A 57016-nucleotide genomic window follows, 5' to 3' on the forward strand; every position below is an offset into this window, starting at 1 on the left:
ATGGTGATGCGCATGTATGGTATGAGAGAGCGAAGCTTGACCAGGCAGAAGGAAAAATCCGCAAAGCAGAAAGAGGCTACATAATTTCAGCCAGCCTGGATGCTGAAATTTCTTATCCATATCTGGCTCTTGCCGACTGCTATGAATATTTGTTTGAAGATAAAATGCGTGCTGAAGAGATTTTACTGAAAGGAGCGGGGGTATCAGGAAGTCCGCAGATTCTAATTCGCTTGGGTGATCTTTACAAAGATCATGAGGAATATGAAAAAGCAGAGAGTATTTACTTCTCCTGTATAGAAGAAAATCCTAATGAGGTTTTTGCCTATCTGGGTTATGCATTTGCTATCTCTGAAATGAAGAGGCCAGATGAAGCAGCAGAATTTATAAGACAACATGAAGAACGTTTCAGTGAGGATAGCGAATTTTTAATAAATGGGGGCAAACTGGTTGCAGACTTTGCACAAGACCTGAAGGATTCCCACCTGCTGGAGGCAGGAATGTCTCTAATTGAAAGGGGATTTAACTACGTTGATCAAAATCTGAATGAAGCCCTGGAGCTATATGTAAATATAGCAGAAGAGTCGCCTTATGTGAATCGTGCAATCGCTTTTCTGGAAGCAAAGGCTGATGAAGACTCTCAAACTGACTATCTATGCTATACGGGCACTTTATATGAAAGTGCTGAGCGATATGCTGAAGCAATTAGCCTTTATAAAAGAGCCATCGGGGAAAATGAAACAGCTTTTCCATACTACAGGCTGGGGGAAACGTATTTTAGACTTGAAAAGTTTGAACCGGCGATTAAAGCATTTAGAAAATGTCTTGATCTTAATCCTGAAACAGAGGGGGCATATAGCCGCATTGCACAAATCTATGGGATTTTAGGAAATGAACTGAAGGAAGCAGAGTATATGCTGAAGCTGATTGATAAGGCTCCTCTAAGAGTTAATATTGAATATTTATCAAGCTTACTATCCATGGAAGAGCTTCGGGGGGTTATTGAAAAATTAATTCGTATGCAGGGTGAAGTTCTGGAAACATGGAGATTGGATAGCCTTGCTTATGCTTATGGAGCTGCAGGAGACAGAATCAAGGAAGAGGAATGTCTTTTGCAGGCCCTGAATCTGGATTCTCAATTAGCTGAAATAAAACATCACTATTCAAAATTGCTTATAGAGAATAAGAAATATAAAGAGGCTAGGAAGCTTCTGGAGGAACTTATTAAAGAATATTGGGATGATGAAGACATATATGAAACTTTAATTGTGCTATTTGTCGAAACCAATAAAATTTTACACCTTCCGGCATTCCTCGGGAAAATTAGAACTGAAAAAACGGAAAAAAGCCAGGTATTCTTAAAGGCAGCTGATGCATTGGCCCAGCATGCAAGCGGTGTGGATTGGGAAGCTGATCAAAATTCCTCCTTCATTGGAAGGTTTGTTCAAAAGATGAGAGAGAAGACAAAGCAGATCACTTTGTTTGGAGTGATTATCGACTTATATGAATCCTCAATCAGACATAATCCGTTTAATAAAAATGCACCAATCGGTCTTGCGGGATTCTATGAATCTGTAAATCTTGAGGAGGATGCCAAAAAGGTTCTGAAATCTTCTCTTGAAAAAGGTTGGGATTTTATTACAGCCTATCAGCTTGTACAGATCCATATGGCGGGCGGGAATGATCCCATTGAGGAAGCGGCAGAGATGAACACAGCAATAAAACTGCTGGATGCCTGCCTAAAAGAAAAGCCGAACGATACACATCTCATGCTCTTAAAGGCAGTTGCATTTACACACAGGATGCGATTCACCCAGGCAGAAACAATCTTAAGAAAGGTGTTAACAGAAAATCCGTATGAAAAAGAAGCCCATTTTAGATACGGACAATTATTAAATAAAAGAAAACGGTATGAAGAAGCAATAGAGATTATGGAAGAAGGATTAAAGTTTCATACCGATGATACTTCCTTATATATTGAACTGGCTATTTCTTTTCATAAAATAAAGGATGTTGAAAAATCACTAAAACTAATGGAGGAAGCGCTTGAAATTGATCCTGATCTTTTGATAGCGAGATATAATAAAGCTTGCTATCTATCAATCTTAAATAAATTGAAAGAAGCTGAAGAAGAACTTGAGTATGTCTTTCATCATGATGAAGAAGGATATTTTCAAGAACTTGCAGAGGAAGACATTGATCTGATGAACCTGAAAAAAAGCATTATTTAACCAAAAAAACAGCCGATTACACCGGCTGTTTTTTTAATTCCTGCAAATGGTTCATTTTAAAGATATGAATATTCTTTAAGAAAGATTTTGGAAGTCATTTCATATATTTTAATATATTGGCCCAGAAGATAGCGTCACACTTTACAATTCTGCTTCAACTTTAGAGCCCAAGACGCTTTTTTTCCACGAATAACAATGGAGGGGTTTCTGAAATGGATCAATCAAACCTAATTAAGCCAATGCTTCATGCACATTATCCAGTTATTGATTATGGCATAGGCGTCTATTTATATGATACTGACGGAAAGGAATATTTGGATGCATCGTCTGGCGCGATAACGGCAAATATTGGCCATGGTGTTGAGGAAATCATTGAGGCAATGCATGAACAGGCTAAGAAAGTCTCTTTTGTGTATCGTTCGCAATTTACCAGCGGGGCAGCTGAAAAGCTGGCTCTTAAAATCGCGGAAGCGGCAATTGGCGACTTAAATTGGAGCTTTTTTGTGAACAGCGGCTCTGAGGCCACTGAAACAGCTATGAAAATTGCGATTCAATATTGGCAGGAAAAAGGCATTCAGACAAAAACAAAGGTGCTTTCAAGGTGGATGAGCTATCATGGCATAACTCTGGGTGCTTTATCAATGTCAGGTCATACGGGCAGAAGGGCGCGTTTCATACCGCTGCTTGAAGATTTTCCTGTCATTCATCCGCCATATTGCTATAGGTGTCCATACAATCTGGAAGCGCCTGAATGCGGATATCTGTGTGCCCATGAACTTGAAACCGTCATTAAACGGATAGGGCAAGAGAATATTGCTGCATTTATCGCAGAGCCAGTCATTGGGGCTGCAGGGGGTGCTATAACCCCTCCAAAAGATTACTACAGGATAATAAAAGAAATTTGTGACCGGCATGACATTTTATTTATTGCTGATGAGGTTATGACCGGTTTTGGCAGAACGGGCACAATGCTTGCCTGCGAGCAATGGAATGTAAAACCTGATATTGTCGCACTGGGTAAAGGAATGGGGGCCGGGTATGCTCCGATTGCGGCTGCCCTTGTAAGCGATGAAATTATGAAGCCTATTTTGGCAGGGTCAAAGAGCATTATGAGCGGCCATACCTTAAGTGCCAATCCTCAGTCCTGCGCAGTTTCTCTCGCAGTGCTTGAGTATATTGAAAAAAACAACATCATCCCTGAAGTGGATAGCAAAGGTGTGTATTTGAAAAATAAGCTGACAAAACTGCAATCCAAATTTTCCTTTATTGGTGATGTAAGAGGAAAAGGACTAATGATCGGACTTGAATTTGTAAAAGATCATCTGTCCAGAGAGCCGTTTTCGAGAAAGTTTAATCTGACACAGAGATTAATACAGGAAGCGCAGGAACAGGGACTGCTTATTTACCCGGCGGGGGCAGGCAAAACCGGCATCGATGGAGATGCTGTATTGATTGCACCGCCGCTTACCATTACCAAAAGGGAAATTGATGATCTGGTGAAAAGGTTTGAAGGGACTTTGCAGATTTTCACAGAAAAACACTTGATCTTTGCTGAGGAAGAGGCTGAATAAATATGGAGAACACTTATAACAAAATCATTGAAATTGATGAGGCAATGAAGCATTTTCGGGATGGCATGATCATTATGTTTGGCGGATTTGGAGGAATTGGCACCCCTCCTGCCCTTATTGACGGAATTTTGGATAATGGATTCAAAGATTTAACGCTTATTGGCAATGATTCAGGGTTTCCCCATATTGGCATCGGGAAAGTGGTAAGCCAGGGAAGGGCGAAAAAAATGATTGCCTCCCATATCGGATCAAATCCCGTTGCTGGCCAATTAATGACAGATGGGAAAATGGAAGTGGAGTTTTCGCCACAGGGAATATTGGCAGAAAGAATCCGTGCAGGGGGAGTCGGCATCCCTGCCATTCTTTCCGATATTGGACTTGATAATGACATTGTAACAAGCAATAAACAAACATGTAATTTGAGTGGAAAAAAATATCTTGTTGAAACGGCTCTAACAGCTGAAATATCCATTGTCTTTGCAAAAAAAGCGGATCCTTACGGAAACTTAATTTATGACAAAAGTGCGAGAAACACAAACCCGCTTGTTGCTATGGCGGGAGATATGACCATTGCAGAAGTGGAGGAAATTGTCCCCCTTGGCAGCCTGGATCCTGATGAAATTATAACACCAGGGGTTTTTGTGGATTATATTGTCCCTTCTAAAGGAGTGAATTGGAAATGGGCATGGGAGTAGAAATCAGAGATCGCATTGCAAAACGTGCTGCTGAAGAAATAAAGAACGGGATGATTGTAAACCTTGGCATTGGAATTCCTTCGCTTGTTCCCAATCATTTGCCAGCTGGGACAAATGTGATGTTTCATGCTGAAAATGGCATTACAGGTATGGGGCCAAGTCCGGAGAAAGGGAAGGAAGATGAAAATCTCTGTAATGCTGGCGGATTTCCGGTTTCCGTTGTAAAAGGTGCTTCGTATTGTGACAGTACTATTGCCTTTGGGATGATACGCAGAGGAAGAGTTGATATGACGATCCTTGGCTCCCTGCAGGTGAGTGAAAGGGGAGATCTGGCCAATTGGATTGTCCCTGGTAAAAAAGTTCCTGGCATGGGCGGGGCAATGGAACTTGCCCAAAAAGCCAGAAAAGTAATTGTCCTTATGAACCAGACAGATAAGTATGGAAATTCAAAAATTGTGAACGAGTGCAGTCTGCCTCTTACATCTGCCCGCTGTGTAGACATGATTATTACGGAGATGGCTGTCTTTCAAATAACAAATCATGGTCTGACACTGACAGAATTGTTTGCACCGCACTCGATTCATGCAGTAAGGGCGAAAACCGGCTGCGGCTTTACCATTGCTGGGAATGTGAGAGTGATTAATTGATAGATAGTATCCTATGTTTGGCTGTGGTCTCAGAAAAGGAGTGGGAATATGAATGCTCATGCAAAGATTAAACAGTGGCTGGAAGAAAATAGGCAAAGGGGAACAAGACTTCTTCAGCAGCTTGTCCAGGAAGGAAGCATCCGTGGGAAAGAAAGCAGTGCACAGGCTGTCATCATTGAAAAATGCCGCAAACTTGGACTAACCCTGGATATTTGGGAGATTGGCAAGGAGCAATTGACCAAACATCCTGCTTTTTGTTCGGATAGAAAGGATTTTTCCGGAAATCCCAATGTAGTGGCTGTTTTGAAAGGAACAGGCGGAGGAAGGTCCCTTATCCTCAATGGCCATATTGATGTTGTTCCAGAGGGAGACCGAAATGATTGGGATCATGACCCATTTAGCGGCAGAATCGAAGATGGAAAACTATATGGCCGGGGTTCGACGGATATGAAAGGGGGAACAGTCTCACTCCTGCTTGCAATGGAAGCCATCATAACGCTTGGAATTAAGCTTAAAGGTGATGTGATATTCCAAAGTGTCATAGAAGAAGAAAGCGGAGGGGCGGGTACTCTGGCTGCTGTCCTCCGGGGATATACAGCCGACGGGGCAATCATTCCCGAACCGACAAATATGAAGCTCTTCCCAAAACAGCAGGGTTCGATGTGGTTTCGGATAACGGTAAAAGGGCGTTCTGCTCATGGAGGAACCAGATATGAAGGCATCAATGCAATCGAAAAAGCCATGACAGTTATGACAAAGCTTCAGGAACTTGAAAAATTAAGAAACCTTAGAATTGAGGATCCGCTATATTCCAAGATTCCTATACCAATCCCTATAAATATCGGAAAAATAAATAGCGGAGAATGGCCTTCTTCAGTGCCGGATATTGCCATCATAGAGGGAAGGATGGGGGTGGCGCCAGATGAGGAAATGAAATCTGCGGAAAAAGAGCTGGAACAGTGCCTGAAGGAAGCAGCACAAAATGATGCGTGGCTTAAAAAAAATCCTCCTCAAGTTGAATGGTTCGGCGGACGCTGGCTGCCTGGTGATTTGGAACAGGATCACCCTCTAATGACCGTAATATCGGAGTCTTTTGAAGAAGTAAAAGGCATGCAGCCGGCAGTTGAAGCATCACCCTGGGGCACGGATGGAGGCATATTATCCAAAGTGGGGAATACACCTGTTGTTGTCTTTGGCCCCGGTGTAACTGAAGCGGCCCATGATGTTAACGAGTATATCTCCTTGCCGGAAGTTTTTGAAGCTGCTGAAATCATTGCTCTGGCCATGATGGAATGGTGCGGCACTAATCAGTGAGAGGGGAAATGATGATGGGATCAATAAAAATAAGAACGGAGATACCGGGGCCGAGAGCGAAGGAATTATTGGCTAAAAAAGAGCAGAATGTGCCAAAGGGGCCGTTTAACACGATTCAGACATTTGCTGATAAGGGAAATGGAGTACTTCTGACAGATATAGACGGAAATACTTTTCTTGATTTTGCCGGGGCAATCGGCACATTAAATGTTGGCCATTGCCCGCCAAGGGTAGTGGAAGCCCTGCATGCCCAAATTGACCAATATCTTCATCCGTGCTTCCATGTCATGATGTATGAGCCTTATATTAAACTGGCAGAAAAGCTCAACAGCATTACACCTGGAAACCACAGAAAAAAAACATTCTTTTTAAGCACCGGCGCAGAGGCAGTGGAAAATGCCGTAAAGATAGCAAGGAAATATACCGGCCGAAAAGGGATCATATCATTTGAGCGGGGGTTTCATGGCCGGACCTATATGTCCATGAGTTTAACAAGTAAGGTTAAACCATATAAATATGAATTCGGGCCATTTGCGCCTGAAACATATAAATGGCCTTACCCTTATTATTACCGCAGCGAAGGTCTGAAGGAAAAAGAACATGATCTTGCCTTACTTAAAAGATTCGAAACTTTTTTTCTCAGCGAGGTGCCTCCTGAAGAAATTGCTGCTGTCATTATGGAGCCTGTACAGGGTGAGGGCGGTTTTGTTATGCCGTCTTCCCGTTTTGTAAAAGGTGTAAAACAGCTTTGTGAAAAGTATGGAATCCTCTTTATCGCTGATGAGGTTCAGACGGGATTTGGCAGGACTGGCAAAATGTTTGCTATGGAGCATTATGATGTTGTGCCGGATTTAATTACGATGTCAAAATCAATCGGTGCCGGATTGCCTATCAGTGCTGTAACTGGAAGGGCTGACATAATGGATTCACCGAATATCGGTGAAATTGGCGGAACTTATGGAGGCAGTCCGCTCGGGTGTACAGCCGCATTAGAAGTGATTCGAACAATTGAGGAAGAAGGATTATTAGGAAGGGCAAATGAAATCGGAAGCCTTTTTACTGAAAAATTTTCAGATCTTCCTTTAAAATATAAGCAAGTGGGTGAAGTTCGTTCTTTAGGGGCAATGTGTGCCATTGAATTTGTTAAAGATCAGGATACAAAGGAACCGAATAAGGAAATCGTTCAGGAGATCCTGTCAAAAGCGCACAAGCGCGGTCTCATTATTATGAGTGCTGGCCTCTATGGCAATATTATTCGCCTGCTTTCTCCGCTTATTACAACCGATGAACAGCTCAATGAAGGTTTAACCGTACTGGAAGAAGTAATAGGTGAATGCTGCACATAAGGAGGAATACAATGAAACAACATTTATGGATTGGCGGAAAGTTCAAGGAAACAGAGAACTACAAAGCATTGAAAAGCCCCTATAGCGGGGAAGGTATTGCAGAAGTTGCCATGGCTTCTCCTTCCGATGTGAAGTCAGCGATTGATGCGGCAGATCATGCCAGAAAAATAATGGCTGAAATGCCTGCTCATAAAAGGGCAGAAATACTGGAAAATGCAGTTGCCATTATGAAGGAAGAAAAAGAAGAGTGCGCAATGATCATTGCGCGTGAAGCATCTAAACCTCTAAAGGCTGCAAGAGGAGAAGTGGACCGCACCATCATGACATATACCTTCGCTGCCCAGGAAGCGCGCAAGCTTTATGGAGAGACAATCCCAATGGATGCTGCTCCTGGAGGCGAAGGCAGGGTTGCCTATACAGTAAAGGAGCCGCTTGGAATTATCGGCGCCATCACTCCATTCAATTTTCCTATGAACCTTGTTGCCCATAAAGTGGGTCCTGCAATTGCTGCCGGAAACACGGTTGTATTAAAGCCTGCATCCCAAACGCCAATGTCGGCATATAAAATAGCTGATATTTTTCACAGAGCCGGACTTCCTGATGGAGCTCTGAATGTAATTACAGGGAGCGGCGGAACGGTAGGGGATGTGCTTGTTGCAGACGACCGCATATCGATGATTACTTTTACAGGGAGCCCTGCAGTAGGAAAGCAGATTCGGGAAAATGCAGGCTTAAAGAGAGTAACACTTGAATTGGGTTCCAATTCGGCAGTTGTAGTGGATGAGAATGCAGACGTGGAGAGAATTGTTCCGCGAATTGCAGCTGGGGCATTTGCCTTCCAGGGGCAGGTATGTATTTCCGTTCAGCGCATTTATGTCCATGAATCCCTGTACCAGACATTTGCCGAACGCTTTGTTGAGGAAGCCAAAAAGCTAAAAATCGGCGATCCGCTTAATGAAGAAACAGATATTTCTGCAATGATCTCCAAAAGCGACACCGACCGCGCGCAAAGCTGGATCGAGAGTGCCGTTAAGAGCGGAGCAGAACTTGCTCTTGGCGGAAAGGCAGCAGATAATACCCTGTATCCAACCGTCCTGCTGAACGTTGATAAATCAGAAAAAATTTCTTGTGAGGAAGCATTTGCACCTGTTGTCCATATTAATTCATTCAGCAGCTTTGAAGAGGCGCTTGCGCTTGTGAATGATTCAGATTATGGCCTGCAGGCTGGTGTTTTCACCAATGATGTGAATAAAGCCTTCAAAGCAGCAAGGGAGCTTCATGTCGGCGGTGTGATGGTTAACGATTTCCCAACCTTCCGCGTAGACCATATGCCATATGGTGGTGTAAAAATGAGCGGAATGGGACGTGAAGGCATAAAATATGCTGTTGAAGAAATGACAGAGATGAAGCTGATCAGCTTTAAAATTGACTAAGATGAAGGACAGGAACAGTAAGACCTCCACTTCGAGGATCTGGAAAAATCGTTGAGGGATAAGTGGGGGTCAAACTGCCCGTGAAGGCCCGAAAAGAAGAACAAAGACTAAGAAACGCCACCTCCTGTGGCAACGTCTTTGTGACCCACTTCCTGTGGGCCTCAACTAGCAATCAGTGGCGAAAATTGAAGTTCACTATATTTGGCCGGTATTTTAATCGGCTTGGCCGGTAAAAGCGCTGATTCGGCCGAAAAAAAGGCGGAATTGGCCCGTATATCCTTCATCATCTATAATGCCTGGCCGTTTGGCCGGGCAGTTTTTTAATAGAAGGGGGTCTGAGCAATGAATAAAAAAGCTTCTGTAAAAACAATAAAAAAAGAAAACGTTCTTGCCGAATTATACCTTGATCCATTCAATAAACGCTTAAGAGTAGACGATTATGCAGGGAAATTGGAAGATGCTGTCCATGAAGCAGAGAAAACGGCAAAAGAACACCAGTGTGAGAAATTAATTTTTAGAGGAAGAGTGGAAAATTATACGGAACTGCTTGCTATGGGTTTTCAGTGCGAAGCTGTTATTGACGGATATTTCCGGGGATCTGATCAATACTTTTTCTGCAAATATTTCTCGGACGAAAGAAGAATCAATCCACATTGGATTTCAGAAGACAGCATTATTACAAATGTAGCTGCCCTTTCAAGAAACCCGGATGTCATCATGCCTCCATCCGAATATCAGCTTATGAAAATATCAGAGCAAAATGCTGAAAAACTTGCTGCACTTTATCGGGAAGTATTTCAAATTTATCCAACACCACTCCATGATCCCTCATATATTAAAAAGACAATCCAGGAAGGTACCATCTATTACGCATTTCAGTATAATGATGACCTTGTCAGTGCAGCTTCAGCGGAGGTCAATCTTTTTTATAAAAACGCAGAACTGACAGATTGTGCAACACTTCCGTCCCACCGTAAACATGGTTTAATGAAAATACTCCTTGAAAAATTGGAAAAAGGTTTAAAATCGCAGGGTGTATTCTGTGCCTACTCCATTGCCAGAGCGCTGTCGTTCGGAATGAATGCCGTTCTGCATCAGCTGGGGTATTCCTATCGGGGCCGGCTTCTTAACAACTGTTATATTTTCGATAAACTTGAAAATATGAATGTCTGGGTAAAGAATTTGGCTGCTGAAGATTCCTGGAGCCATAAAAAATAGTGCCAGTTTTTCGGCACCATCCTGACAAATTTTCGGCACCCTTTCATATACATAAATATGGGAGGGGATTTTGATGACTGAAACTCAAAGCATTTCAAAAGAAGTTCTGGCAGCCATACTAAAGGGCATTGATGAAGGAATTCATGTTGTGGATTTGGATGGAAATACCATTTTTTATAATGAAATTGCTGCAAGGCACGATGGCCTGGAGGTTTCTGAGGTTATCGGAAGACCTGTTCTGAAAGTTTTTCCTTCATTGGATAAAGAGACAAGCACCTTACTAAAAGTAATGAAAACAAAAAAACCGATCTATAATCAGACGCAATCCTATGTTAACCTTCATGGCGCGCAAATAGAAACCATTAATACAACTCTCCCTATTACTGTAGATGGCAAAGTAGCAGGAGCTGTTGAGATTGCTAAGGACTATTCCAGATTAAAGCTTCTATCAGAAAGCCTTCTGGATTTGCGAAAAAAAATAAAACAGCCTGTCAAAAAAAAGACTCCTGTTCAGAATGTACAGTACACACTGGATAGTCTTCTTACTGTAAATCAGGAAATGCAAAAAATTAAGAAGGAAGCAGCCAAACTGGCAAAGTCTGATTCCTCCATTCTGGTGTTTGGCGAAAGCGGGTGCGGAAAGGAGCTTTTTGTTCAGGGACTCCACCATGCTTCCTCAAGAGCAGCCGGGCCATTTATTGCCCAGAACTGTGCAGCTATACCTGAATCCTTGCTTGAAAGCATTCTATTCGGAACGGCTAAAGGAAGCTATACAGGAGCTGTAGACAGACCAGGGCTATTTGAATTAGCCGATGGGGGAACACTCTTCCTTGATGAAATACATGCCATGCCAATTGAGCTCCAGGCAAAACTTCTTAGAGTGCTGGAGGATGGGATTGTCAGAAGAGTGGGAAGCCCGAAGAGCACCCATGTAGATGTAAGAGTGATTGCAGCCATGAATATCCATCCAGTGGAAGCACTGGAGAGAAATCAAATCAGAACAGACTTATTTTACCGCTTAAATGTTCTCACTTTCGGGCTCCTTCCTCTAAGGGATAGGAAAGAAGATATTGAATTTCTTGCACATCATTTTATGAGGGGATTTAATCAGGTTTTAGACAAAAACCTTTCAGGAGTCGGGGAGGATGTGCTTGCCTTTTTCAGACAATATCATTGGCCCGGGAATGTCAGGGAATTAAAGCATACAATCGAATACATGATGAATGTCTGTGAAGATCATTTTCTTAAAGCAGAGGATTTGCCTGTGATAATGAAACAGCAGCTGCAAAAGGATGAACAGGCTGTTTCACTAAAGGTTCAGCCATTAAAGGCGAGCATGGAAGAACAGGAAAAAGCATTAATTAAAAAAGCCCTTCTAGAGACCAATGGAAATATAAAAAGAGCCGCAAAGCTATTGGAGGTTCCGCGGCAAACGCTGCAATATAAACTGGCAAAGTATAATATTGATATAAATAACGGGAGTCTTGTCTGCAGCAATTATGAAAGTGCCGAATAATCGGCATTTTTTTTTGTTTCAAAGTCACCAGTTTAATAAAAATATCCCCTCAGCTGCTAACAATCGCCACTCAGTCAGGGTTTTCATATGATAATACGAAAGCTTCAGAATTGGCATGATTCTTGCAGTATATATTTTTAAAGAAATCCATATAGGGGGAATTTAAATGAAGAACTTTTTATATAAACCGGATCGGTACTGGAAAGATATTGAGCTGTGGAAGGATGTCACAGAAGAACAATGGAATGATTGGCTTTGGCAGCTGACAAATACGATTCGCACTGTTGATGATCTGAAGAAAGTCATCAATCTCACTCCGGATGAGGAAGAAGGAGTAAGGATCTCGACCAAGACGATTCCGCTGAACATTACACCTTATTATGCTTCACTAATGAATCCGGATGATCCGCGATGCCCGATCAGAATGCAATCGGTACCAATTTCAAAAGAAATATATAAAACAAAATATGATCTTGAAGATCCTTTGCATGAAGATGAAGATTCACCTGTCCCTGGCCTGACGCACCGTTATCCTGATCGTGTCTTATTTCTGGTGACAAATCAATGCTCCATGTATTGCCGCTATTGTACACGCAGGAGATTTTCCGGTCAAATTGGCATGGGAGTGCCGAAAAAACAGCTTGATGCAGCGATCAGCTATATCAGGAGTGCGCCTCAGGTTAGGGATGTTCTCATATCTGGCGGGGATGGACTTTTGATCAATGATAATATCCTTGAGTACATTTTGAAGAATTTGAGGGAAATCGATCATGTTGAAATCATCAGAATCGGCACGCGGGCACCAGTTGTTTTTCCGCAGCGGATTACCGAAAATTTATGCAATATCCTGAAAAAGTATCATCCGGTATGGCTGAATACACATTTTAATACTTCCATTGAGATTACCGAAGATTCTAAGAGAGCGTGTGAGATGCTGGCAAATGCCGGTGTTCCAGTAGGCAACCAATCCGTGATTTTGGCTGGTATAAACGATAGCGTTCCAATAATGAAAAAATTAATGCATGATCTTGTTAAAATCCGGGTCCGGCCTTATTACATTTATCAATGTGATTTATCTGAAGGCATTGGCCATTTCCGTGCACCAGTTTCAAAGGGGCTTGAGATCATTGAAGGATTAAGAGGACATACTTCCGGATATGCGGTTCCAACATTTGTTGTTGACGCGCCTGGCGGAGGCGGAAAAATCTCCTTGCAGCCAAATTACCTGATCTCACAAAGTGCCGATAAAGTGGTCCTTCGTAATTTTGAAGGAGTTATAACCACTTATCCGGAGCCGGAAAACTATGTTCCGGGCCGTGCTGAAGGGTATTTTAAAGAAGTTTACCCGGAAATGGATGAAAAACGGTCCAATGTCGGAATAGCAGCGCTGATGAATGATCAGCAGTTTAATCTTGTACCTGAAGGGCTCGCAAGACTTGACCGCCGCGAAAAATATGAAAGCGATCCGTCCCACAGTTCATTGAAGGATAAGCGTGACAAACGCGATGAACTAAAGGAAAAGAAATTCAATGCCCAGCAGACGAAACAGAAACCAGCAGCTGAAACGAATGCAGAGACCGCATCGGCAAAGGAATAGGAGGCTCATAATGCAAAGTAAATGTGCATGGTGTGAAAGCCAGAATATAAATGAAAGCAGGGAAACCGTTTATTGGGAGCTGCCTGATGGAACAAGGGCCATCCAAATTAATGAGACCCCTTCCATTTCCTGCAGGGATTGTGAAATGGTTTACCAGTCAGATGATCTCGTTAAGGAGATTGAGGACCAACTATTTTTGATTGATGTGAAAAAGATTGGAAAAGAGATTAGTTTCGAAAAGCTGATGGAGCAGCCAAGGCTGCTGAAGCGAAATTATTTCGATTTCTCTTCCTATGATAAGTAAGTGATAAGGGCAGCCCGCAAAGCTATGCGGGCTGCTTTTCTATGTAATAGTAGACGAACTGAGCACAATTCGATTATAGTAGAAAATAAATTAATGAACGACAGAATAAAGGGGAAGGCGTTAGTATGTCCAAAACTTTCTATCACTTTTTAATGAAATACAGACACCCTGCACCAAAGGACGACATCAGCCGTTTTGCCAATGAGGCATATGAGGATCACAGCTTTCCGAAAACAGCCTATGAGTATGATGAGGTCAGCTCTTACCTCGAATTGAATGGAAGTTATCCTGAGAGCATGTCTGTATTTGATGAAGTCTGGCAATTGTATATACTTTCTGAAAGCTAAATGAACACTTTGAAACACTCCGGCACAGGAGTGTTTTTTTATTTGGCTGTTTTCGTAAAGGTTGTTGCTTTTGGGCAGGTAACTAATTTATGAGTTGATTGGAGCGGAAGGCACTTGATCCTCGAAAATGCTGACGCATTTCCTTCGTGCTGTGCCCATTCGAGGAAGCTTATTCAATGTCCTGCGGGAGGAGAGGGAAGTGTGAGACCCCGCAGGCGAAGCCGAGGAGGCTCGCATTCCTCCCCGCGGAAAGCAAGTGCCTGGAAATCAACGGGCAGTATTCAAAAATAAAAATCATCAATCATTGAAAAAGAGCCATTTTTTGAGAATGGCTTTTGATTGATTGTGATGAACGTACGGACGATTTTCATAAAAAGTGCATATACTATTGTATTCAATACTCACGACTCAGTCATTGAGAGGATGGAGGAAATGAGCAAAAAGAAGAAACCAAAGTACAAAATCGGTGATACAGTCGTGATCACTATTTATGGTACAGTCGGAAAAGTAACAGATGTGAAATGGCTAGATGATATGTACGTCTATGAAGTCAATAAAAGTGAAGGTCTATATATGGAATCCAGCCTTCAAATGCTTTCTGAGTATGAAGGTGAGATTATGGAAAAGGAGCATATTGACATCGAATATAAATACTTTTTTGGTGACCTTGTCCAAGTCAAGGGGTATGGTTCGGATCTCTTCAAAATAGTAGGCTTCAGGACGGAAATTTGGAGATACAAAGAAGATGCATGGGAAGATGTTATTTATGAGCTTTCGAGAATTAATGACGGGGAATGGCTGGAGGCTGGAGAGGAAGAGCTGACACTCGTTGCGGATGCTGAAAGTGCAGATGCTTTTATTCAGAAGCTGGGACTCCTTTATATGATCAACAAAAAAGAAAAGCTGCCTGAATTAAAGGATTCTGCTCATTCATTCCGCAAGGCAGAAAAGGAATTGCTTGAAGGCATTAAAGAAAGAAAAGTGCTTATTGATGGTTTGCTTGATATATATAATGATTATCGTATACTTTATGAAATGTTTCAGGATGATGAGTATAAGCATATCATGCGGGTTATACTCAGAAAACTGAAGCATATTGCCAATAATGATGATAAGAGCACTGTGTAAAGCAGCTTAGGGGTCTCAGCTCTTCTTAGAGCCATGTGATTAGGAGATACAGTAAAAATGGTATGCCAAACCATATGACCAGCTTATACCAGACATTTAATAGATTGCTATAAAAATTGATAATGGAGCTTTCTTCACGATTGACATCTTCTTTAATGATTAGGGCCAGTCTGGATATACTTGACATGTCGCTGCCTCCTCAATTTCTGAATAAAATGGATCGTTGTTAGATGCTTATCCTATATGTATGTCCTAATTGAAGAAAAATGCACTTTAAGACAAAATAAAGAATATGACTTTTCTGAAAGTTGTTTTGCATGAATCCAGGTAGTGCTTCATACATTTTGTACAAAGGGGGCGTTGCTGTGAAGGAAATAGAGGTCGTAATAGATACGGAAGAAATTGCTGAGTTTTTCTTTCATGAGCTGGCAAAAAGAGGTTATGTGCCTACTGAAGGAGAATTGGATGAGCTTGCAGATATCACATTTGAATACCTGCTGCAAAAGTGCATCATTGATGAAGAAATTGAAGATGATTAATATAGAAAAATGACGAGGAAAGGTGCTCGTCATTTTTTTGCGGAGCAGCAGGAACACCATGCGCATACATATTCTGAAAATTCGAATTGCAAGCATACATCATTTTTCAAGAAAACGCTGAGAAATATAAAGCGATTTCCGCAAATATAAAAAATTTATGGCAGCACATTTGAAAAATGAAACTTTTCTTGTTATAAGCTCGTATATCTAAATGAAGCTAGTGCTTTGTGTTATTTATAAATAAAGACCGCCTGAAATGTTTAAAAAGTTGGCCGGATGGAAGGTAAACCTTCTATTGGAAAGGAAAAAAATAAAAAAAGAACTAGGGAGAGAAGCATATGTCATTTTTTAATAAAGTCCTGGCAAGTGTTGGAATTGGATCGGCAAAAGTCGATACGAAACTTGAGAAGGATTCAGCAGCTCCAGGAGAAGCTCTCAGAGGCGTTGTTGAGATTACAGGGGGAAGCACCGAACAGAAAATCGATGATATTTATCTTTCATTGAATACTACTTACATTAAAGAATCAGATGATAAAAAATATACAGTCTCAGGTTTGATTGACCGTTTCAGGCTCGCTCACTCCTTCACCCTGGCGGCGAATGAACGAAAGGAAATTCCATTTACCTTTAATCTTCCAACTGACACACCTTTGTCTTTTGGGAAGACAAAAATTTGGGTGGCGACAGGACTGGATATAAAAAACGCGGTGGATCCTGCTGATAAGGATTATATTCGAGTCGTGGCAAACCCGCTAATGGATTCTGTATTGAACGCTGTATCGAGTATGGGATTCCGTTTGCGGGAAGCAGAATGCGAACAGGCTCCGCATCGCCTCCGCAGCAGGCTGCCGTTTATCCAAGAGTTTGAATTTGTTCCAGTCTCCGGTCCTTACAGAGGAAAGCTGGATGAACTGGAAGTTGTATTTTTTCCACAGGCAAATGGAGAGACTGAGATCATGATTCAAGTAGACCGCAAAGCGAGAGGGTTGGGAGGATTCCTGGCAGAGGCACTGGAAATGGATGAAACCTTTGTCCGTTTCACTGTTACAAATGCAGATATTCCTTATATGCAGCAAAAGCTTCAGTCTGTCATTGCAAAATATGCTTAAAATTTATGCTGACGAAAACGATGGGTGACGCCCATCGTTTTTACATGCTCAGACTCAGACTGCAGCATGGGACTGCATATAGCTATGCAAGAAGTGTTTTGAAAAAATCCTGACCTTTTAAAAAGGGGGTTATTAACACGTAAATGATTGAGTCGGGAATTCTCTTCTCATCATCGGAAATAATTCCGTGAACACCAAGCCGCTGCATGTCTGCAAACTGGTATTGTTTGCTAATGGTCCACGAGTATATCTCATAACCGAATAACTCAGCTTGATTAATGAAGGACTTGGAAAGTAAGAGATGATGAACAGATAAGAAAGAGGCAAATTCGCGGTAGGATGCCAAATGAAACAAATCCAGGTGCTTGCTCAGCAGCAGGCCTGCAGGAATTTCGGGAGCAAGCTGGTGAAACTTTTTTATCTCATTAATATGGAAAGATTGGACCTTAATCTCATTGTCAGGTTTAAAAGAATGTAACATATTTGCCAGAATTTCTGTCATGCCAGGCTGATTTTCAGGTGATTTCATTTCAATTATGATTCCTGTTTTTCCGCTGACTTCTTTTAAAACTTCATTTAATAAAGGGATCCTTTCCCCGGCATACGCAGGAGAAAACCAGGATCCTGCATCCAGCTTTTTTATTTCCTTAACCGTCAAATCCTCAATCAGCCCCTCTCCGTCGGTAGTGCGCATAACATTAGCGTCATGAATTACGACAAGCTGTTTATCCTTGCTCAGCCTCACATCTAATTCGATATAGTCAAAGCCCAGTTCAATAGCTTTTTCAAAGGATGCCAGCGTATTTTCCGGTGCAAGAGCGGATGCACCTCTGTGTGCGATAGACTGAAAAGGCATGAGTGGCTGAAAAAAATAAGAAATAGTCATTAGTAACAATCCGATGAGGATTGAATATAAAACAGGCTTTTTAGATACCCGCAATTCTTCACCCCCTTAAAAGACTTTTATACATAATATGCAGATTAAACACTTTTGAAAGCGTTTTCTCTGTGAAAAAAACCTTAAATCGACAAAAGTAGTATTTTTTTGATGGAGGAAACGACAAGAAAAATGGCTAATTAAACAGTAATACAAAATTGTTTTTAGAAATTTGGCGGGCAAGTAAAAAAATGTCATTAAAAATGCTTATGAAGACCTTATTTGTCAAAACAGCTGAATTTGTCTGATAGGTAAATCAGACAAAAAAGCGGATGCATAGAATGTGAGGGGGATGCAAATGCTGAAGGAACTAACAAGAATCAAAAGAAAAGAATATGATGTGACAATCTTTCAAACACCGAAATTTAGGGACAAAAAAGGCTTTCAGCAAGTATATCGCCTAAATGTCGAAGCTTTAACCCATGTGGAATGTCTTGATTCAGTTTTTAGGAAGTTTAATGTGCTTGACAGGATTCCCGGGGATTTTGATGGCCGATTTATTTCCACAGGGGATATACTCTATATTGATGAAGGCAGAAGAGGGCAATTTTATTATCAGCTAAAGCCGGGCGGCTGGGAAGAAGTTAATCGAATACATATACGCTAAAGAACAAAAGCGGAAGTGCCTTGATCAGATGAACTCTAACTAAAACCGCCACTTCCTGTGGCGCACACCCTGTGCAGGTCCGACAGGCATAAGTCGAATCACCCAAAGCTACTTTGGTCGGAGCGATGTATCGCTGCCGAAGCATTCCTTGGCCCGATTTCTGGAGTAATTTGGCTTATGACCCGAGGTGCTGGGCGGTGGAGCTGATGCAGATATCTTTTTCTAAAAGTTATTCACATCGTTATTTTTTATAAATTCCCTTAACAATGAAATAGCAGGAGGGCACTAGAGCTCTCCTGCTTATTTTATTAAATATTTTATTCCGTAATGTTTGATCCTGGACTATTTTTGCGTTTATTGGCAGTGTATTCCTTGCCGTGGGCTTCTTGCTCTGCAATAATGGCTTCAGCAGGAATATGATTATTTTTCTTTGGAGAATTTATACGGTTGCGGTGCTTTTTTCCCATCCTAATCCCTCCGATTATCGATTGCTTTTTGTTTTGACTGTTTTGGATGTATGGGGCTCGGTATTAGCCCTCGAAGATGGATTTGTCTCGTTGGCATGCTGTACGGCCTGCCTGAGTTTTTTGCTCATTCCTTTTTGCGGCATGATTACAACCTCCTTTGGAAAAGCTAAAAATAGCTTTCCCGTACAGTGAAAAAACATGCCTTATGTAATTTGTTTCTAAGTGATGGCACATATGGTATAGTTTGACTTGGAAGCATTTACAGTGGCTTCAGAATTAATTTGGAGGTTTTGATTATGAGCATACATATCGGTGCTAAAGAAAACGAAATTGCGGAAACGGTCCTGCTCCCTGGAGACCCTCTGCGTGCAAAATATATTGCAGAAACATTTTTGGAAAATGCAGAATGCTACAATGAAGTCCGCAACATGTTTGGCTATACAGGAACGTATAAAGGGAAACGCATATCAGTTCAGGGCACAGGCATGGGAGTGCCATCCATTTCCATTTATATTAATGAACTTATGCAGAGCTACAATGTTCAAAACTTAATTAGAGTAGGCACATGCGGTGCAATTCAAAAAGATGTGAAAGTTAGGGATGTAATCCTGGCAATGAGCTCTTCTACAGATTCCCAAATGAACAGGCTTACATTTGGAGGGGTAGACTTTGCGCCGACAGCTAACTTCGACCTTCTGAAAAAAGCCTATGATGCAGGTGTTGAAAAAGGATTAAACCTCAAAGTCGGAAATGTATTCACAGCAGATATGTTCTATAATGATAATGCTGAACACGAAAAATGGGCACAATATCAGATTTTGGCGATTGAGATGGAAACGGCTGCGCTTTATACACTTGCAGCGAAGTTTGGCCGTAAGGCGCTTTCTGTCTTAACAGTCAGCGATCATATCCTTACAGGTGAGGAAACAACTTCTGAAGAAAGACAAACCACCTTCAATGAAATGATTGAAGTTGCACTTGAGGCGGCTGTTAAAGAATAAAGGAAATGGAAACTGGTTCATTGTGAGCCAGTTTTATTTTTTTTGAGTTTAAATAAAAAAAATCTGCCAAAAGCAATTTGTGCCGTTTGTCCTGTTTTTCACACAATTATGGACTAGTTGACTTGTAGTGTTAAAATAGTAATGTTGCAAAGAAAAAGAAAAGCAGCAGCGCCTAGCCCGAGGGGCAGGGTGATTGCGCTAGACAAAAAAAGTCAGGTGAAAATGAATGAAGAAAATCATAATTATGGCAGGGACCCTTAGCCTCCTGCTCTCCGGCTGCAGCAAGCTCGATCCTTATATGGAGAAGGTTCAGCCGCTTATTAAAAAAATTCCATTTCTGGGAGGAGAAAAAAGTCTTGAGGAACCTCCTCTAGAAGATGAATCCTCAAAAGAAGAAGAAAACAGTGCTGAGGAAGCAGGCAATGAAGGCAAAGAAGGCAAAGAAGAAATTCAAAATGATCCTCTTTCATTGGAAGCGGCATATTTTAATGATGTTAAAGTTGTCGATGGAAGAAATATAATTCAGAATCCTGAAAATGTGATGGCCCTCGTGAATAAACAGTTCAGTCTTCCGGATGGCTATGAACCTTCCAAGTTAATGATTCCTGATGTCGCATTTTCTTATGGGAAATTAGATTTGGAAAAAAGCTATTTGCGGCAGGACGCTGCCCAGGCTTTGGAAAAGCTATTTACCGGAGCGCTAAATGAAGGTGTTGAATTGTTTGCAGTTTCCGGATACCGTTCATTTACCAGGCAATCACAGGTTTTTGAAGCAGAGGTAAGCAAAGTAGGAAAAGAAAAAGCAGTTCAGGCAGTTGCCATTCCGGGCAGCAGTGAACATCAGACAGGCCTTTCAATGGATATCTCAAGCAGAAGTGCAAATCTTGAACTTTCAGAAGAATTCGGGGAAACCAGGGAAGGAAAGTGGCTTGCTGAAAATGCACATCGCTACGGATTTATCCTCCGCTACCCTAAAGGAAAAGAAGGCATCACAGGTTATAAATATGAGCCTTGGCATTTCCGCTATGTTGGGACTGAAGCAGCAACAGTCATTTACGAAAAGAAATGGACTTTGGAAGAATACTTCGATATTGTTAAAAAGATCTAAGAGGCCACAAAGGCCTCTTTTATTTTCCTTTTTGCTTGGGGCTGCTTTTCCCTGATTGAAAATAAAATATAACTGCTAAAATGAGGGGAACAGCGGGAAGTGCAGACAGGATGCGGAGAGCGTTTTCTGCCCCAGTTAAATAATAGCCTAAGGGCAGAAGTAGAAAAAAGCTTGATAGAGCAAGTTTCCATGACTGATTCATGATTCCTGCAATAAGGCAGATCAATGAAACTGCGAAACTTAACCATAACACTGCGATTATCATTATAATTCACTCCTTAAAAAAGTGATGGGAGGCTCGAGGGAAGGCTGGTGTATAGGATTAGGCGGAAGCTTGTGGATTTTTAAAATGAGACTATATAATAAAATATGGTCTATGCCGGCTAAACATTAATCTTTTATTTTTCTCGATGTTTATATTGAGGGGAAGTATGATTCCTGTGTTGGCATACATCAAGCCGCCGACTGTTGACTCGATGTTTATTAACACCCTTAAATGAGGTAATAATAAACTAAGGTTTTACAGGTGAAAAGGAGGTTCATACATTGGAAAAAGTTTCACTTAAAGTTGCGGGCATGACCTGCAGCCACTGTGAAGAGGCGGTCAAAAATGCCCTTCTCTCCATTGATGGTGTGGCAAGCGTCGCCATTGCCTTTCACGACGAACATGCAGAAATCGAGTATGACCCGAAAAAAGCTGATAAGGAAAACTTAATAAAAGCGATAGAAGATCAAGGCTATGGGGTAGCCTAACATAAGAAGGAGCGCTTTAGCATTTTTCGCTGGCGCTCTTTCAATTTTTACACATATGCATTTTTCTTTGTTATTTTTTCGATAAAAATGTTATTCTAATCATTAAGGATTCTACATAGTTATTTTACGGTAATGAAAGTGGTGAAGAGTTTGCAAAATGAAGATCTAAACAAAGAAATTTCCGAAACACCCGATAATAACCATTCAGGTTTTATCCGCATGAAAAAGTTTCATTTTGTAATGCTGCTGTTTTTTATTGTTTTCCTTTCAGCTGGAATTACTACCTTTGCACTGGCTTTTGGAGATGAAAAAGCAGTAGATGTTGGAACTGGCGATAGAAGGGAATTTGATAAGTTTTATACAGCTTATGATACCCTTAAAACAAACTACTTCCAGGAAGTTGACCAGGATAACCTTATAAATGGCGCTATTAACGGTATGCTTGAAGCGCTGGATGATCCATACTCAGACTATATGAATGAGGAAGAAGCCAAAAGCTTCCATCAGAGTATTTCATCCTCATTTGAAGGAATCGGAGCTGAAATCCAGGAACAGGAAGGCTACATTGTAATTGTTTCACCATTAAAAGGTTCACCTGCTGAAAAAGCCGGGCTTAAACCGAATGACAAGGTCCTGTCCGTTGATGGAAAAAGTCTTCAGGGGATGAGTTCGACTGAGGCCGTTATGCTGATCAGAGGTGAAAAGGGCACTAAGGTAGAACTTTCAGTTCAGCGCCCTGGTTCAGATGAGCCTATGAATATTTCCATTACTCGTGAAACTATTCCCCTTGAAACCGTCTATGGGGAAATGCTTGAAGATGGTATTGCAAAAGTGCAGATTACTACTTTCTCGGAAAATACTTCTAAAGAGCTGGTGGAAACTCTGAATGATCTGCAGAAGCAGGGCATGAAAGGGTTAATTCTTGATCTTCGCCAGAATCCTGGGGGTCTTTTGGATCAGGCGGTGGAAATTTCCAGCCTGTTTGTCCCGGATGGCGAGATTTTATTCCAAATTGAAGACCGCAATGGAAACAGGGAAGAAGTTAAATCAACGAAAGAGGAAAACCCGAATATTCCTTTAGTAGTTGTAATTGATAAAGGAAGCGCAAGTGCATCAGAAATTTTGGCCGCCGCAGTACACGAGTCTGCAGATGTGCCGCTTGTCGGTGAAAAGTCGTTTGGAAAGGGCACAGTCCAGCGTGCACAGGACTTCTCCGATGGATCAAACATGAAATTCACTACTGAAAAATGGCTCACACCGGATGGGAATTGGATTCATAAAAAGGGAATAACACCGGATCACAAAGTGGCCTTGCCGGATTATGCTACACTGCCATTTATTAATCCTGACACTGAATTAAAGCTTTCTGTTTCTTCAGCTCAGGTTAAAGCAGGACAGCAAATGCTAAAAGCACTTGGATATGATCCTGGAAGAGAAGACGGTTTCTTTGATGAAAAAACAGAACAGGTTGTCAAAGAATTTCAGGCCGCCGAAAAGCTTGAGCAAAATGGAGTATTATCAGGGCAGTCTACCCTTAGACTGATGGAAAAACTCCGTGAAAAAATTGATCAAAATGATACGCAAATTCAAAAAGCAGCCGAAGTGCTGAAAGAACAAATAGAATATTAAGGCAAAAGCTCTCCATTTTTGGAGAGCTTTTTTCTGTTGATACATGTATTCCTGTTATAGAAAATGGGTATATAAAGCATTCATCTTTCCCACAATGATAGTAAACTTTACTATAAGCAGTGCAGGGGTGATTCGCTTGAAGAATATAATAATTGTCTTTTTATTGGCTGCAGCCATCCTGTCCGGCTGTACTTCCTATCAGCAAAAAGAAGATCCAAATGAGGTAAGGCAGGATTCTGGAGCTGATGGGGTTGAAAAGGAAGGTAAAAAGCCATCCGCTATTGGAAATGAAACGAAAAACTTTTTGCTCATTGGTGTTGACAGCAGGGGAGAAGAGGATTCACGTTCAGATGCTATTCTTCTGGCCAGTTATATACCTTCTGGAGAATCGATTAAATTGGTCTCTTTAATGAGGGACAGCTATGTAAAAATTCCTGATTATGAATATATGTACAGCAAACTGAATCATGCTTATTATATAGGCGGCAAGGACTTATTAAAGGATACAATAGAGCAAAACTTCGGAGTCCAAATCGATCATACAGCAATTATCGATTTTAAGGGATTTACAAAAATGCTTGATGCCATTGCTCCGGATGGAATTGAAGTGGAAGTCAGTTCTGCAATGATTGACGATATGGGATTGGAATTGGATCCTGGCAAGCAAAAACTTAAGGGGAGCGACCTATTATCGTATGTCAGATTTCGCCATGATGGACAAAGTGATTTTGGGAGAGTGGACAGGCAGCAGGAGATTTTGATAGAGCTTAAAGATGAAGTGATGAATCAATTCTCTTCACCTGCTGGTTTGGCAAGATTTCCGGAAGTGATCAGCCAGGCATTGAAATACGTTGAAACTGACTTAAAGATTGAGGAAGCAATAGCCTTAGGTGTTTCATTTTTAATGGATCCTGTTACTGATATTGAAACACTGAGGGTGCCGATTACAGACAGTTTTGAAAATAAAACCTATGAGCATGCCGGATCGGTTCTCCAGCTGGATTTTGAAGAAAACTCAGAAGCACTGAAGCAGTTTCTGAAGGCTGAAAAAGAATAGTTCCGAAAAAAGAGCCGAAGAGCTCTAAAAAAGTAAATGAGGAGCCAGTGGGGCTCCTCATTTACTTTTTTCTGCAGACCGCAATCCCAAAAGGGTAGTGTTTGCCTTCTCTTTTCGGTTCAATAAGAACACTTCTCTGATAATAAAATTCCGTCTCTCCGTATGCCTTAAACAGATCAGTGAATTCATTTTCAGTCAGCTGATGATAATGGAATGGCTCTCTTGTTGGTTTTCCCCTTCCAGCGCCGAATGGAGTGGATAAAATGAGAGTCCCTCCAGGCTTTAGCATTTTATAAAGGCTGTTAAGAAATATTTCTTCTGATTCCAGGTGTTCAAGCGTTTCAAAGCTCGTTATCACATCAAAGAATCCCAATTGATCTGGGAGGATTTCATCTTCTGCATTGGCCTGTACATATTGCACAAGAGGATGATAATGGTGCTGCCTGGCATATTTCAGTGTATCTCCATCAACGTCTACTGCGATTATTTCATTGATTTCTTTTTTCTTGGCTTTTGCCATGATTTTTGAGCCGTACCCCGTTCCGCAGGCAATATCGAGGACTCTTCCTCTTGCATAATAAAGGGCAAAATAGTAACGCGCCAAATGTTCCAGAAGCATTCCGTTTGTAATCGGCATTTCCTCCGGTATGATTCTTTCCCCGGTATTTTCGAGCATATTAACTCCACCATCCTTATTAGAGATTATAGCAAATATGACTTAAGGTTTGTATGGACTGAGAAAATCATATACAATGTGTCATTAGACAGGATAGCTATAAAGAGGTGATCCTTTGAAGCAGATAGTGGAACTTAATGAGCAGACCCGTAATCAAATATCAGCTATAGAACAAAAATGCGAAAAGCTTGCAGAAAAACTTCTTAATAACTATAAAACAGACTTTCAAACCGGCGGGGAAAATCTGGTAGTAGACCTGATCAGAACCATTAAAGGCCGCAGTGCTTCAGAAAATGATGTATTTAAAGTTGACTATGAGTCCATTTTGGAATTGGGAATTGAAACGGAAGATGATTTTTATCCAAATGCATATATTCCCATCTGGAAATGCAAACAGGAAATGTTTCATTCCGTTGGTTACTTAACAAATCTGGATATTGATTCAATAGAGAAGAAAATGATGATTATGATTGAAGAAATGCTTGCAGACCGTGAAGAAGGGGAAAAATATGAATAAAACAGAAATATATATATTATCAGGCTTTCTTGGGAGCGGGAAGACTACACTTCTTAAGCAGCTGCTCCAGGAGGAAAAAAAGCAAGGCAGGAAAGTGGCAGTCATGATGAACGAGCTTGGAAAAGTATCAATTGACTCGGACGTGGTCGATGAGGATGTACCATTAAAGGAGCTGCTTGATGGATGCATATGCTGTACAATCTCAGATAAGCTGGAAGCTCAGCTTCAGGAATTATTGATGGTTGATAAGCCGGAAGCGATCTATATTGAAACAACAGGCGCAGCTCATCCCATTGAAGTTCTGGATAGTATCCTTTCCCCCCTCTTTGCAGATCGAATGCTGGTAAAAGGGATTCTTTCAGTTGTTGATGGTCCAAGATGGCTTAGTCGAAAGCTGTTAAGCCCTCAGATTCAGCAGCTATTAATTGAGCAGGTGAGGCATGCGGATTTAATTATTTTAAATAAAGCAGATGACCTTACTGAAGAGGAACAGGCCAGGCTTACAATGGAGGTACAGGGTCTAAACAGCCAGGCTTTCAGCATCTTAACATCGTACTCAAAGATTGCTGTGAAGCAGGTAAGAGGTATGACTTCCGGGAAAAAGAGCCCGGCTTCCAGTTCACATGTTTTTTCTGATCTAAGCTTGAGCACTTTTGTTTATCAGTTTCAAAAACCTGTTAACCAGACTGAATTTGAGGAGTTTCTAAGAGGCCTCCCTGATACTGTTTACAGAATAAAAGGATATTTGAAACTGCATTCATCACAGTATCCGTTGCTGTTTCAGTATTCTTATGGAATGCCGCTGTATATGCAGGAAAACATGAATTTGCCCTTGAATATGGTTTTTATAGGAGAAAATCTTGACTGGGGAGAAATGGAGAAAAGATTAAAAACCCTTGAAGGTATTCATTAAAGAAAAGAAAAATCGCACTCAACTTGTGCGATTTTTTTATTCCTTCATATGAATGAAAAAAACCTGTTTTTGGGAAACTCAATATATAATGCTGAACCGAAAAAACATAAAAAATGAGTGGAACTTATGAAAACAATACACGCAATCGTTATCTTCATTGTTCTTTTTGCTGCAGGAGCCACACACACTACTGCAGCGGAAGAGGGGATAAGCTGGAAAATTGAGATGATCCCTTGGGAAAAAGTGAATGGGATCTTGCCTAAATACAGTAAATTTACTGTTCTGGATGTTGAAACAGGCAAGAAGTTTAAAGTTCAAAGACGAGCCGGCAGCCATCATGCAGATGTACAGCCATTAGACGCAGAAGAAACAAAAATAATGAAAAGCATTTATGGAGGAAAATGGAGCTGGAAGAGGCGAGCAATCATTATTATTAATGGAAATCAGTGGATTGCCGCTTCCATGCATGGAATGCCCCATGGAGGCGGTGCACTGAAAAACAACTTTCCCGGCCACTTCTGTATTCATTTTTATGGCAGTACCACCCACCGTACCAATTACATGGATTTATCGCACAAGCTGATGATATTAAAAGCAGCAGGAAAACTTGATGGATATCTCTATAAAGCAAATCCATATGAAGTAATCAGTGCATTCATGGCTGGATTAAAACAGCAGGATTCCAAGATCGTACAGCCCATTTCCCTGCAGCCTTTGCCATGGAATAAAATCCTGCCCATCATAGAAAATGTAAGGCTGAGTGCGATGCCTGTGCTTCCTGCTGAGGATTTGACAGGCGAGCTGAGCCTGGAAGTGCCGGTGGAAGTTGACTGGTTTATAAAGAACCGCGGCAGAATGCATTTTAGAGGCAGCATCTATCTTGTGCGCTATTCACAAGCCGACGCATGGAAAGTGGACAATAAAAGATTCTTTAAGGAAAATAAGTTAGTGAACGAATAAAAGCTTGAGAATAAAATCTCAAGCTTTTATTCGTTTTCAGCAATACTACTGTTTTTCGCCAAATTTGATGAATGTGCGTTCGTCTTCCACTAGTCCGCAAGCAGCACACTGCACTCTCTTATCAGGGCCTTTATAAGGCATATGAAAAGGGGACAGCTGTTCACTGCTGTACTCTTCCAATACATTCCCTGTCTGTGGATCCATTTTAATGGATTGAGGCACCTGCTGAATAATATTGAATCGGCTTCTGTTGGTTTTACAGTTTGGGCACCGATAAGGTGAATTCATTAATCATTCTCCTTTCTGGCATATTAGCTATATTTTTTGCATTTATAAAATTATTTATGTAAAAATACATTTAGGGATATATAATGGTTCCTGTTTTGGAAGGGATGTGGCAGTAATGAGTCCAGACTATGAAAAGCTTCTGAATGAATACCGGAAGCTTTGGAATAACCGGAAACTCGAAGAGGATCATAATGCTGAAATGATATTGAAGGAAGCAATCTCCAGGGAGCTAAAGGATGAAAATTCCCATCCTAGAGTCCGTAAGACTATCTATGAAAAATTCTACCTTGCGGTTAAGAGAATTACACAGTCAGACTTGGATGAAACATCAAAAAACGCACTTATCCAAATGCATATCAATGAATGTGAATGTTTGAAATAGGAAGGGTTAAGCTTCCTATTTTTTTTGAATTCAGCAGGTTTTCTTTAGGTTTCAAGATCCTTTCACATTTATCTCACAATATTAAGGTAAGATGAAGGTAAGATAGTCATAAGGAGAAATGGTATGTCAAAAAATAAATATTGGTTTTTCTTATTATTGATAATAGCAGCCTTTCTTACTTCCTGCTCAGAAAAGAGACAGCCTGCAATTCCAGAAGATATAACTTTTGCTGCTACAGTCAATATCAAGGATATGACCATATCTTATGTAGACTTGGCTAAGAAGGAGATGGCGGCAGAGTGGATTATGGAGAAACCTTATACAGGGGCTTTGATTCTCCCGGACAATGACTCCATACTTCTTTATGGAAAACAGCTGGAGACGGCTGATCAATATTCCTTAAAGGAAGGAAAACTGATTGATAGCTGGGAGACAGGAGAAGGAATTGTCAACGGCATCCTGCTTGATACTAATGAAATAGCTTTTGCAGATCAAAACTTGAACAAAATAAGGTTCTTTAATTTAAATGGAGAGGAGGAAAAACAGGTCGAGACAGAAAGAGATCCGCTTACCCTCCTTGAATCCTCTGCAGAGAAAAAGCTATTTGTCCTAAGCTTCAACCATGAGAAATTGGGAATTATCGATCTTGAGTCAAAAGCAAAAAGCGGGGAATTTACAATTCATCCTTCAGCAGCCGGTGCCTGGCTTAATGAGAAAAGCGGTGAAATCTGGATTGGCGGACATGGAGAAGGTGTTGAGATTGAACAGAATATCCATGTGTATAATACCGAAACAGGGGAGTTAAAAAAGAGGATTAAGGCTGCTTCGATGCCGATTAATTTTCTTGGACAAGAAAATCATGTATATGTCTTAAGCCATGGATCAAATATGTTATATAAAATTAATGAATCAGGGGAAGAAACTGCCTCTGTATCGGTTGCAGCAAATCCCTTTGAAATGGCTTTTGCAAAAGATATACTTTTGGTCGCCGGTTATGACAGCAATGATTTACATATACTAGAGCCAAAAAATTTAAAAACGCTTAAAAATATTAAGGTTGGAGAGGGCCCTTTTAAAATAGTCATTAGGGAGAGTGTGAAATGACATGCTGAATATCCTGATTATAGATGATGAAGCAGATATGAGGCATTTGATTGAAATGTACCTGGGGAATTCAGGATTTACATGCTTTTCAGCAGAAAGCGGCTTTGAAGCATATGGCATACTTGAAAATAATGTGATGGACTTAGTTATTCTAGATATTATGATGCCGGGTGAAGATGGATTTGAAGTATGTTCTCGAATCAGGGGAAAATCAAATGTACCAATTATATTTCTCTCTGCCAAGGGAGAGGAATGGGATAAAGTGAAAGCCCTGCAGTTAGGAGGGGATGACTATATTGTCAAACCCTTTAGTCCTGGAGAACTTATTGCCAGAATGAATGCAGTTCTCCGAAGAACGGGCGGATTAAAAAGTGACATGGATTCTATTCAAATTGGAAAAATCACAATTGACAAAAAAGCAAGGAAGGTCACGGTTGCGGGGATACAGGTCACGCTTACTCTTAAAGAATATGAATTGCTTCTATTTTTTATCGAACATAAAAACCAGGCATTAAGCAGGGAACAGCTGCTTGAATATATATGGGGCATTGATTATACAGGAAGTTTAAGAACCGTGGATACTCATATAAAAACGCTGAGAATGAAGCTGGGGGTTGGTGACTATATCCAAACAGTCTGGGGAGTAGGCTATAAATTCGAGGTGCCAAGTGAATGAAATTCCTGACCAATAGCCTGGCGAAAAAAATGTGGCTGACCGTGACTGCGGCGATTATCATTACGATCTTATATTCCTACTTTCTATCTTATTTATTTTATGAAAAAATTTATGTGGAAAATGTAAGGGAATCTCTGCTTACTGAAGGGAGGAGCCTTTCTTCAGAATACATGGGGGGGCCTTTGACAGAGGATCTCAGGGAAAAAATCGATTGGTATAATTCAAAATCAGAAACAGAGGTTTTTATCGTCAGTAACCCTAGAGAGCTTAGTGCCTGTCTGCCTTTTGAAATTGACTATCAGACACTAATTGGTGAAGAAGAACGTGAAGAGCTGCTAAAAGGCAGCGCAGTTGAAAAAATGGGATATGAAAAAAGGTTTGACCGAAAGATTATGGGTGTCATTATTCCGCTTCTCGATGATAATCGGCTGCAGGGCATAATATATTTATATGTTCCCCTGGCGAAAATTTCAGAGATTACCCAGGATTTTGCGTATCTTTGGTTTGCTGCCGCGATGATTTTTACAGTTATCAGCATCATTTTAGGTACCATGCTGGTTAAAAAACTGACAAAGCCTCTATTGGATATGAAGGATGCAGCTGACCATGTTTCAAAGGGGTACTATGATATTCATTTAAACATTGATTCGAAGGACGAAATTGGCCAGCTGGCAAATGCATTTAATCATATGTCCTCATCTATACAGAAAGAAGACGAAAAGAAAAAGGATTTTCTGGCAAACGTATCGCATGAATTAAGAACTCCCATCAGCTATGTAAAAGGCTACAGTGAAGCACTCATTTCCGAGATGGCAGAATCTGAGGAGGACAGGCAAAAATATTTGCAGCTGATACTTAGAGAGTCAAAAAGGATGGAACGTTTGGTGGGAGACCTGCTTGATTTATCTAAACTTGAATCAGATGAATACAAACTCGAAAAAATGCCGCTGCCTTTGGGACAGCTTATAGAGGATGCTATTGAAAAATACAAGCCTATCCTCCGTGAAAAAAATTTGGATTTACAATACCGCCTGGATCCTGAAGTAATCATCAACGGGGATGAAGGCAGGATTGAGCAGATCATCCAAAATATTATGGATAATTCAATTCGGTATACAGCAGAAGGCAGAATCAGCATCCGTTTATCTCAAGAGAAAGATAAATGCGTGATTGAAATAGAGGATACAGGGATTGGGATTTCTGAAGAACATTTAAGCAAAATTAAACAAAGGTTTTATAGAGTGAATAAAGGCAGAACGAGATCAGATGGCGGTACAGGTCTTGGTCTTGCGATTGCAGAAAAGCTAGTTAAGCTCCATCAAGGTGAGCTGACTGTTTTAAGTGAATTAAATAAAGGTACGACGGTTAGAATCGTGCTGCCGCTGTTCGAAATAAGGTAAGATTAAGGAGATTTATGATGAAGAAGCTACTAAATATTTGGCTCCCGGTAATGTTCATGGTAAGCCTGACAGCCTGCAGCAATCACAATGCAGCTGAGGAAGAACCGCAATTCCTGGAAGTCGAATTATCGATTAATCCTGAAAAAGCAAAAGCAAATGAGCCGGTAGTTTTTGAAGCAAAAGTTACATATGGGGAAGAAGAGGTCACGGATGCAGATGAAGTAAAGTTTGAAATCTGGAGAGCAAATGCGGAAGAACACGAAAAAATTCTTGTTGAACATGCTGAAAACGGGATTTATCGCCTCGACAAAACATTCGAAGAAGAAGGAACCTACTATATATATTCACACGTAACGGCACGAAGGATGCATAATATGCCTAAAAAAGAATTTGTGATCGGCCAGCCTAGTGAACCTGAAAAAGAATCAGCCAGCCCGGAAATAGAAAATATGGAAGAGAATGATGATAGCGGCCATTAAAAAGCAGCGATGGCTGCTTTTTGTTTTGGATCCGGGTAATTCTCCAAAAACTTTTCCTTTAGGGGCATAGATACCCAAATTCGGGTACATATACCTATAACATTTGTTACAATGGTGTAATAAAAGTAAAGAATATTGTCAGCCTAAAAACCTGTCAATAGTGATGTTTTAGTATATAAATGGTATTTGTTCAGAGCGGCTTCCACTAAAGAGAAAAAAATCCAATCATTCAATTACCCATTTATGAATAACCCTAAACCTATTAATATAAGGATTTATGAAAAGGTGCAGCCCTGATTTTACTAGTTTAAAAGTCTCTGAGGTGTCCTGAAATCAGGGAGTTGTAAAATCTGTCCAAAAATATTACGAAAAACCCTGTGATATGATGATTGTGCAAGTCACACAGCACCATACAACAAAGAAAACAAACACAGGGAGGATTTAAATACATGAATAAGAAAGTTATTTACTCAGTAGCAGCGGCAGCAGCATTACTAGTATCAGCACCAGGAGCTAACCAAGCGGACGCAGCTTCAAATTGTCCTACTCCTGAACAAGCTAAAAAAATGGTAGTTTCTCAATCTGGTAACCTAAGCCAGGAACAGATCAATAGCATTCTTCAAAAATACCTTAAAAACTACAATATTAATTGGGGAAATGTTCAAGTAAATAAACAGGAAGCTCAAAAGCCGGCAGCTCCAGCAGCGCAGCCTGCAAAAGCACAAGAAACAGCAAAAGCTCCAGCAGCGCAGCCTGCAAAAGCACAGGAAACAGCAAAGGCTCCTGCACAGCAGCAAGCACCTGCTGAGCAGACAAAAGAAGCGGCACCTGCAACTTCTGAAGTAAGTGCTTATGAGAAAAAAGTACTTGAATTAACTAACCAGGAACGTGCAAAAGCAGGAGTGCCTGCGCTTAAATTGGATGTAGAATTAAGCAAAGTTGCTCGTGAAAAATCACGTGATATGCAGTCTAAAGGATATTTTGACCATAACAGCCCAACTTACGGTTCACCATTTGATATGATGAAGCAATTCGGCATCTCATACACTACAGCAGGCGAAAACATTGCTATGGGCCAACAGTCTCCTGAAGAAGTTGTACAAGCTTGGATGAATAGTGAAGGCCACCGTAAAAACATCATGAATGCAAACTTCACGCATCTTGGTGTAGGCCATGTTGCTGACGGTAACTACTGGACTCAAATGTTCATTGGCAAATAATATGTGATCGAGTGAAAGGCAGCCTCTTTAGGCTGCCTTTTTTTGTTGCACTGTCACCTGAATACTGTCGTTTACGTTATGAGTAGTATTTACTTGGACTCTATGTATGTATTCAAGCCTTCATAGGAACATTAGTAAAAGACACTAAAATCAGAAGCAACAGGTGATTTGAATGGATATTAGAAAAGGAACAAAAGAAGATTTGAAAAAAATTATGGACATCGTCCAGCAGACTGTTAGCATTATGGAATCCGAGGGAAATGACCAATGGAACCGGACTTATCCCCAGGATCAGGACTTTTTAGCTGATATTGAAGCGGGCAATTTGTACACGGCCATCTTTGATGGAAAAGTTGCAGGTTCCATTACTGTCGATCAAACTCAGGCTGAGGAATATAAAAATGCCTCGTGGAGAAAAGATGAGCCGTGTTTTGTATTTCACCGTCTGGCAGTAGATCCAGAGATCAGAGGTGAGGGAATTGCGAGCAAGTTAATTCTATTTGCTGAAGAACATGCAGTCAGTAAAGGGATACCGTACATGAGAACCGATACATACTCGCTGAATACAAAGGCTCAAAGATTATTTGAAAAAAACGGATATGTCATTGCAGGTACAATCTTCATGGATCGGGTCAACCCTTTTTATTGTTATGATAAACTGCTTGATTAAAGCGTTTCTTCACCCTTTATAAAAATGGGTCTTGCTTCTTCCTCTTGGATTAAGATGGGGAGAGAAATGGAAAGTATCCCATGTTCGAATGACGTTTCTATTGAATATTTATCAACAGGCATGGGGAGGGTAAGCACTTTTTCAAAGGATCTGCTATGTCTTTCTTTCAGAAAATAGCGCAAGTGCTGATGAAATGAAGAACATTTTCCTTTAATAATTAGTTCATTTCCTACGAGAGATACTTTAATGTCATTTTTGCAAACTCCGGGGAGCTCTGCTTCAATTTTGATATCCCCATTGCACTCATACATGTCACATCGCGGATAAATATCCTGATTAGATAGGAAACGATTGATTTTATCCTGCTCCAGTCCTGAAAAGGAATGTTTTTTATTGTGACTGGAATTCTCAGGCGATAAGGTGTCCCAAAAATCCTGGTTCTGATATTGAGCGGACATTTTTATTAAATCTTTCCATTTTTTCAGTTCCATAAAGATGCCCCCTTTATAATATTTCCGTTACATCAATTTCAGAAAATTGCATATCGACGTTTTTAGGTATTTTTATCTCCATATACCCCTCTTTGCAGCTTGCTGATGATCCTTTTTTTCTGACAATAGCAGGGAGGGTTAGGATATGCTTATCGTCTTTCTCAGGAATATGTTCAATAATCATTTGGTTGGATGTGTGGTAAAGTTTCATTTCTTTTAACCAGTCCTCGTTTTTAATAGGGAATCTCACAAAAACATAATCATGTGTTTCAAAGACGGATGCATTCAGCGGTGCAGAATATGGCTGGTGATTAGTTCCAGGGGCTGCTGTATTAAAGCCTTTCATAAAATCTGGTGTTCCGCTCATTTCCTGCATATTTTGAGGAAACATTTGCCCCATGATATTTCGAACATATTTATCAATATCCTCCGGTTTCATTTGATGGGGAGGATTTTTCATATCTTTATTAAATGGAAAAAGGTTCCATGGAAACATCCTTCTCATCCTTTCCATGCTAAACTGCCGGCAAGGCTAATGATTCTTCACTATGTCATATATTCTATGCGGAAAAATGCCTATCCGTTAATAATGGATCAATAAGATTTGCACAGCCCCTGCAGCCAAGGTGAAAAAAATTTCTTATTATTTGCATTAATACACTGTAATTACTAGTATATTGGTATTGATGTATATAAAATTTTTAAATACTGAGGGGTAATTTTGTGAGAAATAAAGCAGCTTTAATAACGGGAGGAGCAACAGGGATCGGGAAAAGAACGGCGTATGTGCTTGCCGCAAAAGGCATCGATCTGGTGATCAATTACCGTAGCAGTCAAAAGGAAGCTGTCTCATTATGCCGGGAACTGACCAAAGAATATGGAACTAAAAATATTGCTTTGCAGGGAGATATTTCAATACCGGCAGAATGTGTAAAGATGTCAGAATCTGCTTTTAATGAATTCCCAGTCATCGATATAGTCATTCATAATGCAGGCCCTTACGTGCATGAAAGAAAAGAGATGATGGAATATACCTTCGAACAATGGAATTATCTGATTAATGGTAATTTAAATGCGGTATTTTATTTATCCAAGCTGTTTATCCCGAAAATGCGTGAAGCTGGATGGGGAAGGATTATTACGATAGGCTTTGATCGTGTAGAGTCAGCTTCCGGCTGGATATACCGTTCCGCTTTTGCGGCTGCGAAAACGGGTGCTGCGTCTTTGACGAAATCCATCGCACTTGAAGAGGCCGGGAATGGAATTACCGCAAATATGGTTTGTCCGGGAGATATCGTCGGTGAATGGAAGGAAAAAAAAATTGAAGAAGCCGCAGAGGTTCAGGAAAATGCCTCACCAGTCGGAAGACCGGGAACAGGTGAGGATATAGCCCGAGTAATTAGCTTTCTGACCGATGAAAAATCCGATTTTATTACAGGCAGCATTATCCCGGTTACAGGGGGCAAAGATGTCCTTGGAAAAATTTATCAGGAATAAACTTATAAAAAAGGCAGAAGAACGGAATTCTTCTACCTTTTTTTAAACTTTCATGGATGCTGGGTATTTTTTGTTCTGAAGATAAATCAGCCTGCCTGTTAAAGTAATGGCGCCAGCTGCAAGTCCTGTAATTAAGCCTATCCAATAACCATATGCCCCCCAGTTTGTATGATTGGCAAGATAATAGCCAAAGGGCAGTCCGATAATCCAATAAGAAATAAGTGACATAATAAAGGTGACGTTTACGTCCTTATACCCCCTTAACGCTCCCTGGACAGGTGCCTGAATGGCATCTGAAAGCTGAAAGAACATGGCATAGATTAAAAAATTGGCCGTTAATTTTAATACATCGCTGTCTTTTGTATAAATAGATGCAACTTCTCTTGGAAAAGCTAAAAGGATGGCTGCACAAATTAATGCCATAATTACGGCAATGCCTACCCCGATCCAGCTGTACTCTTTAGCATCCTTAAATCGTGAAGCCCCTGCTTCAAATCCTACCACTATTGTTAATGCCATTGAGATGCTGAGCGGTATCATATAAAGAAGTGATGCAAAATTGAGGGCAATCTGATGAGCGGCGATAACGGCTGTTTCGAATGTGCTCATTAATAAAGTAACTGCTGAGAAAATGCTTGTTTCGAAAAAAATCGATAAGCCAATTGGGATGCCGATCATAAGAATTTCTTTCCATTTGCCGATTGAAACAGCATGCAAATTCCTGAAAACTCCATAATTCGAGAATGGGGAATTTTTATGAATAATAAAAAATGAAATAAGCATGATCAGCCAGTAAGTAATAGAAGAAGCATAACCTGCACCTGCTCCTCCGAGTTCCGGAAATCCCCATTTGCCATATATAAGCATATAGTTAAACACAGCATTGATCGGCAGTGAAAGAAGTGTAATAATCATACTCACCCTAGTCTTGCCAAGAGCGTCAATAAACGACCTTAATACATTGTAGACAAAAAGGGGAATCAATCCTGTGCTTAAGGCTGCAAGGTAGTTGAAAGCTGTGTCATGGACCCTGTTTTCGAGATTCATTCCACTTAAGATTGGATTTAAGGAGAGTGCTCCTCCGGCAAATACAAGGACGGCCATAATGACGGATAGATAAACACCCTGAATGACAGAAAAGGCAACTTCCTCACTCTGTTTCTTTGCTCCCACCAAGTGGGACACGATCGGTGTAACAGCAAGGAGTATGCCGCTTAGACCGGTGAACACTGGAACCCAAAGTGAGGATCCAATCGCTACACCTGCCAGGTCCTGAGAATTATAGCGGCCGGTCATTAAGGTATCAATAAATGTCATGGAGTACATCGCCAGCTGGGTTACTAGTATTGGAACTAAAATCACCAGCAGCTGATGCAGCTTTTGTTTTTTGCTGTATGTCTGATTCATGATTCTTTCCTCTTTCTTTAAAGTGACTAGAGCATTATATCATACTAAACAGAGGACGGTGCAAAGCAGGCCTTTATTCTGGGAAAAACAGCTATCGTAATCTGAACAAATCGATTAAAAGAAGTGTTTCAATTATGTGAACTTTTGAATAACGAGAATAAAAATCCTTCCAACGGCGAGTATAAATATTAAAAGCAGCCATTTCCAAAACTCGACTTGAAGGAGGCAGAATGATGAGCTTCAATATAAATAGGATTAATCCAAATCAGACTCAAGTTTCATTCGTGGACGGGCGTTTTGAGACACTTACAAATGAAGAGCTGGAAGAATTGCTGACCCAGTACGGAATAAGAGAAAAAACAGATGAACCGGAATCCAATATTATCAATTGAAAGAATAATAAAAAGCACTTGCCTGTATGCAAGTGCTTTCTTCCGCTTTTCAATTAAGCCTCCAGTAATTGGGACGATTCTTGGACTGCTGCTCCATGACGCATTACATGAAGAGTATATAGATCTTTTGGGATCTCATATAAATTGTAAATATCTTCATTGGCATTCAGCTGATCATAAACAGACTTTCTCGTTTCATTTGCAAGAATGACATAAGGAAGCTTTTCTGCAGCTTTTTGCGAGCGGATATTTTCCTTGCGGATCCGCATAAAGATTGTTTCAATGCCGGTTTCAAAAAAGAGTTCCTCAAAGAAAGCATCTTTTGCTAATTTGTTATAGCCTTTGCCATGGTAGGGCTTGCCAAGCCATGTGCCTAGGAAGCCGGCATTGTCCTGGATGTCATACAAATTGATTGTCCCAATCGGAGTGCCCCATTCATCAAGAATTGTGCGTGAAATCAATTCACCGCGTTCTTCTGCTTCGATTGTCTGCTTTGTAATAAACATAAACTCATCATAACAATTGGCTTTTTGGCGAACAAAAGGGAAGACATCAGGGTGCGTCATTAAATCGAATAAAGCATGGCAGTCGTGAAGATCACGTTTCTTGAGCATAGGATATCCCTCCAATTGAGGGCAGTCCTACTCCATGCCAAATAGAGCCATCGGTCCACCCTCGAAATTTTTTATTATGCTGCTAAAAAATTTCGGGGTGGGAATCGAACCCACTAGAACCAGATAACTGGTGGCGCACCATTTGCCTTCCCTATTACTATCGTTTCCGATATTAGATTGTCTGTCATAAAGAAGCAAAATTTTCACTTCACTTTAGGTATAATACTAAAAAAAAATCAAAAAGGAAATAGGTTTTTTGATTATTTTTTTTGCGATTTTATGTCAAATTACACCAGCGATATTCGACACGTTTTCACGATTCCCTGTACACAAAATTTCCGCCTATCATTGTCCATTTCGGCTTGGAAAGAAAGTGAAATGGGTGATGGTTCCACAAAACTAAATCGGCATCTTTTCCTTCCTCGATGCTCCCTAGCCGGTTATCGATCCTGAGGTTTTTTGCCGGCAGAATGGTGATTCCTTCTAAGGCCTTTTGTTCGGAAAGGCCTTCCCGGACTGCAATAGCTGCACACATATTTAAATACTGTACAGGTGTGTAGGGATGATCTGTAGTGATGGAAACTTCAACACCATGCTCTGTCAGCTGCTGATACGTTTTCCAGGTTTTGTTTTTCAGCTCCACTTTAGACCTTCTTGTTAAAGTGGGCCCGACTGATACCTTTAAATTCAGCCCTTCCAATTCGTCCGCAATTAAATGGCCTTCTGTACAATGTTCGATCCGAAGATCCAGATTGAATTCTTCTGCAAAGCGGATAGCAGAAATAATATCATCTGCCCTATGCGCGTGGATTCTGACGGGAATTTCTCTTTTAAGTGCTTTTACAAGCGGTGCGAACCTTAAAGAGTCAGGGTTATCGCACTGTAAGGCCTCATAAAAGGCTTCCCTCAGCATGCCCATTATCCCCATTCTTGTAATGGAATCCTTGTTCCCATGGCTGTGAATCCGTTTTGGATTCTCTCCAAGGGCAATCTTAAGTCCGGCTGTTTCCTGGATAATCATTTTGCTGATATTTTTTCCTGCAGTCTTAATAACAGAAGTAGTTCCCCCAATTACATTGGCGCTGCCTGGCATGATATGGGCAGTTGTGATGCCATATTTCACAGCATCCGCAAAAGCCGGATCAAGAGGATATACTCCATCCATCGCTCGAATGTGCGGGCTTAGCGGTTCAATTGTTTCGTTGGCATCATTGCCTGCCCATCCCGTGCCTTCATCATACAGGCCCAAATGAGTATGAACATCTATGAAGCCCGGAAGCAAGTGGTGTCTATGGCAGTCAATAATTTTTACATTTGAATCAGACTTTAGGTTCTTGCCTGTCTTTATTATCTTTCCGTTTTCTACTAAGACATCCCCATGAAAAGCAGGGGAAGCAACAGGGTAAATGAATGCGTTTTTTAATAAAATTTTCATCACATGGTCTCGTCCTTTGATCCTGTAGTATTTGCTTTATTTTACAAAAATGAAAAGAAAGGGTGAACATTTTCTGATTGAACAAATAAAAAAGTGTAAAATAATCAATTCTACACTTTTGAGTAATAAGCTGATTTAGGTTATGTTAACTTTTTCGCGTTTTGTAAAAAAAATAGAATACCCCCGAACCCAACGCGATGACTATGATAGGCAATATAAATGGTTTTGCGTATTCTTTAATGTCTCTCCAATGGTCACCAAGTTCCATTCCCAATAATAAAAAGAGAACCGTCCATGGCACCATGGCTGCTATTGTATATATTGTAAAGACCGATAATGGCATTTTGGCAATTCCGGCAGGGATGGATATGGCATGCCGTATTACAGGAATAAATCTGGCCGTAAAGATCACTCCAGTTCCATACTTTTCAAACCATTTCTCTGAAGCATCCAAATGTTTTTTTTGAATCAGTAAATATTTTCCATACTTATCAAGAACAGGCCTTCCTCCATACGCGCCAAGCCAGTAAAGAAACAGCTGAGCTAATGTTCCGCCTGCAATCCCCGCAAGCAGGGCACCTGTAAAATGGATGTCTCCGGTGCTGACTAAAAAGCCGCCATAGCTCAGGACAATTTCGCTTGGTATCACCTCAACCATTAATCCAAGTGCAATGCCGGCATAACCCAGCTGGGAAAGTATTTCAAAAATGCTGGCAATAATTTCTTCCATTCTGATACCTCCCCATTAGAAATTTAAAAAATCCCGGTCATTTGCAGGAGTATAATGGTGAACCCTAATATCCAAACGTATACAGCAAATATCTTCAAGGATTTTCGTTTTAGAAAATTAATCATCCAAACGACTGCTGCATAGCCAAAGAGTGCTGAAGACAAAGTTGCCATCAACATACTTCCAAGGGTTATGGCTTCTGTGTGACCGGACATCAATTCCCCAAATTGCATAACAATGCCGCCTGCGATGGCAGGAATGGATAGCAGAAATGAAAAATAAGCCGCTGTTTCCCTGTCGAGCTTTCTAAAGAGGCCTGCTGCAATGGTTAATCCGGATCTGGAGACTGCCGGAAAGATGGCGGCAGCCTGAAAGGTGCCGATAAACAGGGCATCTCCATATGTGATGCTGTCCATCTTTTTGGCACCTTTCTTAACACCATCAGCAATCCAGAGTATGAACCCCGTAAGTAGAAATTCCCAGCCGATTGTAACCCCGGATTTTGAAATTGAATCAAACATGTCACTCAGCAGCAGCCCAACGATTACGGCTGGAATCGTACCGACAATCAGAAGGATAGATAGCTTGCCGAATGGCTTCTTTACGATTTGAAGCAATTCATTTTTGTATACGACAAGGACTGCCAGTAAAGTTCCTATATGCAGCATTGTATCAAGGAAGAGGCCTGCCTCATCAAGCCCAAATAGATGTCTCCCCAAATATAAATGTCCTGTACTGGATATAGGCAGGAACTCTGTGAGCCCCTGTATGATTCCCAGAATGAAAGCCTCCAGCTTTGACATCATCTATATATCACCTTCCTAAGCAGGTAAAAAATTTGGCAAAGTCATGACGCAATGCCTGTCTTTAACATTTGTATTCAAGTTGTCCTAATCAAGAACTTGAAATTAAGGTTTTACGGATTTTATGGATGGGTGCAAAAATTAAAAAATACATGAAACCTTTTAAAATGAATAACGTAAATAATATAGAAGAAATCATAATATAGATTGAGGATTATTAGGAGGAAACAGAATGAATGATTATAAAATGCCTTCCAATGATGAAAGGCTCTTAGCAGCAGCCATCTATGTAACCAGTTTTTTTACAACTTTTATTGGACCGCTGATCATTTGGCTCTTAAAAAAGAATGACTCGGAGTTTGTAGATTATCATGGCAAGGAATATTTAAATTTTTTAATTTCCTATACGATTTACAGCGTCATCAGCGTAGTGCTTATGATCATCTTAATTGGGGTGATTACTATTTGGATCGTGGGAATCCTTGCTTTCGTCTTCACAATAGTAGCTGCTGTCAAAGCGTATGAAGGCAAGGAGTACAGAATACCTTTAGTTTTCAGGATTTTAAAGTAATTAAACAGAGTCCAGGGCCGTTGCCACTGGGCTTTTTTTAATGGATAATTAATTCTGCAGAGCTTTTAGTTATAAAGTACACGGGGTGATGTAATGAATAGACTCGATAACAAACAAAGGATGCTCAAGCTTATGGAGATTCTAAGAGAGCAAACTGATGAAGAAAATGAATATACACTGGACGATATAACTGAATGCTTTAAAAAGGAATATGGACCTGATGTGAAATTAAACAAAAACTCACTGAGGGACGATATTGAGCATCTGATTGAAGCGAAATTCGATATTACCATCAACCAGGAAAAAGAGGGGATGCCGAAGTTCTACAGCCATCAATACCGTCTATTCGAGCTTTATGAATTGCGTATGCTGATTGATGCTGTTGCTTCTGCACGCTTTATTACGAAAGATGAGACGAAACAGCTGATCCGGAAAATTAAGAAGCTGACAAGCCTTCATCATGCCAAAAAGCTGCATAATGAAATTTTGATCGATTCCTCTGTAAAAAGTGAAAGCAAACTGGTTCGGCTGGCTATCAATGATTTGCATGAAGCCATTTCCGAGCGGAGAATCGTCACATTTCAATATGGAAGATATAATCTTAACAAGGAATTTGTTTTAAGCCACAATGGAGGGCAATACAGGGTCAAGCCGCTGGCGCTCACCTGGGTAAATGATTTTTATTATTTAATAGCCTATTACTTTGCTAAAGAAGAAATCCGCCATTATCGGATCGACCGTCTGCGCAATGTGAATATAACGGAAGAACAGTTTGCATATGAACCCTTTGATGTATCCAGGTATGTGAGCTCAACCTTTCATATGTATGCCGGCTCTGAAGAGTGGATAAAAATCCGGTTCCATAACGATCTGATCAACGTGATAATTGATAAATTCGGGCGGGATGCAGACATAAGAAAGCTTGATGAAAACTATTTCGTTTTAACAGCAAAAGCCATTGTAAGTGATGGTCTTGTCAAATGGCTCCTCAACTGGGGTAACCAGGCGAAGGTACTCTCGCCGTCCTCACTCATTGATCAAGTAACAAACGAAATCCGCAATATGATGTCTGTTTATGAAAAAGAAACGGATTAACCCTTCTTTATCTATTAAACTTTGAAGCGCTCCAGGATTGGGGCGTTTTTTTTGTTTAAAAACAATTGAATTACCAGTGAACGTTTTAGGAACTTGCACGTCATATGAATGACATAACAAATAAGGGAGGACAACATAATGGAATTTTTAGAAAGCATTAACTGGGCAATTCTTGCACCTATAGTCATCATTCAGCTTATATTAATCGCCATTGCCATTATTGATCTGGTAAAAATAGAAAAAGCAAATGGGCCTAAATGGGTATGGGCTCTTATTATTTTATTTATAAACCTGCTGGGGCCAATTATTTACTTTATTTTTGGAAGGAGAAGCTGATAATGCCAGTTGTAAACATAATAAACCTAAAAAAGCGGTTCCAGGACCTGGAAGTAATAAAAGGTCTGGACTTCCAATTATCTGAAAGAAAATGTATTGCCCTTCTGGGAGCAAATGGGGCAGGAAAAACAACTACATTAAAAATGCTTGCCGGCCTGGTGAAGCCAGATTCAGGAGCGATCGTGTTTGAAGGGGCAGAAAAAGCGGATTTCCGAAGATTAATAGGCTATCTTCCTCAATTTCCTGTTTTTTATGAATGGATGACAGGCAACGAGTTTCTCGAATATGCTGGCCAGCTTGCAGGTCTTTCTAAATCAGAAGCCAAAGACAGAGCAAAAGAACTTCTTGAACTTACCGGTATAGCTGAAGCTAAGAATCGGCGGATTGGAAAATATTCAGGAGGCATGAAGCAGCGGCTTGGCATTGCACAGGCTATAATCCATCGTCCGAAGCTCGTCATGCTTGATGAGCCGGTTTCTGCACTCGACCCATTTGGACGCAGAGAAGTGCTGGAGCTGATGGATAAGCTGAAAAAAGAATCAGCTATCCTATTTTCAACTCATATACTAAATGATGCAGAAGAGATTTGTGATGAAATATTATTTCTCCATAATGGTGAACTAGTTGAATCAGGGACATTGGCAGGCCTGAGAACTAAACATCAGCAGGCAAAAATTGACTTGGCTTTTAAAGAGAATACACTGCAATATGCAGAAGAATTATCTCTGCTTCAGCCTGTTTCTTCAATGAAATTGGATGGAGAGTATGCGAGCTTTTTGGTAGAGGATATAGAATATGCTAGAGAACTATTCTTAACTGAGATTATGAAACGGAACCTGCCGCTGGTTAAGTTTGAAATCAGCAGAATCAGGCTGGAGGATGTCTTCATGAAGGTGGTGCAAAAATGAATCAATGGATGACTTTATTTAAAAAGGAAATGCTTGAAATGTCCAGAAATTTCAAATGGATATGGGTGCCGCTTACTTTTATTATGATAGCTGTAAAAGAGCCGCTGACATTATATTATATGCCTCAGATTATTGATTCTCTTGGCGGGCTGCCGGAAGGAGCAGTCATCGAGCTTCCTGTCCCATCTGCAGGTGAAGCGCTTGCTGCAAGTCTTAGCCAGTTCAATACGTTTGGTGTGCTTATTATTGTATTAATTACAATGGGGACTATTGCTGGAGAAAGGAAAAGCGGTGTGGCGGGGCTTATACTGGTAAAACCTGTTTCTTATGCCTGGTTTGTAACGGCGAAGTGGGCTAGCTCTATGATTCTCATTTGGTTTTCATATTTTTTGAGTTATTTCCTCTCCTGGTACTATGTAGGCGTATTGTTTGAATTTATTTCTTTTGCGGATTTTCTCCAGTCCTTCTTTGTTAACGGCATCTGGCTTACTCTTATAGTAACTGTAGTAATACTGTTCAATACGTTTATGAAATCGCCTGGAGCAGTCGGATTTATCTCTATTGGCATCATTGTCATATTAAGCCTATTGAGCAGTTCACTCCCTCATTTGCTGGAATGGAGTCCGGCGCTGCTGTCTGCTTATTCGAATGCTTTTATCATGGGCAGTAATCTCCCGGATGAATTGCTGCCGAGCATCATTGTTTCTGTAGTCATGATCACGCTTTCCCTGCTTGCATCAATTGCTATCTTTAAAAGAAGGGAACTTGCCTGAATTCATGGCATGGTCTATCTTTGTGGGCATATATGTATATGGGAGGTTAATATTTTGGTAGTATAGCTTTAAAAGACTGAAAGGAAGATGAGCGGTGATCAGTGAAGCGGGTCTGGTACTTGAAGGCGGAGGGATGCGAGGAGTATACACAGCGGGGGTTCTCGAATATTTTCTTGAACAGGACCTCTGCTTTCCTTATGTCATTGGGGTTTCTGCAGGGGCTTGCAATGCAGCTTCTTACTTATCCAAGCAAAGGGGCAGGAATAGAATTGTGAATGTGGATTATGTTACAGATCCCCGATATATCTCATGGCGGAATTACTTTAAATCCCGCCAGTTTTTCGGGATGGATTTTATTTTTGATGAAATACCGAATAAGCTTGTCCCATATCACTATGATGAGTTTTATAAAAATGAGTCTGAATTTGTTATTGGAACAACTGATTGCCATACAGGTAAACCGGTGTATTACGGTAAAAAAGATTATGGCAAAGATATGCTTAAGGTTTTAAAAGCATCCAGTTCCTTGCCTTTTATTGCTCCGGAGGTAGAATTTAATAGCCGGGTCCTCCTCGATGGCGGAATCAGCGACCCTATACCAATCAAAAAAGCTCAGCAGGATGGATTGAAAAAAAATATAGTAATCTTGACAAGAAACAGGGGATATACCAAAAAGCCATCTAAATTTACTTTTATGGTCAAAAGAAAATATCCGCATTACACTGGGCTTCAGAAAGCATTGACGGAACGCTGCCGGACCTATAATGAGACCCTCCGCTATGTAGAACAGGAAGAGAAGAATGGGACAGTTCTTGTCATCCAGCCTCAGGAGCCATTAACAGTGGGCCGGATGGAGCGGAATCCTCAAAAACTGGAAAAGTTATATCTGCAAGGATATGAAGATGCAAGAAAATCCATTGAGAGAATCAATCAATTTTAGTCAAACCGTATCTAATAAGATGCGGTTTTTTCTTAAGGAAATAGTCTTATCTTTTCGACAGGGCTGACAGGGAGCAAGCAAAGTTTTTGATTGAGAATCAAGCGAATAGACCCGGAAAAACTTAAAATATGTAAAGAAGTAATGGGTTTTAAGTAGTGTTTTTTGCGAAATGACGGAAAGGCATGTCGAAATACAAAGATTGTTGATATCTTTATTTCGAATATAATGAAAATTAGAAAATATAGGGGGGTCTCAATAAAAAATGAATATCAAGAAGGGTATCGTAACGGGTACATTAAGTTTGGCATTATGTGCCTCAGCCGTTTTTGCGGGTTCTGTCAGCACTGGACAAGCCCAAACGGTTGAAAAGAGTTACTTAGTCGTTTTTAAAGATGAAGGAAAGCTTCCTGCAGGCTATACAGACCTATTGAAAAAATTTGGAGGACAAATAGAGAATAAGCTCGAAAAATTAGGAGCTGTTGAGGTTTCATCAGCAAATCCTAATTTTCTTAATGAAATCAGGAAATCTTCCTTGGTATTGTCTGCTGGCGCTGAAAATGTTATTTATCCCGAAGCTCCTGCAGTAGATGCAGATCTTCCATTAGATAATGCTGATTTATATAACAATCTGCAGTGGGATATCAAACAAGTAACAAATAATGGTGCATCATGGAATCTTCCAGGAGGAACTGGAAAGACAGCTGACGGTAAAGATATCGTTGTTGGTGTAATTGACACAGGGATTGACTATACTCATCCAGATTTAAAAGAAAATTATGCATACGGTAAATCCTTTGTTCCAGGCTACCCGGATCCAATGGATGAAAACAGCCATGGAACCCATGTTGCAGGATCCATTGCAGCAAAAGGAAGAACCATGGGTGTCGGACCTGACTTGAAGGTAGCAGCATACCGTGTATTCGGCCCTGATGGCGGTGCAGCGACTTCCCATATCGCCGAAGCCTTAATAACAGCTGCGGACGACAATGTGGATGTTGTCAACATGTCTCTTGGCGGGTATGACTGGTTCCAGAATCCCGAGTATACAACGAAAGAAACCGTAGCGGACGTGCAGATGTTTAACAGAGCCATCAAATATGCGATTCAAAAAGGTGTTACTGTAGTTGGTTCTGCAGGCAATAACGCTGTTGATTTAAAGAGCCCGGGACAGCTGTCAGGTTCTGATAACGGTGCAACACACAGAAGCCCAAGCAGTCAATTGATGATTCGTGTATCTGCTGGAGGAGCTTTAAAGAATCTTGCTTTCTATTCCAATTACGGTGTCGGCAAAATTGATGTCATGGCGCCTGGCGGAGACTTGGGACCAAACTATGATCCAAATACTGGAGCTGGCAGAGACAATTCTTATTTGGCATTAGCAACAATCCCTGGCGGCGGATATGGGTATAAAGGCGGTACTTCTATGGCCGCTCCGAAAGTTGCGGCCCTGGCTGGTGTTATTATCGCAAAACATGGGAAAGACCAAATCTCTCCTGCACAAGTAAAGCAGATCATTCAATCTTCATCAGAAGATATCTTCAAGCCTGGATACGACGAACAATCTGGCCATGGGCTAATTAATGCGGTTAATGCTTTAAAGTAATTCCATCAAACGAGCTGGCGGAAAGTTTCCGTCAGCTTTTTTATTTGAAGGAAAATCAGCGAATAAAGATGGTAACGAATAACTCAAACAGACTATTTGCAGATGCGGCAATATGTACCCTCCAAAAATCCTCCCAAAAATTCATTTTTTTTGGAACTATTTAATAGAATATAGAGAAATACATATAGCGGGGGAGACATACTGATGAATATCCAGCAATATTACCGGAAAACAGCTGACATCTCAATAAATGCGAGCCTGGCCGCACTTGTACCTCCATTTTTCTTTCTATTGATTTTCATAAAAGAATCTCAACGGACGAATTTAATCCTTTTTCTAATCCCTTTCATCATATATAGTTTTCTGTGCCATCAAATTCACTTGCTGAATAAGCAAAGGGCGGCCGAGATAGTGGAGAGAAATTCCAATAATAGCAGACAAGCCCTTCTCTCATTGTTATGCCAGTCAAATTTGATGATCGCTTTTATGCCGGCTCCTTCCCTTAGAATGGTGCTTTTTGATCCGGAAGGAAGGCAGGTTGGTGAAATCAGGGATATGAAAATGTGGAAGTTTAGATGGTTCTTGCCTTATTTTTTGGACCGTCTTTTTCCAAGAAGGCTGGGTATCTATGATTATAACAATAATCTGGAGGCATCAATCCTAATCGATAGAAACGGCGTTGATATTTCGTTTGTGAAAGACTCCTGCAAAGAAACAATCATAAATAAAAAAGATGGATCCAAACTGGTATATGAGAATGGCTGTGATCGATATTCCATTCCTAAAACCTTTTTCCATACGGATTTTCAAGTTCTTGATGAGAAATCAAATAGGATAGCGCGCCTTCGCAAAGGATGGATGCCGCTAGAATGGGGGCAGCAGTTCAGGGATCCCAATACACCTGTACTTTCTTTTGAGGAGGGTCTGACAGCAAAAGAAAAGCTTAGAATATATGCCATTCTTGCGACGCTTTTTCTTTACCGCAATCACTAAAACAGAGTGCACATTTATAGATTCTATATTCCCCATATAGTATGATAAGTTCAGTTTAAATATAGGGATATCAGTATAGAGGTGTTGGAATGAAAAAGTTTCTATTCGCAGCCGCAGTTATTGTCCTTTTGCTGTTTATTGTTGACAAAACAATTCTCAAGGAAAAAGGGGTAGTAGAGCAAGCCGGACAAATGCAGAAATACGATAAAATGGAAGACCCTGAAGATTTGCCTGTTGGTTTGGAGAAAGGAAACCTTGCTCCTGATTTTGAACTGACAGATATGGAAGGAAACCCAGTAAAACTCTCCGATTATAGAGGCAAGGCAGTTTTGTTAAATTTCTGGGCAAGCTGGTGTCCTCCTTGCCGTGCAGAAATGCCGCATATGGAGAAGCTGTATAATAAGTATAAAGATGAAAATTTCGATATTCTTGCAGTCAATCTTACAAACACTGAAAAAAATAGCGGTGACGCAGAGAAATTCGTAAAAGAGCTGGGGCTGACTTTTACAATTCCTATGGATGTAAAAGGCGAGGCAGGTTCTGACTATAATATAATGGCCTATCCTACAAGCTATTTTATTGATTCCGATGGTGTTATTAGAGAGAAAGTTTTGGGAGCTTTAAATGAAGAGTATATGGAGAAGGAAATCAAAAAGCTTCCATAAATAAAACCGGAGAGCCATTGTCAGCTCTCCGGTTTTATTTCTGTAATCATATTCTGGTGCAGACGATTAACGATTACTCTTTTTCGGTATAGCATAATGCCTGCTTCGGCAATATCATTTACGGCTGAGCGATTTATGAAAGCCCCAAACAGCAGTCCGGCTATCGGGATCATTTGAAAAAGTTTTTTCCAGCCAATTTGGTCCCTGTAAGAAAACACAACTTCTCTCCACCCCTGAAGCTCGGAAACGACTTCCCTTTTTGCTCCTGCTTCTTTAGAACCAAACATGGAAAGCTGCTGCAGAATGGCTTTTTTTCCTACAATGTCACTGGAAACAAATTGCAGAATTTTTACGATGAACATTCTTTCATTCTTATCAGCTGGATCAAAGCCATAGCAAATCGCGATATCCTGAAGGGTTTTTAGCTGAATGCCAAGTAGAAGAGGGATATCAATCGTCAGGGTGAAAATCCCTCCAACCCCAGTACTGGCACCTTGCAATGCAGCGGTTCTTTTACGGTTTGAGCTTAGCTTTCCAGCGGCTTCATCCATCTTTGATATGGGCAGGCTTTCTACATCCTCTAAGGTATGAATATTTTGTTCAGGATAATAGTTCTTTAACGCCGAAGCTGAACTTAAATATCTTCCTCCTGATTGAATATATGTGCCAAGCTCATCAAGAATCACTCCAACCTTTTTTGTATGAACTCCGGTGTGAATCTATCAATTAACTTAAAAGGGAGTCTTCCCAGCTTCTCCCAAAACCATAAATCACCTTGGTCTTTTTCCCATTCTTCACATTTTTTTAGTTCATTTATAAGAAGTTCCCTCGGTTCAATCATATTTAAATTCCTCTCCTTCTTCTATAATTACCTATACGTCAGTTTAAAGCAAAAGTTTCAATTCTTTATAAACAATTCTCTTTGTATATTCCGACTATTCATGGTAAGATTCTTATAATAGAATAGGATTTCCTTCGGGGCAGGGTGAAATTCCCAACCGGCGGTGATGAGGGTACGCCCTCTTAGTCCGTGACCCGGTTTTATTAGCAGAGATGCAGGAACATGCGCTTTTCTAATGATTGTCTAGCTCCAGCGCCTACCCCCTCGAGGTCACAAGCCAATCCTCCCAAAAAGGCAAAAGACGCCTTTTCTGCGAGGCTCGTCTTGTGCTTGTCGGGGGTGAACAAGGCGCTTGCGCTTTTCTAATGAAAACGGTGGATTTGGTGAAACTCCAAAGCCGACAGTGAAAGTCTGGATGGGAGAAGGAATGATTATAGTGCTGCGTTCAAAAAAATCTTTTTTAAACGCTTATTTCGTCATGTGATTTTGCCCCGTTTCACCTTGCTGGTGTACGGGGTTTTGCCGTTTCAAACTTAATTTGGAGAAACTGTAAGGGAAGGAGGAACCAGATAATTTGAACCATCAGGAATATATGAAGTTAGCCATCAGCCTGGCAGCGGCCACTAAAGGCCAAACCAGTCCTAACCCGCAGGTGGGTGCGGTTGTTGTTAAAAATGGTGAAATTCTGGGGATGGGTGCTCACCTGAAAGCAGGAACTCCCCATGCTGAAGTCCATGCGATTGCTGCAGCTGGCGATAAGGCTAAAGGTGCTGATATTTATGTCACGCTTGAGCCATGCAGCCATTTTGGCAGGACTCCGCCATGCGCAGACTTAATAATTAATTCAGGAATTAATAGGGTTTTTATTGCTTCTGCCGATCCGAATCCTTTAGTTTCCGGCAAAGGAATTGAAAGAATGCAGGATGCCGGGATTGAAGTGGTGACCGGCTTATTGAAGGAGGAAGCAGATGCCCTAAACGAACCATTTTTCCATTTTATAAAAACAAAGACACCATATGTAACCATTAAAGCAGCTTCATCGTTTGATGGAAAAACAGCTGCAAAAACCGGTGACAGCAAATGGATTACTTCTCCAGAATCCAGGCAGGATGTGCATCGGCTACGGCATGAACATGACGCAATACTTACAGGTGTAAATACGATCATTCACGATAATCCCCTTTTAACCGCCAGGCTGCCCCAAGGCGGAAAAAATCCCATTCGAGTTGTATTAGATACAAATCTGAGAATTCCCGCTGACGCAAATGTCATCCGGGATCAGTCTGTAAAGACCATAATCTTTACCGGCTGCGAAATAGATCGGTCAAAGGCAGAAGAGCTAAAGAAGTATAATACTGAAGTTTTTTCTTTTTCTGCTAATGAGGTGCCGATTAAAGAAGTATTAAGAAATTTAGGTGAAAGAAACATCATGACTTTATTTGTTGAAGGCGGATCAGAGATCCATGCTTCATTTATAAATAGCGGTTTCTTTCAGCAGATAATCCTTTATATGGCTCCTAAAATTATCGGGGGCAATAAGGCGATTCCATTTATTGGCGGGGATGGTGCCAACTATGTAAAAGATGCCCCTGCACTGGAATTCACAGAAATTGAAAAGATTGGCGGAGACCTTAGAATTACCGCAAAACCGCTGAGGGAGGCCAAGGAGTAATGTTTACTGGAATTATTGAGGAACTGGGAACAGTAAAAAAAGTGGTTCAGCAAGGCAAGGCCATGAAACTGACAATTCAGGCATCCACAGTTTTAACAGATGTTCAACTGGGGGACAGCATTTCGGTAAACGGCGTGTGCCTTACAGTTACGGAATTTGCGAAAAATGAATTTTCAGCAGATGTCATGCCTGAAACATTCAAAAGTACTTCGCTTTCTGCCATTAAAGAACGAACAAAAGTCAATCTGGAGAGGGCGATGTCGGCAAATGGCCGCTTTGGAGGACATTTTGTGACAGGGCATATTGATGGAACTGGTCAGATTCTAAAAAAAACAGCGAGTGAAAACGCCATTTATATACAAATATCTGTGCCTCCTGCATTAAGCCATTTGCTTATCATGAAGGGATCAATTGCCGTGGATGGGATTTCCCTGACTGTTTTCGGCAATGAAGACAATACTGTTACTGTCTCGATCATTCCCCACACAGCAAGTGAAACGGTACTCGGCTTCAAAGCAGCGGGAGACATTGTTAACCTCGAGTTCGATATGCTGGCTAAATATCTATATTCCTTCATGAACAGGCAGCAGGAAACCTCATCGCCTAAAGAAGGAGTTTCAGAGCGATTCCTTAAGGAGAACGGCTTCTTATAATTAGCAAAAGGAGGGTCAATCAAACATGTTCAGTGATATAAATGAGGCATTAGAAGATTTAAAAGCAGGAAAAGTCATCATTGTCTGTGATGATGAAGACAGGGAAAATGAAGGGGATTTCCTTGCAATCGCGGAATATGCGAAACCGGACACGATCAACTTTATGGCCAAAGAAGGCAGAGGCCTGATTTGTACACCTATCACTGAGGAACTGGCTGAAAAATTGGAACTGAATCCAATGGCAGAAGTGAATACTGACAGTCATGGAACAGCTTTCACAATCAGTGTTGACCATGTAAAAACCACTACAGGCATCAGTGCATTTGAGCGTGCATTCACGATAAAAGAAATGCTTGAGGACGACGCTAAACCTGCAGACTTTTCACGGCCGGGACATGTTTTTCCGCTAGTGGCCAAAAAAGGAGGAGTCTTAAGGCGTGCAGGCCATACTGAGGCCGCGGTCGATCTGGCACGTCTTGCAGGTGCTGAACCAGCCGGGATAATCTGTGAAATAATGAAAGACGATGGAACGATGGCTCGAGTGGATGATCTGGAAAAAGTGGCTGAAAAGTTTGATTTGAAAATGATTACTATTCAGCAATTGATAGAGTATCGATTGAAGCATGACTCCATTGTCAAAAGGGAAGTGGAGATACAGCTTCCAACAGAATTTGGAGACTTTAAAGCAGTAGGCTATACAAACACTGTCGATGGAAAAGACCATGTAGCTCTTGTAAAGGGAGAAATCGATGAACGTGAACCAGTATTGCTTCGTGTGCATTCGGAGTGTCTGACTGGAGATGTATTTGGATCCAACCGCTGTGACTGCGGGCCGCAGCTTGAAGCAGCGCTGGCACAGATTGAAGAGGCAGGCCGGGGAATCCTTTTATATATGAGACAGGAAGGGCGCGGCATCGGACTGATCAATAAAATGAAAGCCTATAAGCTGCAGGAAGAGGGCTACGATACAGTTGAAGCAAATCATAAGCTCGGATTTAAGGACGATCTACGCGACTATGGGGTAGGTGCACAAATCCTTAGGGATCTGGGAGTAAAAAAAATGCGTCTGCTAACCAATAATCCCCGCAAAATTGCTGGATTGGGCGGTTACGGGCTGGAGGTATCCGAACGGGTTCCTCTTCAAATGCCTGCCAAATCTGAAAATGAAAATTACTTAAAAACAAAGAAAACAAAACTTGGGCATTTATTACAATTTTAAGGGAGCGATTAGAGATGAAAAAGGTAATCGAAGGACATTTAGTAGGAACAGGATTAAAAATGGCCATTGTAGTATCGCGTTTTAATGAATTCATTACGGGCAAGCTTTTAAGCGGAGCGGAAGATGCACTCAAGCGCCACGGAGTAAGCGAAGAAGATGTGACAGTTGTGTGGGTTCCTGGAGCATTCGAAATCCCTCTGGCAGCTAAAAAGCTGTCCCAATCCGGAAAATATGATGCAGTCATCACCCTTGGCACAGTGATCCGCGGAGCAACTCCGCATTTTGATTATGTCAGCGGCGAAGTGGCTAAAGGGGTCTCAAGCACAGCATTGCAAAGCGGTGTTCCTGTTATCTTCGGTGTTCTTACAACTGACACGATTGAACAGGCAATTGAGCGGGCAGGCACCAAAGCTGGAAACAAAGGATGGGAAGCGGCTGTCGGAGCTATTGAAATGGGCAACCTTTACAGACAATTATCCGAAGGTGAATAATGTTCCGGATTTTTTGCCGGCATGAGAATAAGAGTGTGCTTCCAGGTGCAATTGTCTTGCCCGGTTGCAATATCTACCAAAATCGGCGGGGGATTTCCGCCGGTTTTTTTAAAAATTTATGGGCAGACGTCTGACCTTTCTATTGGCAGAATGAGTTTTTTTTGATAAAATACTGCTTGTGGCTCACCCGTACTTTTTAGTGATCACTCTTAACTGAGGGAGATGTATACGGGGAGAGCGGGTAGGGAGAGGGCTAATTGAATAGATAGGTAGTATATATGAATAAGTGGTTTAACCAGCTTTTTCAGCTTGATTCAAATGGAACAACTGTAAAAAGGGAGGTTATGGCTGGGGCAATCGGCTTTTTTACGATTGTTTATATTATCGCAGTTAACTCTCTAATTCTCTCTGAAGCAGGAATTCCGCTGGAGGCAGCCATTTTTGCAACCATTATAACATCGGTTGTCGGCTGTTTGATTATGGGGTTTTGGGCAAATGTACCGATTCTCCTTGTGCCTGGAATGGGAATTAACGCTTTGTTTTCCTATACAATGGTCCAATCGATGGGCTTATCCTGGCAGGAAGCATTGGCTGTTGTCTTTATATCTGGTCTGATCTTTGTATTCGTGGCTTTTTCGCGATTCGCAAAGACATTAAGCGAATCGATTCCACATTCACTTAAAGAAGCAATAACAGTGGGACTCGGACTTTTCTTGATGCTGATCGGACTTGAAAAGGGCGGAATCGTTGAAAAAGGGACAAACTCCATTATTGCTATGGGTGAGCTTGGAGACCCGCAAGTGCTTGCAACCATCTTAACGTTCCTGCTTGCCATTATTTTATTTATGCGCAATGTGCCTGGCAACTTTTTGATTACTGTTGTAGCAGGAACATTGATAGCATGGGCTTTTGGGCTGATTAATGTGCAAAGTACCGAGGAAAAGCCGTTTGCTCTTTCCGATTATATGGAAGTATTTGGATCGATGTCATTCGATAACTTACTTTCCGTCACTTTTTGGATTGCCATTTTTTCATTGACAATGGTTCTTGTCTTTGAAAATATCGGATTAGTTCACGGTCATGTTGGTTTTATTAATAGGCCGGAACAGTTTAAGCGTGCTTTTCAGGCAACTTCGGTTTCTGCATTATTGTCAGGAATTTTTGGGACAAGCCCGACTGTAGCAACGGTTGAAAGTGCAGCGAGTATGGCTGCCGGCGGACGTACAGGATTGACAGCAGTCACAACTGGATTCCTGTTTATGCTATCCGCATTCTTTATCCCTGTTATTAAATTGATTCCCAACAGTGCAATTGCGCCTATTCTTATCATTATTGGCGGACTGATGCTTCAAAACATCCGTAATCTTGACTTAAAGGATATGAGCGAAAGCTTTCCAGCTATCTTTATCATTGCCATGATCCCGTTCACGTATAGTATTGCGGACGGCATTGCCATTGGATTTATTCTTTATCCAATCTTAAAGATTTCGATTGGCAAAGCAAAGGAAGTTTCATTTGCATTGTATGTCATAGCTGCTTTATTTTTATTCAACTTTGTTTTTCATGTCATTAGTTAATATAGATATATTGGGATGCCCTATTTGGGGCATCCTTTTTCTTTTTTCTTAACAAAGAAAACTGGTGAATTTTGTATAAAAATATAAAAATTCTTTTTGTTCAACAAGTTTCGATACACGAGTTAATATAGGTCTATAGTAATATGGGGTTTTCGGAGGTATGTCAATGGAAGTGTTTGTAGCAAGGCAGCCGATTTTCTCCTAAAAAATATACCGGCAAACCGGGCTAATATGTTAGCCGCTGTGCTATTATAGATATTTTTTCTGCGGCTTAATATATCTTTTCATTTCTGCGGCCATATTCCTTTTAGCAGATACCGGAATGTCTGCCTGGGAAAGGTCCTCGGGGAAGGGAAAAATCCCATAGTCATTAAAACGGACCCGGATAATCCCTTCATATACAATTGTATTTTTAAAAAATGCCGTTGTTTCTACAAAGGCATTTTTTTCATTAATAACGCTGCCAAACTCTTCGATCCGCTGGATGAAAAATTTAAATGTATAAAGATCAGTATTAATATCGGCCACTTCCCTAAATGACGGAATTTATCAATTTTCTAATTAGTTAATAATATAATAGGGAAAACAATTATTGAATAATAAATGCTTTTATGGCACTCTTATTTATAAGTTGGGCTACAAATGGTTTGGAGGTATTATTATGAACATTGAATTGCTGAAATGTCATGGATCAGGAAATGATTTCTTTATAATAGATGAAATTTCCCATACGTATAATTTTACAGAAGAGAATCGTGCTGAGCTTGCCAAAGCAATATGTGACCGCAGCACTGAACTTGGTGCAGATGGAATTCTTTTCGTATTAAAAAGTGAAAAAGCAGATGCAAGGATGCGTGTTTTTAATCCGGATGGATCAGAAGCATCAATGTGCGGAAATGGATTAAGATGCGTTGCCCGTTATGTATGTGAACTTCTTGGTCTAAAAGAAGCCATCATTGAAACCATGAAAGCGGATTTGCAGGTAAAAAAGCAAGAGGACATCTTTGAGGACATTCCAACTTATCTTGTTGAAATATCACCTGTTTCATTCGATTTGAAGGATCTTCCTTTAGTTCTCGATAAAGATACTATAATTAATGAAAAAGTCAGCGGGATCTCAGAGGAATTAGCTTTTACGGCCTTAGCAGTCCCTAATCCCCATTTTGTTTCCATTGTGGAGAAAGAGCAAATTACATCTGACCTGCAAAAAAAGATCAGTGAATATTTGAACGGGCCGAATGATTTCTTTCCTGATGGAGTAAATGTCAGCTTTGTAAAGCCGCTAAAAAAAGGGCATATTTATGTAAGGACATTTGAGCGGGGAGTAGGATTCACCAATGCCTGCGGTACAGCCATGTCCGCTTCAACACTTGTCACTTGCATGAATGGGCTGAATAAAATCGAAGAGCCTGTTGAAGTATACAATAATGGCGGAAAAGTGCGCTGTGTAGTTCATGAGAAGAATGGCAGGCAG

Annotated in this window: 63 protein-coding genes and 1 pseudogene (2 of these 64 running past the window's edge); 48 read left to right on the forward strand and 16 right to left on the reverse strand. The window is 40.8% G+C overall.

What is annotated here, in order from left to right:
* The 13 genes from MKY20_RS12130 to MKY20_RS12190 form a co-directional block, all read left to right on the forward strand.
* A protein-coding gene (locus MKY20_RS12130) for a tetratricopeptide repeat protein (RefSeq protein ID WP_341001213.1) crosses the window boundary here: on the forward strand, positions 1-2228 show its 3' portion. The gene continues 1978 nt to the left of window position 1, outside the view; only the last 2228 of its 4206 coding nucleotides appear in the window; its start codon lies off the left edge, out of view; its stop codon occupies positions 2226-2228.
* A 212-nt stretch (positions 2229-2440) separates the two neighbouring features.
* Entirely contained in the window at positions 2441-3799 is a 1359-nt protein-coding gene (locus MKY20_RS12135; protein WP_341001215.1) for an aspartate aminotransferase family protein, read from the forward strand.
* A 2-nt stretch (positions 3800-3801) separates the two neighbouring features.
* Positions 3802-4494: a CoA transferase subunit A gene (locus tag MKY20_RS12140; protein ID WP_009332593.1), complete on the forward strand. Its 693-nt coding sequence runs from the start codon at positions 3802-3804 to the stop codon at positions 4492-4494.
* Positions 4479-5141, forward strand: coding sequence for a 3-oxoacid CoA-transferase subunit B (locus tag MKY20_RS12145; protein ID WP_019379703.1), 663 nt, complete (start codon positions 4479-4481; stop codon positions 5139-5141). The genes MKY20_RS12140 and MKY20_RS12145 overlap by 16 nt, the downstream gene beginning before the upstream one ends.
* Positions 5142-5189: 48 nt before the next feature.
* The gene (locus tag MKY20_RS12150) at positions 5190-6455 is read left to right on the forward strand and encodes a peptidase (protein ID WP_009332591.1); all 1266 of its coding nucleotides are present in this window, start codon (positions 5190-5192) and stop codon (positions 6453-6455) included.
* 11 nt (positions 6456-6466) lie between these two features.
* Positions 6467-7801: a 4-aminobutyrate--2-oxoglutarate transaminase gene (gene gabT / locus MKY20_RS12155; protein ID WP_341003333.1), complete on the forward strand. Its 1335-nt coding sequence runs from the start codon at positions 6467-6469 to the stop codon at positions 7799-7801.
* 11 nt (positions 7802-7812) lie between these two features.
* A complete protein-coding gene (locus MKY20_RS12160) occupies positions 7813-9234 on the forward strand; it encodes an aldehyde dehydrogenase family protein (RefSeq protein WP_341001216.1) in 1422 nt (473 codons plus the stop codon).
* Positions 9235-9576: 342 nt separating this feature from the next.
* A complete protein-coding gene (gene ablB, locus MKY20_RS12165; RefSeq protein WP_341001218.1) occupies positions 9577-10452 on the forward strand; it encodes a putative beta-lysine N-acetyltransferase in 876 nt (291 codons plus the stop codon).
* Positions 10453-10525: 73 nt separating this feature from the next.
* Entirely contained in the window at positions 10526-11968 is a 1443-nt protein-coding gene (locus MKY20_RS12170) for a sigma-54 interaction domain-containing protein (RefSeq protein ID WP_071157290.1), read from the forward strand.
* A 166-nt stretch (positions 11969-12134) separates the two neighbouring features.
* Positions 12135-13565 (forward strand): lysine 2,3-aminomutase, encoded by a 1431-nt coding sequence (ablA, locus tag MKY20_RS12175; RefSeq protein WP_019379696.1) that lies wholly within the window; start codon positions 12135-12137, stop codon positions 13563-13565.
* Positions 13566-13575: 10 nt separating this feature from the next.
* A complete protein-coding gene (locus MKY20_RS12180) occupies positions 13576-13869 on the forward strand; it encodes a YokU family protein (RefSeq protein ID WP_009332585.1) in 294 nt (97 codons plus the stop codon).
* A gap of 125 nt (positions 13870-13994) precedes the next feature.
* On the forward strand, positions 13995-14216 hold the full coding sequence (locus MKY20_RS12185; RefSeq protein ID WP_009332584.1) for a YozE family protein: 222 nt from the start codon (positions 13995-13997) through the stop codon (positions 14214-14216).
* Positions 14217-14648: 432 nt separating this feature from the next.
* Entirely contained in the window at positions 14649-15344 is a 696-nt protein-coding gene (locus MKY20_RS12190; protein ID WP_019379695.1) for a hypothetical protein, read from the forward strand.
* Between the two features lie 25 nt (positions 15345-15369).
* Here the strand turns inward: MKY20_RS12190 and MKY20_RS12195 are convergent, their stop codons facing one another.
* Positions 15370-15531, reverse strand: a complete 162-nt coding sequence (locus MKY20_RS12195; protein WP_019379694.1) for a hypothetical protein — start codon at positions 15529-15531, stop codon at positions 15370-15372.
* Between the two features lie 178 nt (positions 15532-15709).
* Between MKY20_RS12195 and MKY20_RS12200 the strand changes: the two genes are divergently transcribed.
* A complete protein-coding gene (locus MKY20_RS12200) occupies positions 15710-15883 on the forward strand; it encodes a YozD family protein (RefSeq protein WP_009332582.1) in 174 nt (57 codons plus the stop codon).
* A 338-nt stretch (positions 15884-16221) separates the two neighbouring features.
* The gene (locus MKY20_RS12205) at positions 16222-16992 is read left to right on the forward strand and encodes a sporulation protein (protein ID WP_009332581.1); all 771 of its coding nucleotides are present in this window, start codon (positions 16222-16224) and stop codon (positions 16990-16992) included.
* Positions 16993-17074: 82 nt separating this feature from the next.
* Here the strand turns inward: MKY20_RS12205 and MKY20_RS12210 are convergent, their stop codons facing one another.
* Positions 17075-17932 carry a glycerophosphodiester phosphodiesterase gene (locus tag MKY20_RS12210; RefSeq protein WP_251175752.1) on the reverse strand — a complete coding sequence of 286 codons (858 nt, stop codon included), beginning with the start codon at positions 17930-17932 and terminating at the stop codon, positions 17075-17077.
* A 295-nt stretch (positions 17933-18227) separates the two neighbouring features.
* Between MKY20_RS12210 and MKY20_RS12215 the strand changes: the two genes are divergently transcribed.
* Positions 18228-18536, forward strand: coding sequence for a YodL domain-containing protein (locus tag MKY20_RS12215; protein ID WP_009332579.1), 309 nt, complete (start codon positions 18228-18230; stop codon positions 18534-18536).
* 317 nt (positions 18537-18853) lie between these two features.
* On the opposite strand, the gene MKY20_RS12220 is transcribed toward MKY20_RS12215, so the two are convergent.
* Positions 18854-19003: a hypothetical protein gene (locus MKY20_RS12220; RefSeq protein ID WP_009332577.1), complete on the reverse strand. Its 150-nt coding sequence runs from the start codon at positions 19001-19003 to the stop codon at positions 18854-18856.
* Positions 19004-19017: 14 nt separating this feature from the next.
* On the reverse strand, positions 19018-19146 hold the full coding sequence (locus MKY20_RS12225) for a hypothetical protein (protein WP_009332576.1): 129 nt from the start codon (positions 19144-19146) through the stop codon (positions 19018-19020).
* 153 nt (positions 19147-19299) lie between these two features.
* On the opposite strand from MKY20_RS12225, the gene deoD reads away from it, so the two are divergent.
* Both deoD and MKY20_RS12235 read left to right on the forward strand, forming a co-directional pair.
* On the forward strand, positions 19300-20004 hold the full coding sequence (gene deoD / locus MKY20_RS12230; RefSeq protein ID WP_009332575.1) for a purine-nucleoside phosphorylase: 705 nt from the start codon (positions 19300-19302) through the stop codon (positions 20002-20004).
* A gap of 226 nt (positions 20005-20230) precedes the next feature.
* Positions 20231-21112 (forward strand): M15 family metallopeptidase, encoded by an 882-nt coding sequence (locus MKY20_RS12235; RefSeq protein WP_341001229.1) that lies wholly within the window; start codon positions 20231-20233, stop codon positions 21110-21112.
* Between the two features lie 19 nt (positions 21113-21131).
* Here MKY20_RS12235 and MKY20_RS12240 read toward each other — a convergent pair whose 3' ends face one another.
* Positions 21132-21377, reverse strand: a complete 246-nt coding sequence (locus MKY20_RS12240) for a hypothetical protein (protein ID WP_009332573.1) — start codon at positions 21375-21377, stop codon at positions 21132-21134.
* A 281-nt stretch (positions 21378-21658) separates the two neighbouring features.
* Here MKY20_RS12240 and MKY20_RS12245 point away from each other — a divergent pair, with 281 nt between their 5' ends.
* The 3 genes from MKY20_RS12245 (at position 21659) to MKY20_RS12255 (ending at position 24551) form a co-directional block, all read left to right on the forward strand.
* Entirely contained in the window at positions 21659-21865 is a 207-nt protein-coding gene (locus tag MKY20_RS12245) for a heavy-metal-associated domain-containing protein (RefSeq protein ID WP_009332572.1), read from the forward strand.
* Between the two features lie 132 nt (positions 21866-21997).
* Positions 21998-23494, forward strand: coding sequence for a S41 family peptidase (locus MKY20_RS12250; RefSeq protein ID WP_341001232.1), 1497 nt, complete (start codon positions 21998-22000; stop codon positions 23492-23494).
* Between the two features lie 127 nt (positions 23495-23621).
* Positions 23622-24551 carry an LCP family protein gene (locus MKY20_RS12255; protein ID WP_254786579.1) on the forward strand — a complete coding sequence of 310 codons (930 nt, stop codon included), beginning with the start codon at positions 23622-23624 and terminating at the stop codon, positions 24549-24551.
* 61 nt (positions 24552-24612) lie between these two features.
* On the opposite strand, the gene MKY20_RS12260 is transcribed toward MKY20_RS12255, so the two are convergent.
* Entirely contained in the window at positions 24613-25227 is a 615-nt protein-coding gene (locus MKY20_RS12260; protein WP_019379687.1) for a class I SAM-dependent methyltransferase, read from the reverse strand.
* Positions 25228-25342: 115 nt separating this feature from the next.
* Here MKY20_RS12260 and MKY20_RS12265 point away from each other — a divergent pair, with 115 nt between their 5' ends.
* The 3 genes from MKY20_RS12265 to MKY20_RS12275 all read left to right on the forward strand — a co-directional run bounded on the left by MKY20_RS12265 (position 25343) and on the right by MKY20_RS12275 (position 27617).
* On the forward strand, positions 25343-25744 hold the full coding sequence (locus MKY20_RS12265; RefSeq protein ID WP_217026248.1) for a hypothetical protein: 402 nt from the start codon (positions 25343-25345) through the stop codon (positions 25742-25744).
* On the forward strand, positions 25737-26657 hold the full coding sequence (locus MKY20_RS12270) for a CobW family GTP-binding protein (RefSeq protein WP_341001235.1): 921 nt from the start codon (positions 25737-25739) through the stop codon (positions 26655-26657). The genes MKY20_RS12265 and MKY20_RS12270 overlap by 8 nt, the downstream gene beginning before the upstream one ends.
* Positions 26658-26783: 126 nt before the next feature.
* Positions 26784-27617 carry a hypothetical protein gene (locus MKY20_RS12275; RefSeq protein WP_009332566.1) on the forward strand — a complete coding sequence of 278 codons (834 nt, stop codon included), beginning with the start codon at positions 26784-26786 and terminating at the stop codon, positions 27615-27617.
* A 45-nt stretch (positions 27618-27662) separates the two neighbouring features.
* Here the strand turns inward: MKY20_RS12275 and MKY20_RS12280 are convergent, their stop codons facing one another.
* On the reverse strand, positions 27663-27905 hold the full coding sequence (locus MKY20_RS12280; protein ID WP_009332565.1) for a hypothetical protein: 243 nt from the start codon (positions 27903-27905) through the stop codon (positions 27663-27665).
* Positions 27906-28020: 115 nt separating this feature from the next.
* Between MKY20_RS12280 and MKY20_RS12285 the strand changes: the two genes are divergently transcribed.
* The 7 genes from MKY20_RS12285 (at position 28021) to MKY20_RS12315 (ending at position 33836) form a co-directional block, all read left to right on the forward strand.
* Entirely contained in the window at positions 28021-28287 is a 267-nt protein-coding gene (locus MKY20_RS12285) for a hypothetical protein (RefSeq protein WP_009332564.1), read from the forward strand.
* 123 nt (positions 28288-28410) lie between these two features.
* Positions 28411-29391 carry a hypothetical protein gene (locus tag MKY20_RS12290; RefSeq protein ID WP_009332563.1) on the forward strand — a complete coding sequence of 327 codons (981 nt, stop codon included), beginning with the start codon at positions 28411-28413 and terminating at the stop codon, positions 29389-29391.
* Between the two features lies 1 nt (position 29392).
* Positions 29393-30067, forward strand: a complete 675-nt coding sequence (locus tag MKY20_RS12295; RefSeq protein ID WP_009332562.1) for a response regulator transcription factor — start codon at positions 29393-29395, stop codon at positions 30065-30067.
* A complete protein-coding gene (locus MKY20_RS12300) occupies positions 30064-31467 on the forward strand; it encodes a sensor histidine kinase (protein ID WP_217026250.1) in 1404 nt (467 codons plus the stop codon). The genes MKY20_RS12295 and MKY20_RS12300 overlap by 4 nt, the downstream gene beginning before the upstream one ends.
* Before the next feature lie 17 nt (positions 31468-31484).
* The gene (locus MKY20_RS12305) at positions 31485-31946 is read left to right on the forward strand and encodes a FixH family protein (protein WP_019379681.1); all 462 of its coding nucleotides are present in this window, start codon (positions 31485-31487) and stop codon (positions 31944-31946) included.
* Between the two features lie 449 nt (positions 31947-32395).
* Positions 32396-33166 (forward strand): CAP domain-containing protein, encoded by a 771-nt coding sequence (locus MKY20_RS12310; protein WP_009332559.1) that lies wholly within the window; start codon positions 32396-32398, stop codon positions 33164-33166.
* 172 nt (positions 33167-33338) lie between these two features.
* Complete coding sequence (locus MKY20_RS12315) at positions 33339-33836, forward strand: GNAT family N-acetyltransferase (RefSeq protein ID WP_009332558.1); 498 nt, start codon at positions 33339-33341, stop codon at positions 33834-33836.
* Here the strand turns inward: MKY20_RS12315 and MKY20_RS12320 are convergent.
* Together MKY20_RS12320 and MKY20_RS12325 are read right to left on the reverse strand one after the other, a co-directional pair.
* Positions 33833-34327: an Hsp20/alpha crystallin family protein gene (locus MKY20_RS12320; protein ID WP_341001238.1), complete on the reverse strand. Its 495-nt coding sequence runs from the start codon at positions 34325-34327 to the stop codon at positions 33833-33835. The two genes, MKY20_RS12315 and MKY20_RS12320, sit on opposite strands and share 4 nt — an antisense overlap.
* A 13-nt stretch (positions 34328-34340) precedes the next feature.
* Entirely contained in the window at positions 34341-34823 is a 483-nt protein-coding gene (locus MKY20_RS12325; RefSeq protein WP_341001239.1) for an Hsp20/alpha crystallin family protein, read from the reverse strand.
* A 227-nt stretch (positions 34824-35050) separates the two neighbouring features.
* On the opposite strand from MKY20_RS12325, the gene MKY20_RS12330 reads away from it, so the two are divergent.
* Positions 35051-35824: an SDR family oxidoreductase gene (locus MKY20_RS12330; protein WP_341001241.1), complete on the forward strand. Its 774-nt coding sequence runs from the start codon at positions 35051-35053 to the stop codon at positions 35822-35824.
* A gap of 42 nt (positions 35825-35866) precedes the next feature.
* Here MKY20_RS12330 and MKY20_RS12335 read toward each other — a convergent pair whose 3' ends face one another.
* Complete coding sequence (locus tag MKY20_RS12335) at positions 35867-37231, reverse strand: MATE family efflux transporter (RefSeq protein ID WP_217034135.1); 1365 nt, start codon at positions 37229-37231, stop codon at positions 35867-35869.
* 230 nt (positions 37232-37461) lie between these two features.
* Between MKY20_RS12335 and MKY20_RS12340 the strand changes: the two genes are divergently transcribed.
* The gene (locus tag MKY20_RS12340; RefSeq protein WP_009332549.1) at positions 37462-37623 is read left to right on the forward strand and encodes a hypothetical protein; all 162 of its coding nucleotides are present in this window, start codon (positions 37462-37464) and stop codon (positions 37621-37623) included.
* Between the two features lie 53 nt (positions 37624-37676).
* Here the strand turns inward: MKY20_RS12340 and MKY20_RS12345 are convergent, their stop codons facing one another.
* From MKY20_RS12345 to MKY20_RS12360, 4 genes are all read right to left on the reverse strand, one after another.
* Positions 37677-38237, reverse strand: a complete 561-nt coding sequence (locus tag MKY20_RS12345; protein ID WP_341001248.1) for a GNAT family N-acetyltransferase — start codon at positions 38235-38237, stop codon at positions 37677-37679.
* Positions 38238-38550: 313 nt separating this feature from the next.
* A complete protein-coding gene (locus tag MKY20_RS12350; protein WP_341001250.1) occupies positions 38551-39675 on the reverse strand; it encodes an amidohydrolase in 1125 nt (374 codons plus the stop codon).
* Positions 39676-39817: 142 nt separating this feature from the next.
* A complete protein-coding gene (locus MKY20_RS12355; protein ID WP_341001252.1) occupies positions 39818-40402 on the reverse strand; it encodes a DedA family protein in 585 nt (194 codons plus the stop codon).
* Between the two features lie 23 nt (positions 40403-40425).
* The gene (locus tag MKY20_RS12360; RefSeq protein ID WP_341003335.1) at positions 40426-41205 is read right to left on the reverse strand and encodes an undecaprenyl-diphosphate phosphatase; all 780 of its coding nucleotides are present in this window, start codon (positions 41203-41205) and stop codon (positions 40426-40428) included.
* A gap of 232 nt (positions 41206-41437) precedes the next feature.
* Here MKY20_RS12360 and MKY20_RS12365 point away from each other — a divergent pair, with 232 nt between their 5' ends.
* From MKY20_RS12365 to MKY20_RS12405, 9 genes are all read left to right on the forward strand, one after another.
* Positions 41438-41776: a DUF4870 domain-containing protein gene (locus tag MKY20_RS12365; protein WP_009332537.1), complete on the forward strand. Its 339-nt coding sequence runs from the start codon at positions 41438-41440 to the stop codon at positions 41774-41776.
* Between the two features lie 132 nt (positions 41777-41908).
* Positions 41909-42871, forward strand: coding sequence for a helix-turn-helix transcriptional regulator (locus tag MKY20_RS12370; protein ID WP_157380202.1), 963 nt, complete (start codon positions 41909-41911; stop codon positions 42869-42871).
* A gap of 138 nt (positions 42872-43009) precedes the next feature.
* Positions 43010-43207: a PLD nuclease N-terminal domain-containing protein gene (locus tag MKY20_RS12375; protein WP_009332533.1), complete on the forward strand. Its 198-nt coding sequence runs from the start codon at positions 43010-43012 to the stop codon at positions 43205-43207.
* A 2-nt stretch (positions 43208-43209) separates the two neighbouring features.
* The gene (locus tag MKY20_RS12380; RefSeq protein ID WP_341001254.1) at positions 43210-44115 is read left to right on the forward strand and encodes an ABC transporter ATP-binding protein; all 906 of its coding nucleotides are present in this window, start codon (positions 43210-43212) and stop codon (positions 44113-44115) included.
* Positions 44112-44888, forward strand: a complete 777-nt coding sequence (locus MKY20_RS12385) for an ABC transporter permease (RefSeq protein ID WP_019379670.1) — start codon at positions 44112-44114, stop codon at positions 44886-44888. Before MKY20_RS12380 ends, MKY20_RS12385 begins: the two co-directional genes overlap by 4 nt.
* Positions 44889-44982: 94 nt before the next feature.
* Positions 44983-45828: a patatin-like phospholipase family protein gene (locus MKY20_RS12390; protein ID WP_009332530.1), complete on the forward strand. Its 846-nt coding sequence runs from the start codon at positions 44983-44985 to the stop codon at positions 45826-45828.
* A 262-nt stretch (positions 45829-46090) separates the two neighbouring features.
* Positions 46091-47431, forward strand: coding sequence for a S8 family peptidase (locus tag MKY20_RS12395; RefSeq protein ID WP_217026252.1), 1341 nt, complete (start codon positions 46091-46093; stop codon positions 47429-47431).
* A gap of 204 nt (positions 47432-47635) precedes the next feature.
* Positions 47636-48424, forward strand: a complete 789-nt coding sequence (locus MKY20_RS12400; RefSeq protein ID WP_019379668.1) for a hypothetical protein — start codon at positions 47636-47638, stop codon at positions 48422-48424.
* A gap of 89 nt (positions 48425-48513) precedes the next feature.
* Positions 48514-49089, forward strand: coding sequence for a TlpA disulfide reductase family protein (locus MKY20_RS12405; RefSeq protein ID WP_217026253.1), 576 nt, complete (start codon positions 48514-48516; stop codon positions 49087-49089).
* A gap of 20 nt (positions 49090-49109) precedes the next feature.
* On the opposite strand, the pseudogene MKY20_RS12410 reads toward MKY20_RS12405, so the two are convergent.
* Positions 49110-49930 (reverse strand): annotated as a pseudogene (locus tag MKY20_RS12410) (EcsC family protein).
* Between the two features lie 574 nt (positions 49931-50504).
* Between MKY20_RS12410 and ribD the strand changes: the two are divergent.
* The 5 genes from ribD (at position 50505) to MKY20_RS12435 (ending at position 55542) form a co-directional block, all read left to right on the forward strand.
* Positions 50505-51602 carry a bifunctional diaminohydroxyphosphoribosylaminopyrimidine deaminase/5-amino-6-(5-phosphoribosylamino)uracil reductase RibD gene (gene ribD, locus MKY20_RS12415; protein ID WP_071157311.1) on the forward strand — a complete coding sequence of 366 codons (1098 nt, stop codon included), beginning with the start codon at positions 50505-50507 and terminating at the stop codon, positions 51600-51602.
* Positions 51602-52255, forward strand: a complete 654-nt coding sequence (ribE, locus tag MKY20_RS12420; protein WP_009332524.1) for a riboflavin synthase — start codon at positions 51602-51604, stop codon at positions 52253-52255. Before ribD ends, ribE begins: the two co-directional genes overlap by 1 nt.
* A 25-nt stretch (positions 52256-52280) precedes the next feature.
* Positions 52281-53474, forward strand: coding sequence for a bifunctional 3,4-dihydroxy-2-butanone-4-phosphate synthase/GTP cyclohydrolase II (locus MKY20_RS12425; RefSeq protein ID WP_009332523.1), 1194 nt, complete (start codon positions 52281-52283; stop codon positions 53472-53474).
* A 14-nt stretch (positions 53475-53488) separates the two neighbouring features.
* Positions 53489-53965, forward strand: a complete 477-nt coding sequence (ribH, locus tag MKY20_RS12430) for a 6,7-dimethyl-8-ribityllumazine synthase (RefSeq protein WP_019379663.1) — start codon at positions 53489-53491, stop codon at positions 53963-53965.
* A gap of 278 nt (positions 53966-54243) precedes the next feature.
* On the forward strand, positions 54244-55542 hold the full coding sequence (locus MKY20_RS12435; RefSeq protein WP_009332521.1) for an NCS2 family permease: 1299 nt from the start codon (positions 54244-54246) through the stop codon (positions 55540-55542).
* Between the two features lie 249 nt (positions 55543-55791).
* Here the strand turns inward: MKY20_RS12435 and MKY20_RS12440 are convergent, their stop codons facing one another.
* Positions 55792-56070 (reverse strand): hypothetical protein, encoded by a 279-nt coding sequence (locus MKY20_RS12440; protein ID WP_009332520.1) that lies wholly within the window; start codon positions 56068-56070, stop codon positions 55792-55794.
* 133 nt (positions 56071-56203) lie between these two features.
* Here MKY20_RS12440 and dapF point away from each other — a divergent pair, with 133 nt between their 5' ends.
* Positions 56204-57016, forward strand: partial view of a diaminopimelate epimerase gene (dapF, locus tag MKY20_RS12445; RefSeq protein ID WP_009332519.1) — the 5' portion only. It continues 171 nt past the right edge of the window; the window shows 813 of its 984 coding nt (coding positions 1-813); its start codon is at positions 56204-56206; its stop codon lies off the right edge, out of view.

Source organism: Cytobacillus sp. FSL W8-0315, assembly GCF_038002905.1.
Classification (GTDB): Bacteria; Bacillota; Bacilli; order Bacillales; family Cytobacillaceae; genus Cytobacillus; species Cytobacillus pseudoceanisediminis.

Coding starts and splice junctions, on each gene's coding strand:
- MKY20_RS12135 (WP_341001215.1), top strand. CDS start 2,441: ATGGATCAATCAAACCTAATTAAGCCAATGCTTCATGCACATTATCCA.
- MKY20_RS12140 (WP_009332593.1), top strand. CDS start 3,802: ATGGAGAACACTTATAACAAAATCATTGAAATTGATGAGGCAATGAAG.
- MKY20_RS12145 (WP_019379703.1), top strand. CDS start 4,479: ATGGGCATGGGAGTAGAAATCAGAGATCGCATTGCAAAACGTGCTGCT.
- MKY20_RS12150 (WP_009332591.1), top strand. CDS start 5,190: ATGAATGCTCATGCAAAGATTAAACAGTGGCTGGAAGAAAATAGGCAA.
- gabT (WP_341003333.1), top strand. CDS start 6,467: ATGATGGGATCAATAAAAATAAGAACGGAGATACCGGGGCCGAGAGCG.
- MKY20_RS12160 (WP_341001216.1), top strand. CDS start 7,813: ATGAAACAACATTTATGGATTGGCGGAAAGTTCAAGGAAACAGAGAAC.
- ablB (WP_341001218.1), top strand. CDS start 9,577: ATGAATAAAAAAGCTTCTGTAAAAACAATAAAAAAAGAAAACGTTCTT.
- MKY20_RS12170 (WP_071157290.1), top strand. CDS start 10,526: ATGACTGAAACTCAAAGCATTTCAAAAGAAGTTCTGGCAGCCATACTA.
- ablA (WP_019379696.1), top strand. CDS start 12,135: ATGAAGAACTTTTTATATAAACCGGATCGGTACTGGAAAGATATTGAG.
- MKY20_RS12180 (WP_009332585.1), top strand. CDS start 13,576: ATGCAAAGTAAATGTGCATGGTGTGAAAGCCAGAATATAAATGAAAGC.
- MKY20_RS12185 (WP_009332584.1), top strand. CDS start 13,995: ATGTCCAAAACTTTCTATCACTTTTTAATGAAATACAGACACCCTGCA.
- MKY20_RS12190 (WP_019379695.1), top strand. CDS start 14,649: ATGAGCAAAAAGAAGAAACCAAAGTACAAAATCGGTGATACAGTCGTG.
- MKY20_RS12195 (WP_019379694.1), bottom strand. CDS start 15,531: ATGTCAAGTATATCCAGACTGGCCCTAATCATTAAAGAAGATGTCAAT.
- MKY20_RS12205 (WP_009332581.1), top strand. CDS start 16,222: ATGTCATTTTTTAATAAAGTCCTGGCAAGTGTTGGAATTGGATCGGCA.
- MKY20_RS12215 (WP_009332579.1), top strand. CDS start 18,228: ATGCTGAAGGAACTAACAAGAATCAAAAGAAAAGAATATGATGTGACA.
- MKY20_RS12220 (WP_009332577.1), bottom strand. CDS start 19,003: ATGGGAAAAAAGCACCGCAACCGTATAAATTCTCCAAAGAAAAATAAT.
- MKY20_RS12225 (WP_009332576.1), bottom strand. CDS start 19,146: ATGCCGCAAAAAGGAATGAGCAAAAAACTCAGGCAGGCCGTACAGCAT.
- deoD (WP_009332575.1), top strand. CDS start 19,300: ATGAGCATACATATCGGTGCTAAAGAAAACGAAATTGCGGAAACGGTC.
- MKY20_RS12235 (WP_341001229.1), top strand. CDS start 20,231: ATGAAGAAAATCATAATTATGGCAGGGACCCTTAGCCTCCTGCTCTCC.
- MKY20_RS12240 (WP_009332573.1), bottom strand. CDS start 21,377: ATGATAATCGCAGTGTTATGGTTAAGTTTCGCAGTTTCATTGATCTGC.
- MKY20_RS12250 (WP_341001232.1), top strand. CDS start 21,998: ATGAAAGTGGTGAAGAGTTTGCAAAATGAAGATCTAAACAAAGAAATT.
- MKY20_RS12260 (WP_019379687.1), bottom strand. CDS start 25,227: ATGCTCGAAAATACCGGGGAAAGAATCATACCGGAGGAAATGCCGATT.
- MKY20_RS12270 (WP_341001235.1), top strand. CDS start 25,737: ATGAATAAAACAGAAATATATATATTATCAGGCTTTCTTGGGAGCGGG.
- MKY20_RS12275 (WP_009332566.1), top strand. CDS start 26,784: ATGAAAACAATACACGCAATCGTTATCTTCATTGTTCTTTTTGCTGCA.
- MKY20_RS12280 (WP_009332565.1), bottom strand. CDS start 27,905: ATGAATTCACCTTATCGGTGCCCAAACTGTAAAACCAACAGAAGCCGA.
- MKY20_RS12285 (WP_009332564.1), top strand. CDS start 28,021: ATGAGTCCAGACTATGAAAAGCTTCTGAATGAATACCGGAAGCTTTGG.
- MKY20_RS12290 (WP_009332563.1), top strand. CDS start 28,411: ATGTCAAAAAATAAATATTGGTTTTTCTTATTATTGATAATAGCAGCC.
- MKY20_RS12295 (WP_009332562.1), top strand. CDS start 29,393: ATGCTGAATATCCTGATTATAGATGATGAAGCAGATATGAGGCATTTG.
- MKY20_RS12300 (WP_217026250.1), top strand. CDS start 30,064: ATGAAATTCCTGACCAATAGCCTGGCGAAAAAAATGTGGCTGACCGTG.
- MKY20_RS12305 (WP_019379681.1), top strand. CDS start 31,485: ATGAAGAAGCTACTAAATATTTGGCTCCCGGTAATGTTCATGGTAAGC.
- MKY20_RS12310 (WP_009332559.1), top strand. CDS start 32,396: ATGAATAAGAAAGTTATTTACTCAGTAGCAGCGGCAGCAGCATTACTA.
- MKY20_RS12315 (WP_009332558.1), top strand. CDS start 33,339: ATGGATATTAGAAAAGGAACAAAAGAAGATTTGAAAAAAATTATGGAC.
- MKY20_RS12320 (WP_341001238.1), bottom strand. CDS start 34,327: ATGGAACTGAAAAAATGGAAAGATTTAATAAAAATGTCCGCTCAATAT.
- MKY20_RS12325 (WP_341001239.1), bottom strand. CDS start 34,823: ATGTTTCCATGGAACCTTTTTCCATTTAATAAAGATATGAAAAATCCT.
- MKY20_RS12335 (WP_217034135.1), bottom strand. CDS start 37,231: ATGAATCAGACATACAGCAAAAAACAAAAGCTGCATCAGCTGCTGGTG.
- MKY20_RS12340 (WP_009332549.1), top strand. CDS start 37,462: ATGATGAGCTTCAATATAAATAGGATTAATCCAAATCAGACTCAAGTT.
- MKY20_RS12345 (WP_341001248.1), bottom strand. CDS start 38,237: ATGCTCAAGAAACGTGATCTTCACGACTGCCATGCTTTATTCGATTTA.
- MKY20_RS12355 (WP_341001252.1), bottom strand. CDS start 40,402: ATGGAAGAAATTATTGCCAGCATTTTTGAAATACTTTCCCAGCTGGGT.
- MKY20_RS12360 (WP_341003335.1), bottom strand. CDS start 41,205: ATGTCAAAGCTGGAGGCTTTCATTCTGGGAATCATACAGGGGCTCACA.
- MKY20_RS12365 (WP_009332537.1), top strand. CDS start 41,438: ATGAATGATTATAAAATGCCTTCCAATGATGAAAGGCTCTTAGCAGCA.
- MKY20_RS12370 (WP_157380202.1), top strand. CDS start 41,909: ATGGAGATTCTAAGAGAGCAAACTGATGAAGAAAATGAATATACACTG.
- MKY20_RS12375 (WP_009332533.1), top strand. CDS start 43,010: ATGGAATTTTTAGAAAGCATTAACTGGGCAATTCTTGCACCTATAGTC.
- MKY20_RS12380 (WP_341001254.1), top strand. CDS start 43,210: ATGCCAGTTGTAAACATAATAAACCTAAAAAAGCGGTTCCAGGACCTG.
- MKY20_RS12385 (WP_019379670.1), top strand. CDS start 44,112: ATGAATCAATGGATGACTTTATTTAAAAAGGAAATGCTTGAAATGTCC.
- MKY20_RS12395 (WP_217026252.1), top strand. CDS start 46,091: ATGAATATCAAGAAGGGTATCGTAACGGGTACATTAAGTTTGGCATTA.
- MKY20_RS12400 (WP_019379668.1), top strand. CDS start 47,636: ATGAATATCCAGCAATATTACCGGAAAACAGCTGACATCTCAATAAAT.
- MKY20_RS12405 (WP_217026253.1), top strand. CDS start 48,514: ATGAAAAAGTTTCTATTCGCAGCCGCAGTTATTGTCCTTTTGCTGTTT.
- ribE (WP_009332524.1), top strand. CDS start 51,602: ATGTTTACTGGAATTATTGAGGAACTGGGAACAGTAAAAAAAGTGGTT.
- MKY20_RS12425 (WP_009332523.1), top strand. CDS start 52,281: ATGTTCAGTGATATAAATGAGGCATTAGAAGATTTAAAAGCAGGAAAA.
- ribH (WP_019379663.1), top strand. CDS start 53,489: ATGAAAAAGGTAATCGAAGGACATTTAGTAGGAACAGGATTAAAAATG.
- MKY20_RS12435 (WP_009332521.1), top strand. CDS start 54,244: ATGAATAAGTGGTTTAACCAGCTTTTTCAGCTTGATTCAAATGGAACA.